This is a genomic window from Niallia nealsonii, from assembly GCF_002835805.1.
Taxonomy (GTDB): Bacteria; Bacillota; Bacilli; order Bacillales; family Cytobacillaceae; genus Niallia; species Niallia nealsonii.
This window is the reverse complement of the sequence record NZ_PISE01000034.1, coordinates 1-52,378: the sequence shown is the minus strand read 5'-3', so window position 1 is coordinate 52,378 and position 52,378 is coordinate 1. Positions and strand designations below refer to the sequence as shown.

The following is a 52,378-nucleotide window of genomic DNA, read 5'->3' as shown; positions in this document are numbered from 1 at the left end:
AATGCTATTATCTATTTTAATAAGAGCTTCCCACATTTGCAAGCTTTATTTTGCTATTATTCTTCTCTAACCATAAAGCAGCAGCGCCTATTCTAACTCTCTTGATGATTAGAGAAGTTTTTTCGTCTTATGAAGCTAAGCCATCCATGATAGCATAACACTCAACTTTGCATTTCTTTTGCCATACTCGCCAGTTTATTCAGCGTTTTCCAGTTGCGAACTGTTGCCGAAACACTTAATTTTGATAAACTATTCCCCAGTTTAGAATTACGAATACTATCGTAAAACAAAAGATAGATATCTTGTCCAGAAATATGGTATCTTTCTCTATCACTTTTATATGTATCTAATCTTTTTATGTCTTCTTCCAATAACGTATCAGTACAAAGTGCCACATACTGACTTTCTGCTGTTGAAGCCCCTTTTGCCGCTATAATCCACTTTTCTGGAAATGGGCAATGATTTATGATTTCTTCTAATTCATCAACAGTTCTTAATACTACCGTGCACGAAAATCCATAGTCTATCTCTATTTTGTGCTCTATCCTTTTCTGCAGGATTATTTTCTCTTCCATAGATTTAAATACTATATTGCCGCTTTGAATATATGTTTTCACATCTAATAATCCTATTTTCACAAGGCTTTCCCGCAATTCTGCCATTTTAATTTTATGATGCCCACCAACATTAATGCCTCTTATAAAAGCAATATAAATAGTCATGTCTTTTCCCCTTTTTTATACTATTTAGCAGAGATAACTATGCAAGCAGTATCGATTTCTAGTCAATTAATTATTATATTTTCATCATAACATGAAAAAAGGCTTCAGCTGAACCTGAAACCTTTTTTCTCTATTTATTCTCTTATTTTCTGTTAATCTCCTAGCTTATCCAATCAGGCTTTTCTTCAAATTTTGCAAATAGCGATAGCAAATGAGAAGGAAATACATCACTTGTGCAGCTAGAAGACCTACTAAAATAATAATCGCCCGTCTGTTTTTAGTGCTATATATTTAATAGAAAAAGAGGCACTCCTAGACCAATAATCCATAACATTGGAATGAGATTAACAATAATGGCAAGTTTCTTTTTTCGTTTTCTATAAATCCATGCAACTACGGAGCAAATAATAACAAATATTGGATAGACACCAATACCAAAAACAAATGCACTATTCGCCACACTAATTCCCTGGTCAAAACTCATAAAAGACATTCCAAATACAACAAGCCACGGCAGAAGACAAACTGCATATAAAATTTGAGTAATCACTAAATATGTTTTCATATTATTCCCCCTTTTGAAAAACAAGCAAGCTTTTCCATTGTACTAGATAACTTTCCTTTTTAATATATGCATCTATTCGTTTAATGATTGATTTATATATATACCGCAAACCTTTGATGTTTTTATTATTTTATCTTTTGTAGTACAAAATTAATATTCTATTTCTTGATACTTTGGCATTGACATTTTCCCAAAAAAAGGAGAAAATGAACGCGTGTACATATTCTGATAAGGAGGTGAATATTATAGCTAACAGAAAAGAGGTGGCAAAATTAGCCGGAGTTTCTGAAGCCACTGTTTCCCGCGTATTTAATAATTCTGGTCCTTTGCGTGAGGAAACAAAACGCAAAGTTTTACAGGCTGCAAAAGAGCTTAACTACCACCCAAATGCTATCGCTCAAAGCTTTGCCCGAGGAAAAAGCAATAATATTGGCGTGATTGTTCCTTATTTGCCAAAAGTTAATTTAATGTCCACTTATTATTTTTCAGAATTATTAAACGGAATCGGAACAAAACTTGGAGAATTTGGCTATGGCTTGCTCCTATTATTTCAGCAAGCTAATGAACCAAAAGATTATGTAAAGCTATTTCTGTCCCAGCGAGTAGATGGCTGCATCATCCTTGGCTCTAAAAATATTCCCGGTGAAGTGGCAGCATTAGAAAATCTTCATCAATTAAATTTGCCATATTGTCTGGTAAACCAATCTTTTTCTGGATATTCTTTTCATTCCATTGATGCAGATCATATAAATGGCAGTTTTCAAGCCGTATCCTCCCTTTTAAATAAAGGGCATAAACAGATTATTTTTTTAAACGGGCCGATGGAATATTCCAATAGTGTCGAACGATTAAAAGGATATGAAAAAGCGATAACTAAAGCAGGAATTCCATTAAATGAAAAACTGCTTTTCCAAGGAAATTATAGTCGAAAAAGCGGCTTTCAAGCAGCCATTCATATAGGACCCTTACTAGAAAATTGCCAAGCAATTTTCACTGCAAATGACCGAATGGCAATTGGTCTTATGCAAGGGCTAAGCTCACTCGGTTATCTGGCTGGTGATGATTACTCCTTAATTGGCTATGATGATTCAGATCTTTCAACTATGACATCTCCTCCACTTAGCACCGTTAACGTTCCACTTTTTGAAATGGGACAATTGGCAGCGGAAAAAGTTCTTCAATTAGCCTCAACAGATGACAAAACAGAGATACATGAATGCTTGCCAGTTTCTTTAATTGAACGAGCATCCTCATTAAATAAAATCAAGCGCTTCAAAGTATAAGCCGCCTATTATGCTAGTAAGAAAGCGGCCTATACCCTAGAATTGCAACTCTTAATATTTTACACAAGGAATATCCATTTCTATAAAACTTACAAAGAAATGAGGATAATCAATGAAAACTATTAAAGTTGGTATGATTGGCTACAAATTTATGGGAAAAGCACACAGTCATGCATATCGTGACATTCCTTTATTTTTCCCAAAAACTATTCATCCTGAAATGAAAATGATATGTGGCCGCAATAAAGATGGTGTTGCTTTGGCTTCAAAACAATTCGGCTGGGGAGAGTATACAACAGATTGGAAAAGCCTCCTCGAAAGAGACGATATTGATTTAATTGATATTAATGCTCCAAGTGATGCGCATAAAGAAATTGCCATTGCTGCAGCCCAAGCAGGAAAACATATTTTTTGCGAAAAACCATTAGCGCTTACATTAAAAGATTCGAGAGAAATGCTGGAAATCGTAGAAAAGGCTGGCGTTAAGCATATGGTTGGATTTAATTATCGTTTTGCTCCCGCCGTAATGCTGGCAAAAAAGCTCCTCGATGAAGGAAAATTGGGAGATATCTATCATTTCCGTGCATGGTTTTTACAGGATTGGCTAGTTGATCCAAACTTTCCCCTAGCTTGGAGACTTCAGAAAGAAATTGCCGGTTCAGGTTCTCATGGCGATTTAGGTGCACATCTTATTGACTTAGCTCACTATCTAATTGGGGATATGACAGAAGTAATTGGATTAAACGAGACATTTATAAAAGAACGACCAGTTTCTACTAATATGACAGGCTTATCTGCAATGGGCAGTGTGTCAGGAGAAAAAAGTAAAGTTACCGTTGATGATGCGACACTATTTTTAGCGAAATTTGACAATGGTGCATTAGGAAGTTTTGAAGCTACTCGTTTCGCTTCTGGCCATCGTTGCACAAATTCCTTTGAAATCAATGGCAGTAAAGGTAGCGTAATTTTTGACTTTGAACGAATGAATGAACTGCAAGTGTATTTTACAGATGACAGAGACGACGTCCAAGGATTCCGGCGTGTATTAGCGACAGACCCAACTCATGCCTATGCGGAAAACTGGTGGCCACCAGGACACACAATCGGTTATGAACATACATTCATCCATGAAATGGTTGAACTTATGGAAGCTTTTCGCGAAGATCGAGAGCCTGTTCCTAATTTCCGGGATGGAGTAAAATGCCAACAAGTTTTGGAAGCGGTTGATTTATCGATTGAGAAACGGCAATGGATTACTATTTCTGATATCTGAAATAAAAAAGGATTCTTCGACTATTGACTAAATTCTAATAAGGAGTGCTGTACAAATGAAAAAAAATGCACTAATCGTTTGGGGAGGATGGGATGGCCATCAGCCAGAGCAAGTGGCAGAAATTTTCAAAGGAATTTTGAAAGAGGAAAACTTCCAAGTGGAGGTATCCAATTCACTAGATTCCTATAGCGATCTAGAGAAATTAAAGACATTAGATTTAATTGTTCCACATTGGACAATGGGAGAAATCGAAAAAAAATACGTACTAAATATTTCGGAAGCTGTAATGAATGGTGTCGGTTTAGCTGGATGTCATGGGGGCATGTGTGATTCTTTCCGAAACAATGTGGACTGGCAATTTATCACAGGAGGAAACTGGGTAGCACACCCTGGAAATGATGGAGTGGAATATATGGTGAACATCAAATATTCCTCTAGTCCATTATTAGAAGGCTTCACTGATTTTAAAGTAACAAGCGAACAATATTATCTTCATTTTGATCCAGCGATTGAAGTGCTGGCAACAACAAGATTTCCAGTAGTAGATGGTCCTCATGCAGCAAATAAAGCAGTTGATATGCCAGTCGTATGGACCAAACGCTGGGGTCAAGGAAATGTCTTCTATAATTCATTAGGGCATCAAGCTGATATTGTGGCAATGCCCGAGGTTTCTCTCATTATGCGCCGGGGATTTTTATGGGCGGCGGAAGGAAAAAAACGAGCAAAAAGTATAACAGCATCAAACGATAAAAGTGCACGTTTATATACTGGCATGGGCGATAGCCAATAATTGACTAAACGGAGGGTTTTATAATGGAAAAGCTTAAAGTTGGAATCATTGGATGTGGATTTATTAGCTCTATTTACATGCAAAATTGTCGAAAGTTCGATAATCTTGAACTGGTTGCCTGTGCAGATCTTGATGTAGAGCGGGCACAATCTCAAGCGAAAAAATATAATATTCCTAAAGCTTGTACCGTTGATGAACTGCTTTGTGATCCTGACATACAATTAATCATCAATTTGACCATTCCAAAAGCCCATGCCGCTGTTTGCATCCAAGCACTAGAAGCGGGCAAACATGTTTATACAGAAAAGCCCCTCGCTGTAACACGTGAGGAAGGAAAAAAAATTATCGACACAGCTAAAAAACACAATCTCCTTGTTGGCAGTGCGCCTGACACATTTTTAGGCGCTGGCATCCAAACTGCTATTCAGCTGATTGAACAAGGTGAAATTGGTATTCCAATTGGGGCTTCTGCCTTTATGATTAACCGGGGCCATGAACATTGGCATCCAGATCCAGCCTTCTATTATACAGAAGGCGGAGGACCAATGTTTGATATGGGGCCATACTATTTAACCGCATTGGTGTCATTATTAGGACCAATAAAACGGTTAGCTGGATCTACATGCATCAGCTACCCAGAAAGAATTGTGCTAAGCGAACCAAAAGCAGGCACAAAAATTGATGTTTCTACACCCACCCATATTTCAGGCACCATTGATTTCGCAAGTGGCGCAATCGCAACCATCACAACAAGTTTTGATGCATTTGGCGGCACCACCCTTCCTCCCATTGAAATTTATGGAAGCAAAGGGACACTTCTAGTTCCCGATCCAAATACTTTTGGCGGTCCTGTACACATCAGAAAAGTGGATGAAAAAGAATTTACAGACGTTCCGCTAGCCTTTAGCCATTCAGAAAACAGCCGTGGGCTAGGCGTTTCCGATATGGTGCAGTCTATCCTAACTGGAGAAAAACATCGCGCCAATGGAGAACTTGCCTATCATGTTTTAGAAGCCATGCACGGTTTCCATGAGTCCTCGGAAAATGGTGTCTACTATAAGATGAAAAGCACTTGTGAACGTCCTGAACCAATAACCATTAAACAACAAGCAAATCGCTAATTATTTGTTCATTATAAATGGAGTTACTGCTGTCTTAGTTAAGAAGCGTTTGGAAATTGGATTTAATATTCAAACGCTTTTTACCTTTTTATCAACTTTTTGTAAGCAATCTATATCTATCGTTAACTTAATTAAAACAACAACTTAATTTTCGGGAAATTCCCAATAAACTGGTATATTTTTCATTGTAATCTTTCCTTTATTTTTTCTTATGATACAAACACAAAAGTCCATTTTTTGTTGAATCCGTATAGTCTATCCATCTGATTCGATTGCTTTTTTCTATTATCATCCTATCAATTTCGGCCTGTGCTTCATCCATTGCCGCTTTAATAAAAATTGAACTAAAATTGGATTTATTTTCTTCATTTATTAGTCCATCCGCCTTATCTTAAAGTTTCAGCCGCCAAATTTTTCATCTGACGGCTTTCTCATATAGATTTATTATCTGCTTGCCTTTTTAACTCCAGGAATTTGTCCTTTATGTGCGTATTCTCTAAAAGCAATACGGGACATTGTGAACTACTCCCACCACTTACCACCCTTAAGGGTCGCTTGAAGTGGGGGTTTCTCGACTTATCGTTACTTATAAGCTAACGAAAACGGACCGAGCTAACCCTCCTGTTCCATGAGTTTTTGTTTCTATACTAATGCTAATAAGCATAATCCTTCATTTTTGATATTGATGGCCGAATTATAGTCTCGATCTGCCACATAACCGCAAGAACATTCATATGTACGTTCAGATAGTGCCATAGGCTTTTCTGCACCACAGCAAGAACATTTTTTAGTGGAAGGGAACCACTTATCAATTTTTACTAGTTGCTTCCCTTGTTCTCTTAATTTGTAATCTAAAAAAGTAGTGAACATGCCCCAACCATTGTCATGAATGCTTTTGCCGAAGTGAAGGGTTTGAGACATACCTTTCATGTTCAAGTCTTCTATTACTACAGCGTCAAAGTTGTAAGCTAATTCTTTTGACTTGTGGTGAAGAAAATTCATGCGTTGATTAGCTACTTTTTCATGCAACTTAGCAATGACTATCCGTTGCTTATTCCAACGAGCAGAACCCTTCTTTCGTTTAGATAGAATACGTTGTGCTTTAGCTAGTTTTTCTGACATTACACGATAGTAACGAGGATAATTGGCTTTCTTATTCTCGCTACTCACATATAATTCAGACATAGCAAAATCTAACCCAACAACTTGTTCTATTGCTGTGGACTGTATGAATTTTTTATATTCTGTTAGTACAGACACATAGTATTTACCTGACTTTGTTTTGGAGATTGTACAAGATTTTAACTTGTAATTCTTAGGGATTTTCCTATGCTGTTTGATTTTTATTAATTTTAGTTTAAGTAACTTGATATGACCGTCTTGCAATTCGATATTTCCGCTCACTCGATTAGTTGTATAAGACTGATTCGACTTACGGTTTTTGAACGTTGGAAATTCAGCATTGCCTTCAAAGAAGTTTTTATAAGCATGTTGCAGATTGATCTGTGCTTTGGCTAAAGCTAATGAATCCACTTCTTTTAGGAATGGAAATTCATCTTTATATTTTGCTGGGGTCGGAAATTTTTGTTCTTTAGGTTTTTCTTTATCATCTTTGAACTTTTCATAAGTGTCCTTACGTTCTGCTAGCATTTTGTTGTAGACAAAACGCACACAACCGAAAGTTTTAGCAAATAATACTTCCTGTTTTTTGTTTGGTAGCAAACGAAATTTGAAGGCTTTATTTTGCTTAGTCCTATCAATCCACCTCACTTTTGACCTTGATTTTCAATATATTTTTTTATGGTATCTATTGGAGCACCGCCTGTTGTTAATAGGCAAAAACTTCTTTACCAAAACATTTCTTTCCAAAGTTTTTTTCTAATGGGTGGAAAGTCCCTTTTTATCAATTGTGAACTAGCACTCTTATAAGCGTTGATAAATTTTGATAATTCAGAGTTAGGATGTGCTTTGAATAGGATATGGACATGATCCTTGTCGTGATTCCATTCCACTAAAGAGATGTTATATTTGCTTCCAATCTCAACAAACATCTCTTTTGCGAAATGAGATATTTTAGTGTCAAAAACTTCTCTCCGGTACTTTACAACCAGTACAGGATGATAGTACATTAAGAAAACTGAATGGTTATTACTATCTAATTTCATTGATATATCAACCCTCTTTTCTATCTGAGACTGAACAGGGATCTTTTTTGATTTAAAATATGGATATTTATTCTGTTTTTTATAATATCTGTCGAAAGAATCCGCTAATTTTTCAACAAATTTCTGCAATAGCAATAGGTAAGACTTTGATGTTATCTCTATCTTTTCCCCTGCTCCACACCCAACGTGCGACTTTCACCGCATTGGGCGTTCCATCTTAATCTTTTAGACTAAAGCAACCAAATTACAAACTTTACGAAATTGGTTAAGTTTCTTCAATTGTTTACCGTCCAATTGAAGGGTTTCCTTATATCGTTCAATCGTCTTTTCATCTGTAGCATGAATTAATCTGTGAACATTTGCGTGAACTATAACAAGGTTTCTGAATTCGTCTGTACCACCCATATATTTAGGTAGTTTATGATGACAATGTAATTCGTTAGCTGTTAAAAATTCGCCTGTTACCGCACATTTGCCTAATTGCATTGAATATCTAGAGATTCTGTTGTCTCCATATTCTAAGTTATCATTGTCATAGGATGTTTGTAACATCTTATTGATTTCTAAAGCAATGTCACCTTTTAGATTCTTATGAAGTTTCTGCCTGCCTTCTCTAGTATAGTCGCAAATGTCTTGATTATAATTCATAGCATTTTTAGTCTTAATATCAGCCAAAGGAAATAGGTGTGTTCCCATGATTTCAAATGTTTTGTAATTATTTTTGTAAAATTTCTTATATGTTTCAGTTGGCTTAATTGGTATTCCATATTTTCCGATTGATTTTAGACGATTATACAGGGTTCGAGAGAGACGGTAAGCTATTTGAGCAAAATCAACACTTACATGTGTGGCTATCTTGTAGTAGTTTTGTATACCAAGAACGAAAGCGTTATAATGGTTAATGGTCTTAGCTGTGCGATTCTTTTGGATTCTCCGAATTAGTTCTCTTGCCTTTTCAAGAGTTTTGTTCAGCTTTTTATCCGCAATATGTGTGTTGGTTACATATTTATTATGCTTTTTTACGGCTTTGAGCGTAAATCCTAGGAATTCAGACTTTCTTCTTCTTAAATTTGTTATAGTGGATTTCTCAGTTGATATATCAAGGTTTAATTGGTTTTTAAGATATCCTTTTACTGCATGAAATATCTTAATAGCTGACTTGTGGGAGTTGGTGAAAAGCTTAAAGTCATCTGCATATCTCACTATGAACATTTCTTTAAGATTTTTTTTCTTTAATGCTCTGTATTTATTGACTTGGGTATATGGATGTCTTGATTTTATGTTTTCCCATTGGTTAGCTATCCACCAGTCTAAATCGTTTAAAACTATGTTTGACAGTAGAGGGGATAGGATTCCTCCTTGCGGAGTGCCTTTAGTTGGGATTCCTATTCCTTGTATTGGTGCTTTGAGCATTTTGGATACAATAGACAGAACTCTTTTGTCCGTAATGCCTATGTTATACATTTGTTTTAGAAGTTTAGAATGGTTTACATTGTCAAAGAAACCTTGTATATCTATGTCTACTACATAATGATATGTTGATTGATTCATTAAAAATTGGCATCTAGCCATTGCATGATGGGTTGACCTATTTGGTCTAAATCCATATGAATGGTTGTAGAATTTTGCTTCACAAATAGGTTCCAATACTTGTTTAAACATCTGTTGAATTAATCTATCTCGCATAGTGGGTATACCTAACGGACGTTTCTTTCCATTTGGCTTTGGTATTTCAACCCTTCTAACTGTCTGAGGTTTGTAATTATCTAGTGCTCTTCTTATTTTTTCGATAAATTCATCAACATTTTCTATTTTGTATTGGTCAATTGTGATACCGTCTGTTCCTTCTGTTTTTGAGCCTGTGTTAGTTTTAATATTTCTGTAAGCTAACAGAATGTTATTTTTGGATATAATATGTTCGTATAAATTTTGACCTTTAATAGAATTATTTTTACTTCTTTCATAAAGATCGTCAAATGTATCTTGCATATTATAATATTCCGCATGTCGTAATGCCGTACTCACCGATGGATTATTTCTCCTTTCATAAGAAAAGTCCCATCATCTTACTCGACCCTGTGAGTTTCATTTAGTTGATTTAGTTTTCAAAGAACAAGACTTGGGACTATCCCTCCACGTTCATTACACGCTTCATTGGTACTGTGTCCCTACTTTCACAAGAATAAAGTCATTTCGGTTTCACCTTATAGACACCATCCCGATAGTAGTCGTTTGATTAGATGTTTCTTGCTTACAACGTTCCGATTAACCTAGCTTTGCATATATCTTTAGGTGCTTACTTTGAGCCTGTTAACTTTATATCCTCATTGTCGGATATTCCGAATTTCATATCGCCTAATCTTACTTTTCGGTAGTTAACCCTGCATTTGCAGTTTATACCTTTCGAGTATAATTAGTATCTAGACCCGTACATTCGCAAGTTCGTCAGTCCTAAAGGACATTCTCACCATGGATACTTTATAGCACCCCGACCTATCATAGACCATATTCCAGAAAGAACTTAGGTCTATTTCAGCCGACTTTACCTAGCTTCATACATGTTCAGGCTACTACCATCCTATGCATGTAGGAGTATCAGATAACTCGTTTCAGCTCAACGTGACGACTTTCATTCCGAGTTTCGGTCAATCAGTTGTAATTGCGTTTTCAGCAATCCTCCTATTTCGTGTTTATGCACTTATAAGGAAACGTTTCACACAAGCAATACTATCGACTTCCTTCAAAAAGGAATAATACTTTTTGAGTTCTGGAATTGCCTTTACTGTTTCGTACTTATTTAAACAGTTACCCTTCCAGTTATTCGCTGGAAGCTGACCGTTTTGTACCATTTCTTTCACCATGTACCAATAAGTATCTGTGATTTGCTGTTTTCCCAAGAAGAAGTTAAACACAAACCTAGAACAACCTATTGTTTTATTGATCCGTTCCATTTGCTTTTTAGTTGGAAAGATACGAAACTTGAATGCCTTGTTTATCCGCAATGTATTTCAATCCCCTTCCACAAAACGAACATTTGTTCTGAATATATCATAGAAGGGAAGTTTTGGCTATTGCCAACCAAAATTCATCTCCAACTACTCATTTGGCTACGCCCTTCCCATTCCTTGAGGCGGAAGTCTTCTGTCGGGGAAAACAAAACGTAATTTTTACGATTTAAATAATAAGAAAAAACTCTTTCCCTATTTAGTTTCTCTGTGCAATGTACGTTTTTTTAAACGTGGGCAATATTTCATCAGCTCGATGCGATCAGGATTATTTCGTTTATTTTTTGTCGTAATATAATTTCTATCTCCTGTTTCTGTACATGCCAACGTAATGGTTACTCTCATGGTTATTCCTCCTAATAATATGATATGTTATTGACTATATGGTAAATACAGGAAATAGGTCTATGGATTTGGACCAATCCTTTGTCATTTCTCTATCCGTAAGCAAACAGGCATCTAATTCTTTTTCTATTTGCTTTTGATCCATTTCGATGCCAATCATCACTAGTTCTGTCATACGCTCTCCGTATACAGGATGCCAGCGAGTTAATAGTTCTCGATCTTCTTCTAGGATTTGTTTTTGTTCCGCTTCAGGATAAGTCGCTATCCATTTTCCAATTGCCTGAATAGTTAATGAGGGGCCAGCTTGTGACAGTAATCCAGTAATATCCTTTCTAGTAGCCAGCCAAACAAATCCTTTTGCCCGCACCACTTCCACTGGCCATGCTTCTATCCATTTCATCCATCTTACAGGATGAAATGGCTTATGGATGCGGTAGATAAAAGATGCCATCCCATACTCCCCTGTTTCTGGAACATGTTCTTTATTTAATTCTTTTAGCCATCCTGCACTTTGGCTGGAAGTTTCAAAATCAAATAGTCCTGTATTTAAAATTTGATTGAGAGGCACTTGAGCATATTCACTTTCTATTAACTTAGCGTCTGGATTCAGCTTTTGCAAAACAGCTTTTAATTCGCAAAGCTTGCTCTTAGAAACTAAATCTGACTTGTTTAAAAGAATAACATTCGCAAATTCAATCTGATCAATTAATAGATCAGCTATTTCCCTTTTATCCAAATCATCAATAGCCTGTTTTCGGTCAAGCAGGCTTTCACCAGAAGCATAATCATGCCAAAATCGATTAGCGTCTAACACTGCCACCATCGTATCTAGCCGGCAGAATTGAGATAAATCAATTCCCACAATTTCATCCACATATGTAAATGTTTGAGCAACTGAAATAGGTTCACTGATGCCGCTTGATTCTATCACGATATAATCAATATCACCGAGACTTGCCAATTTTTCTACTTCAATAAGCAAATCCTCCCTAAGTGTGCAGCAGATGCAGCCATTTTGCATTTCCACTAATTTTTCATCTGTTTTAGCAAATCCTCCTTGCTTAACTAAGGATGCATCAATATTAACCTCGCTCATATCATTGACTATAACCGCCATTTTTAGATTATTGCGATTAGCTAAAAGACGATTCAAAAGGGTTGTTTTTCCAGAACCGAGATAGCCGCTCAGCACAGCAACTGGTATCTTTTCTCTTCTCAATAATTTCACTCCTTATTATCAAAACCACCATAAACGATAAATTCGCAAATATAAATCGTAATTATTACGATTTGATAATTCCATATTATAATAAAAGCAAAAAAAATTGCAATCTTTTTTTGCAACAATGACTAGGTTAATGAATTTCTCAACCAAATTCATTAACCTAGTCATCTATTTCATTCTGCTTTCTTAAATACTAATTTTTCCCTTAATTTTGGCATATACCGCCATAACAGAAGAGACCGGCACAAACTAAACACAATAAATGAGAACCACAAACCATGGTTGCCCCAATAATGGGTCGATGGAAAAAGTACAAGAAAAAATATCAATATAGATCCAATCATCGAGTTCCTGACCAAACCTGCTTCTGTAGCACCTGTAAATATCCCGTAAAATACAAGGCCAAAGCAGGAGCAAATCGGGAATAAGACAAGCCAATATTCATATTCCTTACTAATCGTTATCACATCTTTTACGATTGTAAAAAGAGGAATGATATTTTCTTTAAACAAGAAAAAAAGAAGGGAAATGGCGATAGAAAAAAGAATCGACCATTGATAAGATTTCTTTACAGTATTTTCATATAACTGTCTATTTCCTTGTCCTACTGCTTTACCCGTTAATATGCTGGAGGCATTTGCTAAACCATCATAAAAATAAGCCATTATATAATGAATTTGGATAAGAATGGCATTAGCTGCTAATATTTCTGTTCCATAAGCAGCACCTTTTGCCGTAAAAATATTAAATACTAATAATAAACAAATAGTGCGAATAAATAAATCCCGATTAACAATCATCATTTTCTTTAAAGGAGCTTTATCTAGCAGTTCTTTCCCTAAAATAGTTAAATGGAAATCTATTCGAAGCTTATCGTTTTTAGATAAAAAATAAATACCTGCCAAAAAAGCGGTCATTTCAGCAATTAAGGTGGCAACTGCTACTCCTTTCACCCCAAATCCCCAAAAAATAACAAACAAATATGCTAGAATGATATTAATTATATTCATCATAATTTGGATAAAAACTGTTTTTTTAATATGAGACATGCCAAGAAGCCAGCCAAGAACAACATAGTTCATCAGTGTAAAAGGAGCACCCCAAATGCGTATAGAAAAATATTCGGCACTTACTGCTTTGACTTCCCCCTTTACCCCCAAAAAAACTTGCGCAAAATATAAAACGGCATCTTGAAACAAGATAAAAAGCAAACCCACTAACAGAGCAATAATCATGGGACGAAATAATGCCATAGCACTTTTCAAATCATCTTCTGCCCCATTTGCCTGTGCTGCAAATCCAGATGTACTGACGCGCAAGAATCCAAATAGCCAGTACATCGTATTAAAAATTACCGTTCCTACAGCAACGCCGCCAATATAGGCAGGATTTGGAATTTGGCCAACTACAGCTGTATCTACAGCACCAAGAAGAGGAACCGTAATGGTTGAAATAATAAGTGGGATAGCGAGAGATAAATAATACTTATTTGTCATATTTTTCTCCTAATCTTCAAAAACAGAAATTAATTCTTTTGTATAAGTGTTTCTACTATTTAATAATAAATCTTCTTTATCAAATGAATCAACTATGCTGCCCTCTTTCATCACCATTATCTGCTGACTAATCATATGTACGGCAGCTAAATCATGTGAAATAAATAAATAAGATAATTCTAACTCTTTTCGAAGCTGTTCAAATAATGTTAAAAGCATGTTTTGGGAAAAAACATCTAAACTTGCAGTAGGTTCATCTAATACTAATAAAACAGGTTCAATGCTGATGGCACGAGCAATAGCCACTCTCTGTTTTTGTCCGCCGCTTAACTCATGTGGATAGGATTCAGCCGTTTTTGTCGGGAGATTCACCAACTCTAATAAATCTCGAATAAACTGATTTTGATTTTGATAGTTTAAGTGCCTGAGATTAAGCTGTGACTCAAATTGTCTAAATGGATCAATTAAACTTTCCTTTATCTTAAGCTTAGGATTTAGAGAACTAGCTGGATTTTGAAAAACCGCTTGTATATGCCTTCTTAATGGCCTTTTGTCGCTCTGATGATTAAATGGTTGATGAAGCAGCAATATTTCTCCACTATCTATGCTTTCCATTCCCAATATGCATTTTGACAGCGTACTTTTTCCGCAGCCACTTTCTCCTACTAATCCCATACATGTTCCTTTTTTTATTTCAAAACTAATGTCCTTTAACACAGATTTTTTATTTTTATAGCTTTTATTTATATTTTTTACTTTTAATACATCCATACTAATGAACGACCTCCACATTTTCTAATGCTAATGCTTGATCCGATATGGTTGGTATAGCCGATAAAAGTTGTACTGTATAAGGGTGTTTAGGTGCATCCATTATTTCTTTTTTAGTATTGCTCTCAACAATTACGCCTTCTTTCATTACAGAGATATAATCTGCATACTTCCTGACAAGTCTTAAATCATGTGTAATAAAAAGAACGGCACACTTTGTCTCCTCTCTCATTTTTTGTATTAGCTCTAAAATATGCTTTGAAGTCACACTATCTAGGGCCGTTGTCGGTTCATCGGCAATCAATAGTTTAGGCTTTAAAAGCATAGCTAAAGCAATAGCTGCACGTTGAAGCTGCCCTCCGCTCATCTGAAAAGAATAGCTTTTATATACTCTTTCTCCTTCAAGATTTACAGCCTCCATTGCTGAAATGGCCATTGCTATCCTTTTTGGTTTACTTAAGGAAAGATGTGTTTTGATATATTCATCAAAATGCTTGCCGATTGTATAAAAGGGCGTAAAAGAACTAGTATAATCTTGGAATATATAAGAAATGTCCCTTCCTCTAATTTTTCTCCTCTCTTTTTTTGAAAAATCAAATAACGATTGGCTATTTAAAGAAATACTCCCTGAAAAGGAGAACTGCTTCGATAACAATTGACCAATCGCAAAAGCAGTTAAGCTTTTTCCACTTCCACTTTGTCCAATAAGGGCATACCATTCTCCTTCTTCTATTTCGAATGAAACTGATTGTACTAATGTTTCAGATTTATGATGAATGGATAAATCTTTAATCAATAAAACAGACATTTCTACCCCTCTCTTTTCACATCATATTTATCACGCAAATAATCTCCCACTAAATTAGAAAATAGGACAACAGTGATTATTGCTATACCTGGAAATATCATTAATAAACTATTAGATTGAAAGTTTGCCTTTGCCTCATTTAACATAGCACCCCATTCCGGTGTTGGCGGCTGTGCACCTAATCCAATATAAGAAAGAGCTGATAACAATAAAATAATTTTTCCTAAATCCAAACTTGCTAAAACAAATACATTTCCCATCACATGTGGGAACAAATGCTTTTTCATTATTTGGAAAGAATTTAATCCATTTAGTTTCGCTTGCATCACATATTCCTTTTGCTTTTCCAAAATGACTGTACTGCGGACTAGCCGTGCATAGCTTACCCACTTGACCAGTACAACAGCTATTAATAAATTGATGAAGTTCGGTCCTAATAATCCGCTTAAAATAATGGCAATAATTGTATCAGGAAATGATAAAAAAGCATCTGCTATCCGCATAAAAAAACGATCTATTTTCCCTCCAATAAAACCAGCAATAATTCCAACTGGAATACCTATGATTAAAGCACCTATTAGTGCTAGCCCACTATAGCCAACCGTATAAATAGATCCAAGTAAAATTCTTGTCAGCATATCTCTGCCAAGATGGTCTGTACCAAATGGGTGAACAAAACTTGGTTTTAACATTTTTTCCTTAAAGTTAACAAGATTCGGATCATGATTTAGACATATACAATATATAATAAGGAAAATAATTCCCAAACCTATCAATACCAACGAAATTATTTTTATTTTTTGAGAATTGTCTATACTATTCACGCTTGTTTATCCTCTCCTTTCAAGCGAACTTCTGGATTTAAGTAACGGTAGGATAAATCCACAAGGGTATTAATAACAAAAATAGTAATTGCCATAAATAAAATATATCCTTGAATAATCGGATAATCTCTTGAGGTAATACTTGAAACAACCAATTTTCCAATTCCAGGATAGGTAAATAACACTTCAATTACTACGATACCGCCAATCAAACTTCCTAAACTTACCCCAAACACGGTAATGACTGGGGTTAAACTATGCCTAAACGCATGTGCAAAAAATATTCTCGTTTCTGATAATCCCCTTGAACGGGCTGCCTTTATAAAATCCTGTCCCATCGTTTCAAGTAAACTCGATCGTATTAAGCGAACATATACAGAAGCCATAGCAATTCCTAAAGTTAAAGAGGGCAATATAATGGAAGTGAAACCTTCTCTCCCCATCGTTGGAAAAATATGCAGCTTTACGGCAAATACATCAATAAACATCAAGCCTAGCCAAAAACTTGGAACAGCAGAACCAATTAAAGAAATGGGCCTGCTTAATTGATCAATCCAACTATCTTTATAAAGTGCAGACAATGATCCTAATGGAACAGCAATACATGACATCACTAGCAATGATGCCACTGTCAGCTCAAGGGTCGCAGGCAGCCGAGAAAAAAGAATATCTACTACAGGTTCGTTTGTTATATAGGAATTTCCTAAATCAAACTGAAAAAAGTTAGTCAGCCACTTCCAATACTGCATTAGAATTGGCTGATTAAACCCTAGTTCTGTTCGCAATTCTTCCATTTGCTGTGTATTAACCGCAATATCATCTACACGAAGAATCGATTTTACCGGATCACCAGGAGTAAGCTTAATTAAGAGGAAGCTAATAAATGAGAGAATAATAAAAAATATCATTATTTCTAACAGTCGCGTTCCAACTAATCTTAGCATTATTTCACATCCAATTTATTTGTTACCATATAATATTCACTTTTCGTTGTTGTCCAATTTTGTACTTTCTTTCCGTTATAAGCAACAATGGTATGGGGATGTACCATAAAGAAATGCAAATATTCCTTATCAATTATAGTGGTGATGTCTTTTGCAAGTTCATCCCGTTTTCCTGCATCTACTGTCTGATTAAGAACGGCTAATTTTGCATTTAATTCTTTATTATCTACACTTCCATAATTCAAAGCACCAGTTTTAGAATAAGTAGCATTTAGAAAATAGCCAGCATCTCCTCTTGGAGCGGTTAAACTGCTATATGTTGCTAAATCCCAATCTTTATTAGTGCTCATATACTCGTCAATATTTTCTACCTGTTGAATCTCAATAGTTACACCAATTTGTTTTGCATTAGACTGCAGCAATTGTGCAATCATCGGCAGCTCAGGTCGTGCTTGATAAGTCAATAATTTAAAGGTTAATGGCTTGCTATCTTTTTTCATCACACCATTTTCCATTCTATATCCCGCTTTTTCTAGCTGCTTTTTCGCCTCTTCTAAGCTATATGTTCTTTCTCCTTGATCATCTGAAAAAGAAAATGTAGCTAAGAATGGTCCCTTTGCCGCTTCAGCTTGTCCTTCAAGAATAGAATGAACGATTTCTTCTCTGTCTATTAAACTATCTAGCGCCTTTCTAACAGAAAGATTTTGTAATGATTTTTGTTTAAAATTCATCGTAAGTTGATGTGTACGCAAGCTTGGAACAGATTCTACAACCATTCCGTCAATCGCTTTTAATTCTTCTAAACTTTCAACTGGCGGCCTATACGTTATATCTGCCTGCCCTGATTGTAAAGCTAAAAACCGAGCATTTGCATCTTCATTAAAAGAAAAAGTCGCTTTATCCAGTTTAGCAGCGCCATCCCAGTAATCTGCATATTTTATTAGCTGAATAGAACTTCCTGAAGTAAATGAATCTACTTTAAATGGTCCAGTTCCAATAGGTTTATTCACATAATTTTTTTCATCCACATCTATTATGGATGTGTTTGGATGAGCTAATTCTGAAGGAAACTCTGGAAATGGTTTTTCTGTTATAATTGTTAAAATATTTCCTTCCGCTTTTAAAGAAGCTATTTTTAACGCACCTTTCACTGCTTCATTGTTCTTAATTGCCCGTTCTAGCGATTTTTTTACTGCTTCTGCATCTACTTTTTTGCCATTTTGAAATGTTACATTATCATTTATTGTAAAAGTCCAATGCTTTCCGTCTTCACTCTTCCACTCTTTTGCTATCCATGGCTCTATTTTCAACTCTTTATCATTCATTTTTACGAGTGTTTCGGTGATGCCTGCTCTAACTGCTGCATATGTAGTATCTATATTGGGATCTAATGTATTTGTCGCAAAATTAAATAATAGCGTAAGTTCCTTTTCTGCTGTCTTTGTTTGCTTTTCCTCATTATTGCTAGAACAACCTGCTATCACTGCAATAATTAATAAAAGCAGGGATAAATATATAATTTTTTTCATTGTTTCCTCCTATTTCAAATAATAATGATTTCGTTTTAACTTTCTATATTGTAGTAGAATTCATTCTATTTGTAAATAGTAATCATTACGTTTTATTCTTTTTATTTATTCATACTCTTGGTTTTTCGGATAGGTTCCATGAGTAAATTTATTGTTAAAACAGGTGGATTAGCGGGACAGGCGAGACCCCCCGAGGAGGTTCACCGACCGCCCCACGGAAAGCGAGCATTCCTTCACTGCAATCAACTTACTCCTTTAAAAGCAATAAAGTTTACGAAAACATCCTATTTAAAAAATAATACAAAAAGCACCCAACTAAGAGTGCTTTATAATATACAAGGAAACGATTACTTATTCTATTATAATCGTATTAAAAGATTCAGGCTCTAATATCGTCTTATATAAAAGATCATTTGCTTTTATACAAAGTTCCCGATGCTCTTTAAAAGGATTGGCAATAACAATGACCTCAGATCCATTTTGATTTTGAAAAGCTAAAGCATTTCCTGTCCAATGTCCGTGCGTATCTATTCTTACAGCACCTGGAACAATATAATGAGAAAAATGCTTCATTACATAATATTCTGGATTATAGATTACTTCTTTCGTTTCTGGATCTGCTGTAATCATGGAATTTTGCTCCCATCCCCATGTACTGCGGCCAAATGGCTCTAGTGCCATATTCCAATATATATAAGAATTTGCACCATTTATAAAATAATGGCGATATAAATTAAATACATATTGTGCATATTCCCATGAGTTTTTTCCATCTCCGCATTCATTTTCTGTCTGCATATACTTAAGTTCTGGATAGCTTTGCACTGTTTGCTGAATAGCATATTTGCCCGCCCATTGATAACCTACACCTTTAATATATTTGTAAGCTTCTGAATCGCTTAGCACGGTGTTTGCCATTTGATCATAATCCGAAGCTGATTTTTGAAATAAGTGATTTACTATTCCATTAATTGTGCCTAGCCAGATTTCTGTATCAAGTCCGTGCTTTTCAAAAGCAGGTCCTAAATAATCGCGAATAAATTCTTGAAGCTCTTCACCTGACCATACACAAGAAGGAAATTTCTGATCTGCAACCACTTCATTTTGCACATGGATTTGATGGATTGTAATGCCCTCTTGTTTATATGCCTCGACAAATTTAACAAAATAAAGCGCATATGCCTCTAAAACTTTCTTTTCCCACCGCAATTTCCCATAATTATATGCTTTAGGAGTTTTCATCCAAGTCGGCGGGCTCCATGGGGAAGCAAATAGTTTTATCTCTGGATTGCGTTTTAACGCTTCTTTTATATATGGAATTAAGTATTTATGATCTCTTTCAATAGAAAAATACTCCATCTCATAATCTTCATCTACTTCATTAAGACTATACCATTCTAGCGCATAATCACTTGCCCCAATCGGCAGTCTGCAAATATTAAATTTGCAGTCACCATTAGGCAAAAACAAATCATCCAGTACTTTTTCTTTTTCTTTTTCTGGCAAGTTTTCAAGCGCTGTATAGCCAAGTTCATTAAAACAGCCGCCAAATCCTTCGATAATGCGATGTTTTTGGTCTGTTAAGGATAGGTTAGGAACTCCCTTTTCTATTTGATCCAACTTAGTTTTTACCCAATTTTTTTGCCTTGTTGTTGAAATACATTGAATTTTCTTTTTATTCATATCCCCTAGATTCCTCCAATAAGCCAAATATTTTTTTACATAAAGATGTAACTAATCTATTTGTTTTTCCGCTTCTTTTATAATAAGTACTTCCCATGGATCGATATCCAATTTCTCCTCCGCTTTAATCGGCTTTTCTGTTAATAATTCAAGTCCTTCTTTATATGGATAGTTAAAGGCAATTTGCTCCTCAGAATAATTAAAATAATATCGAATTTTTTCCCCCATTTGATTTATGCCTGATTTTGTAATCAAAGGAAAGGCCAATTCTTGATCTTTTCCCCATAAACCCGCCTTTTGTACAGCATGTTCCAATATTTTTTTCATGATGGCAGAACTAGGAATACATCCAATATATATCGCTTTTCCTTCTCCATATTGATTTTCCGTAATCGCTGCATATTTCCCCCAATGTGGGTGGTCATAATAAGCGAGAACTTCTGCGGTTAGGGGTGTTATTAGCTCCATCCATGTTTCAATATAGTTATTCTCTTTCCCTACTTGAAATGGATCATCTGCCAATGAAACATTTTTCGGTTCTACAAACATATTGTAATAGATCCCACAAGCCTCATGAATAATACCAGGCTGATGGGTAGTCCTTACTTTTACAAATTCATCCGTAAACCCGCTTTTAAATGTGTAAACAATATGTCCTCCATTTTTAACAAACTTATTTAACTGATTTAAAAGATTATCAGAAGCAGCATATAAAGCTGGTACAATCAATAAGTTATATTGATCAAAATTTTCACTTGATGGATGCACCATATCACATTCTATATTCATTTTATACAGCTCGTCATACATCATCCGAACAATATCATTATAGTTTTTTGTACTAGTTGCATTAAACTTAAACCAATCAATGGCGGTTAATGCTTCGTTGCTGATGAGAAAAGCAACTTTATTTTTTTTCTTGAGATTAACAAGTTGTGAAGAGAGCCTTCTGAAATCACTGCCTATTGTTTTTGCCTCATTATAAACAGGATTCGGCTCAAAATCATGGCTTAATAATCCCTTCCAATACGTCTCAAATGAATTATGAATAGAATGCCAATGCCAGTATGCCACCATATTTGCTCCTGAAGCAAGATGAGAAAAGGCCTGCAATCGAAGCTGTCCAGGATAAGGAACCCAATTGGTAAAGGCTTGAGCTTCTGTTTCCATTACTAAATAATTCCCACTTTTTGTAGAACGAGCCACATCTCCGCCAAAAGAAATTTCAATACCTGTTAAATCATCTTGAGAAGGATGATAGATATCAACACCTGTAATATCTAATGACTTTGCTGCTTTAAAATGGTCAACTCTCGGCTGAACACCGTAAGAGTACCCCCTCCATTCAAAATCAAAGTTTTGCGTAACAAATTGGCCCGAATGTTTGTACTCATTTACAATGGATACTTGCCAAGCAAGAAAATTTGTAACTAGCTGTCTTTGAAACTTAGAAAATTCTGAACCTAAACTGCCATTGATTGTACCTACTACAGATGGAAAATCTTCCCAACTATTAATACGATTGCTCCAATAATCCAATCCAAACAATTTATTTACATTATCTAGTGTTTTGAATTTTTCTCTCATATATTTAACAAATAATAGCTGCACATTAGAACCTGATGTATCATAATGTTTTGTTTCATTATCCACTTGATACCCGATTACAGCAGGGTGATCCTTCACATGTCCAATTAATTTCCGGATAATCCGTTCAGCAAAAAAGAGGTAGGTAGGATTCGTTATATCCATAATCTGTCTTGCTCCATATTTGCCAGAACCTTTTGGGGTCGTTGCCAAAACATCTGGATGCTCTTTCACCATCCATGTAGGAACAGCATATGTAGGTGTTCCTACAATAACTTTAATATCTGCTTTATGCATAGCATCTAATACTCTATCCACTGAAGTAAAATCAAACACTCCGTTTTGAGGCTCATGAGTACTCCACGTCGATTCGGCAATTCGAACTACATTAATGCCAGCATCTTTCATCATCTGGATATCTTTTTCTAAACGATCATATGGCATATATTCATCATAATACGCTACCCCGTACAATAATTGTTTCATACATCTATCCCTTCCTTTTTACTTATCAGCTATTTTTGTACCATTGCCTATTATTTCTGTCTTTAAATAGCATTTTGCTCCTTTGATTTCAAATTGCCTTGAAGAGAAATAGAGAATCAAAGCAAGAAAGATTTGGAACAGGGCATTTATTCCCCTATATAAATTAACTTTCATTCACTATTTAATAGCTCCTTCCGCAATCCCTTTTAATATATATTTTTGGAAAACGGCATAAAAGATTACTACTGGAAGAGCAGTTATAATAAGTCCTGAAAGGATTTTTGGCCAATCGCTGTTATATTCGCCAAACAGCATATTTACAGATAGCATAAGGGTATAATTATTAACATCTGTCAGCATAATTAATGGAAGCAAGAAATCATTCCATAGCCATAAAACATCTAAAATTAAGATAGTAGCAGTTATCGGTTTTAAAAGTGGAAATATAATCTTTGTATATATTTGAAAATCATTACAGCCATCAATCTTAGCTGCTTCCTCCAGTTCTTTGGGAATCGATTTTACAAACCCATGATAAAGGAATATCGCCATATTCACCCCTAAGCCGATATAAATTAACCCTAACCCGTAGATAGACCCTTGAACATGGATACCTTTTGCTATTTTTGTCAGTGTTATCATAATAGAATGAAAAGGAACCAACATGGATGCTAAAAACATGGTAAAAATAAAATTGCTTAATTTCCCTGATGTTCTAGCCAGTTTATATCCTGCCAATGATCCAAAAATAACAATTCCTGCTAAACCAATGACGGTAACAATTATCGTGTTCCATCCGCTTTGAAATAAATTCAGCTGTTCAAACACACCAGTATAATTTTCAAAATGCAATTTACTAGGCCACTTTAGTACAGAGCTAAAAATTTCCCCTTGTGTTTTAAAAGAGTTTATGAGCGCCATATAAATAGGAAAAAAGGAGATGGCTGCGAAAAATAATAAAAGCAATGTGCTTAAAACAGAATATAGTCTTTTCATTATGCTTCCACCTCTTTCTTTTTCAATAATCTTGTTTGAATCAATGTAATTACTAATACAATCAGAAAAAGAATCATTGCTTTTGCGTTAGCATATCCATATCTAAAGTTATTAGAAAAGGCTTCCTCATAAATATTTAATGCCATTACTTGTGTCGATCTTCCTGGTCCTCCTGATGTTAGGGCATATACTACATCAAAAACCTTAAAGGCACCGTTTAATGTCAAAAATGCACAAATAGTTACTGCATGCATAATCATTGGCAGCGTTACATGGATAAGTCTTTGAAATGGATTTGCTCCATCAATTAAAGCTGCTTCTTTCAGATGCTTGGGCACACCTTGAAGTGCTGCCATGTAGATAACCATCATATAGCCGATGCCATGCCACAAGGAAACAATTAGTATGGAGTAGAAAGATACATCTGCATCACCAATCCACGGCTGATCCAAGAATGCTAGCATTGCTTTTTTAGATAACTCTGGCAGTACATTCGTAAAGATGAAAGAAAACATTAATGCACTAATAATTAGACTTAGCATATTGGGGAGAAAAAAGATTGTCCGAAAAAACCCTTTTGTTCTAATTCTCGTTTCAATAAATAAGGCTAAGAGAAGGGCAATTACGTTTTGAAATACAAACATAAAAGCAGTATATTTAAGTGTAAAGAAAAAAGAATGGCGAAAATCTACATCTTCTTTAAATGCTTCCATATAATTGCTGAATCCGACAAAATGAAAAGTTTGCGATAAAGCATTCCAGTCAGTAAAACTGTAGAATCCTGCTCCAATGGTTGGAATCAATAAAAAAACAAAATAGAAGATAAATGCAGGTAGAACGAATAATAATAAACTTAGGGTATTTTTTTGTTTGACCGTACGGTGTTTATTTTTTGTACCTATTTTAATAGAAATAGGTTTTATGCTAATCTCACGATTTTGTTTTCCTAAATCTGACATCACCTAACACCTCTCCGTACTGTTATATTTGTATGCAGAAAAACAGCTAAAAACTGTCTTTCTGCATACCTTGCCTTTTAACATTTTTACTTATTATTTTTGTTAAATTGTTCCCATGCACGATCCAAACCTTTAATCACATCACTTCTAGATATATCACCAGCAAGATAGCTTTGGAATAATTTTTGCGATTCATCTTTTACAGCGGATGGTATAGCAGGATCTTGATATGCTTTCCCCTTGGAAACATATTCTGTCGATTCTTTTAACCAAGGAAATGCCTCGAAAGTATGAACAGTTGAAACTGCATTGAATCCAAGGCTGTTATAAAAATCGCTGGAATCTTGATCATCCAAAATGTAATTGATTAAATCTTTTGCTACTTCTTTATTTTTACTCATTTTGGAAACAGCAAGAGATGTGGATGTACTAATATCTAATAATGTGTTTTCCGGATTATCATTGATTGGTAATGGAGCCACACCAAATTCAAAGTCTTTATTTGCATTTAATATAGAATCTGACATCCAAGGTCCTTGAACCCACATAGCTGCCTTTCCACTTGCAAAATCAGCTGCCCCTTGATCTTGGCCATTCTCAAATGCACGTTTAGTACCGTTTTCATTCACTAAGTCCATCATGTTGAACATATCTTTTATTTCTTTAAACGATCCTTTTCCGTCATTCATATTTTTAATAAAATCAGGATTATCTGTACTAACAGATGCTCCTACAGTTAATGGCAAAAATAGTTGAGGAATATAAGCATCTTTATAGGTTAATAAAAATGGCGTAATTTTATTTTGTTTTAATATTTTTATCGTTTCTTCCATTTCAGAGTAAGTTTCTGGAATTTTCAAATTTAAATCTTTAAATATTTTTTTATTGTACATAAATCCCCATTGGATCGTCTCTAATGGCACTGCTACTACTTTTCCATCCGTACTCGTCACAGCAGGTTTAACCGTGCCATACATTTTATCCACAAATGGTTGATCCGATAAATCCTCTAAATAGCCAGCTTTATTAAATAGAGGAATATCATTGACTGCATGGAGACTGAATATATCTGGGCTATCACCAGAAGCAAGTCTTGTTTTTAATAATTGAGAAGCTTGGTTTACATTTGGCAACTCCAATTTGATTTTTACATCAATATTCTTTTCTTCTTTCTCTTTTGCAACAAACTGATCAAAATAGGTTTGATATTGTTCTTTAAATCTTGGTTGTCCTATAAAGATTTTGAGTTCCACTTGCTTGCCTGATTTTGAATTGCTGTCTCCTGATGCACTTTCATTTGAATTACATCCTGCCAGCAAACCAATTGCTAAAATCATTACCAGTAAAATTGAAACCGCTTTCTTCATTTATCGTTCCTCCCCTACTAACTATTTAAATCATACTTATATAATAAACGCCTACCGTTTAATAGATAATTGAAAATATTAGCGCTTTCATTTGGATTATTTTAACCTTTTCTCATTTCTCCCGGAGAAATCTTAAAATATTTTTTAAAGACTCTGTAGAAATAAGAGATATCTTCATAGCCAACCATTCGTGCAATACTTTTTATTTGCAGCTTATTTTCTTCCAACAATCTTTTTGCCTCTTCCATCCGCATCCTTACAATGTATTCAGTAATATTGCAGCAATATTTATTTTTAAATGCCTTGCTTAAGTATTCTTTGCTTACATAAAACTTATTTGCCAGCACTTCCAATGAAATATGGGGTTCTGCATAATTGCGGTCGATATACTCTTTTATTTCTTCTAAATTAAGCCTGTTTTTTCGGCTTTTTAAATCAATCATCGTTGCAATGTATTCATTGCCTAATTCTTGATGTTTGTTCATAAGCGCCTTTAAACTGCTGGCACTTTCAGTTAATAGAGATGCCTTTTTTTCCAGCACCTCTAAAACCGTACAATCATTTTTTAAGATTTCTTTCTCTAATAATCGAATAAATTCATGATCCATCTTAATAAAGGCATCGCTGTTGATCCCTTCCATTTTGCCAAATTCATCAAAAAAACTCTCAATAGCCTGTTTAAAACCATTTGCATTTAATTCACTTAAATATGAAGCGAGCGTTTTTTTATATTTTATGATAAAAGCAGAAATATCTCTGTTCAGAAACGGAAAAGGATTTAATGAAGACTTTTTGCTATCTTCAATTTCTTTTGTACATTTTGCAAGCGCAAGATTCAATTCTTCTCTGTTTATCGGCTTTAATAAATATTCATTTGCTTTTGAAAGGATTGCTTGCCGCATATAATGAAAATCATTATATCCGCTAGCAATGATCAGTTTAATTTGCGGAAACTTTTCTGCAACAATTCGCAATAACGCCATTCCATCTACGCCAGGCATTTTCATATCAGTAATGACAATTTCCGGATTAATTTTTTCAATTAATTTTAGACCCTCTTCCCCGTTTGCGGCTTCCTCAATGACATTAATGCCAAGGCGATTCCATTCCCCAAAGTGTTTAATCGTTTCTCTTGTCCATTTTTCATCATCCACAATTATTATTTTCATTATGCTAATCCCTCCATTTTCTTTTTGGCAGGAATGCGAATAACCACTATTGTTCCTTTGCCGCGTTCACTTGTTATATTTAGTCCGTAATCATTGCCAAAATATAAATGAATTCTTGCCGCAATATTTTTTATCCCAATACTTCCTTTTCCAAATAACTGATTGGACGTATTGTTTATTTGCTCCCGCAGTTCAACTAATTTTTCCTCGAGAATCCCAATTCCATTATCTTTAATGGTAATTTCTATATCATCAAACACATTCTCCACTTCAATTGTTAATTTCCATTTCCCCACTTTTTGCTCAAACCCATGATTGAATGCGTTTTCAATTATTGGCTGTATTGTAAGCAACGGGATAATATAACTCTCTGCTCCTTCTTCTATAAAAATATTTGTTTCTATATTTCCTTCAAACCGTTCATTTTGTATATGCAAATAATTTTTGATATGCTCTATTTCATCCTCAATTAATACAAAATCTCCTTGCTTGCCTGTAATATAGCGAAACATATCACTTAATGCACTTATAACTGTATATACCGATGCCGTATTATGCGCTACTGCCATCCCTCCTACAAGCTGCAGTGTATTATAAAGAAAGTGGGGATTTATCTGTGCTTGCAGTGCTTTAAATTGGGCTTCTTTTGTTGCTATCTCACTTTTATATTCTTTATCTATTAATTCTTTTATTTTATAAACCATTGTTGTAAATCTTTTTTCAAGCAAACCAATTTCATCTAAACGCTCTGTTTTAATTTTCACGTTAAAATTACTGCCTTCTACTTCTTGCATAGCGCCCACCAATTGGATAATCGGTTTTGTTGTTTTTAATGACATATATATAGATAGAATAATAGTAAGAATAATGGATAACATACTAATTACTATTCCGTATACAATAGCTTTTGCTGCTCCCTTCATCATTACCTTCTTTGGAATTACCTTTACAACAGCGACTTTATTATTTAATGATTTTTGAAAAAAAACATAACTATTTTGAGTTTTAAAATAATACTCCTCCTTTTTACTGTTATTTATCTGTTGTACAAATCTTTGAAAGCCTTTATTTTTAGCAGCTAAGTTTGGATTATATAATATTTCTCCGCGATTATTTATTATGTATACGGAACTCTCTTCTTGTTCTGTTTTCAACATATCAATGACGCTGTCGACAATATCCCAATTGATATCTATTGATATGCCGCCTACTATTTTTCGATCTTCAAATCGAATAATGCTTCGGGTAAGAGTGAAATTTTGCTTCGTCTTTCCATTATTAAAAATATAGTTTGGGTTAACGCCTAATTTGTCCCAATTTGTTTCTTTAATAGTTTGTAGCCTGAACACACGAAATTCACTGTCCAGTAAAGAGTAGACTTGTTTGCTTTCTTTTGCATAGATGGAAATGCTGTCAATATGATCATTTTGGTAGTAAATAGCAGATACTTTATCCTGAATATAATCCAATGTACTAAAATTCAACGGAATATTTTCATCATTCGATTGACTAATACTTGGGATTAATTTTTCATCAATTAAGCTAGCAAATAAAATTTTATCACTTTCCTTTAGCTTTTCTTCCACATACTTCCCTGCTAATATAATTCTAGATTCATTGGAAGTTACTACTTCTTTTTCATAGTTTTTTTGCGAAATATTTATTAAAAAAACAATTAAGATAAGAACTGGCAAAATCATGACAGATAACATTAGAACCATTAACTTATAGCGGATGCTGCTCGCTAATTTATATTCCATACGCTTTATCAAAGAAACCATTTTTCCCTCCTCCTTATTCATATTTTTTGTTTCATTCACTTATAAAAACACTGCTATTCTTAAACAAAAACCATCTATAATTTTAGAATACTGTAGATTATAGAGAAAATCATTAAAATTAACAACAAGAGGGAGTTCTAAAAATTTTCTTTTAGAACTCCCTCTTGTTCGAGAATTTTTCTTTTGCATGTTACTGCCCTTGCCCTTTGACTTTTAATCGAAAAAAGTATATTTTTAAATTTTTATCATCAATCGCCTTGGCCAATACGCTGAGTAATTATTTCCGTATTTTGAAATTTATTGAAATGAAAATATCATTAACTAACTTTGCGATTTACAGCACTTGCTCCCCTTTCACCTTATTTATCGAATAGCTTACTGTTAGATTGGCATTTAATGAATGAGATACCGAACAGTACTTGTCCTTTGATAATTGAATAGCACGAACGACTTTATCTTCTGGGAGATCGCCTTCTAACGCGTAATGAATGTTAATATCTGTAAAACGTTTTGGGTGCTCCTCTGCCCGCTTGCCGATTACTTCCATTGAAAAAGATGCAGGTTCTAGCCTCATTTTTTGCAAGATAGATAAAATATCTATTCCTGTACATCCTGCAACAGCATTCAAAAGAAGTTCTGTCGGTCTAGCACCTGTATTTTCTCCGCCAAATTTCTCATCTGCATCTATTTTCAGTTCATGTCCAGATGGAGTTTGTCCACTGAATGCCATTTTTCCATTCCATTTAATAGTTGTCTGCAATTCTATCCCACTCCTTTATTTTATTATTAAGAATAACCCTATCTTAAGTTGCCGCTACTAGTATGTGATGGAAGGTTGGATTTAATTCCAATCACATATAGATAAATCGCTAACTAGCAATTATTTTCTTTCTATTCCAATATGAATCTATAAAAGATATCCATAAAATTTTAGAATCTCCTCTATATTCCTTATTTTAACTAATCATTTTCGTACAGCAATCCCTTCTTTTTTAAATTTCATAAATATTGCAATTTTTGTTTTTTTCTCAAGATCTTTCCCTTATAATTTAAAAAGCACAACTATAGAATTGGACAGGTGAAAAAACATGGTTTTATTAGGAGCTTTAGCAAATGGAATAAGTGTAATTTTTGGGACACTATTAGGCAGCCTTTTCCGGCGAATACCTGATAGCATGAAAGACACCGTAATGAATGTGATGGGACTAGCCGTCATTGTTCTTGGAATACAAATGGGATTTAAAAGCGCAAACTTCCTTATCGTCATTCTTAGTCTTGTAATAGGAGCAATTATTGGAGAATTATTATTTTTAGAAAATAAAATAAATCAATTAGGAAATTGGCTGGAGAAAAAATTAGGGAGTTCCAAACAAGGGAATATTTCCCAAGGATTTGTCACAGCTACTTTAGTTTTCGTTGTTGGCGCAATGGGAATTCTTGGCGCATTAGATAGCGGGATTAGAGGGAATCATGATATTTTATACACAAAAAGTATTATGGATGGATTTATTGCGATTATCTTAACTACAACATTAGGAGTCGGCGTTATCTTTTCAGCAATTCCGATTATTTTATATGAAGGATTAATTGCCCTTTTTGCCACACAAATAAATTTATTTATTCCAGATTCTTTAATGAATCAAATCATTATAGAAATGACCGCAACAGGCGGGATTATGATCCTTGCAATCGGTACGAATTTAATCGGACTTACAAAGGTGAAAGTAGCGAATCTTCTGCCTGGAATTATAGTCTCTGCCATTATCGTTTCTATTCTTTATAAGTTTTAGATGGATAAGCATATATTGAGATGCCTCCTTTTCAGGATAAATGAAAGCACCACGTTTTTATCGGATCGTGTAATCTCATTCTCGTCACATATGCTTTGACTATTTTATACCGAAAACGGAAGTAACCCCAAATTTATTCGCCGTTCTCTCCAGCTTATATCCATCATGGAAATAAAAAGAGCAAATTATTCTAATAATAGACTTTCTAAAAATAAAATCTAAAAAAAGAAAGCCCGTGTTTTGGCTTCCCTTTTTAGATTTTATTTTTGCTTCTATATAGAATCTATGCTCTGTTAGATTTTTTATATTGCTACAATAATTTTCTGCTGTGATATTGTCCTATTATTCCTTATTAGCTTTATCTTCACTGGCAGCATTCTTATTATTGCCATGTTTTACACCTTTACTTGTATACGGTTTGGTACTTTTTGCTTTATTGGCACTTTTTTGCCAACGGTTCCAACCCTTTTTTCCTGTTCCTGTTCCTGTTCCTTTTCCTGTTCCACTTTTTGCTTTTGCTTTCGGCATCGACTCAACTCCATTACATCATATAAAATAGGTTTATTATTTCCTTTTGATCGCTTAACAGTTAAAGCTTAATTTAACCATATACAGTTCGAAAAGTCGACACTCTTTATTTTTTCCAAACAAAAAAATCCAAGGTTTACTACCAAGGATTTTGTTCTATCTATATTATTTATGGTTTTGTGCTGAATTCTTCTTTTAAAATCGAATATAGTTGCATATCCTGATGTTTTCCCTTTAACAAGATACCTTTTCTGATTGTTCCTTCATATTTCATTCCTGCTTTTTGCATTACTTTTTCAGAAGCCTTATTTTCCTTTACACATCTTGCTTGAATGCGAATAAGATCCATTTGTGTAAAACCAAAAAACACTAATTTTCTGCAAGCTTCCGTCATAATGCCCTTCCCCCAATAATCTTGATGAAGAACATAACCTATTTCTGCTGCTCTATTTTTGGTCTGCCACCAAACAAAATCAATTGTGCCAATAAGCTGACCATTTTCCTTCCATTCCATTCCCCACGGAGCAATTTTTTTTAATTCATATTGATCCATAATATACTTAATAAATTCTCTTGTAGCTGTTACTGTTTGGTGTGCTTGCCAAGTAACATACTTAGCTACTTCAGGATTAGAGCAATATGCATACATATCTTTTGCATCTTTTAAGTTAATTTTCCGAAGAATAAGCCGATCTGTTTCTAAAACAGGCAAACTGCCATATATATCATGAATATCCATACAACACCTCATTTTACAAAAAGAATGGATAATACCCCTAATATCCTCAATCACTTTTATGTACTATAATAAAGTTTTCTCTACGCTATTTCCTAATAGGTCATAGAGGATTTAGCATGTTCATTCTTTTTAATCACCAGCATCGTATTGGCATTTTCCTGAAATTCATAATTCACATTTACTTCTTTTAATGTAAATCCCTTATTTTTTAAATCTTTGATGACTTTATCAAGATAAATGGAACGTTTTCCCTTTAAATCTACTAAAGGGAATATCCTAACCTCTTGCCTGGCAACTCGAAGAAATTCCTCTATTGTTTGAAAATGAAATGTTTCATCCAACCGATCATCGTACATAAACAAAAAATGAGCAGACAAAATCACATCAAATTCATTGTCGCAAAAAGGCAAGGAAGGCAAGGTTGCTGGAATATATCTGTCTGGGAACTTTTTTCGATCGGCGGTACTATCCGTTAATGCCTTTAGACGATGCTTATGCAGTGCTCCTATATCATCAAAATAATTCCAAACATAATTGTTTTTTGCTGCTTTCATTTGCTCAACAGCATGCTGTATATCTTTTAAGCCTTTATGATATAAATCATCTTCTGAATGATCGTACGCAATATCGGCTGCTGTATTATTGAACCCCTTGCTGTTTGCAATTGCCGTAAAGGAACAGGCCCCTGCAGGACAATCTAAGATTTTTTTCCCAGCTAGTTCCTTATCCGACAATTTAAACATATCTACATACTCATCATAAGACCTTCCTATGACAACAATTCGATCCAAATCTAATTTTGTATGGCTCAACTTTATCACCTCGTTTTTATATTCTATATGGAAAGATTTTCTTCCTTTCCTTTTTTAATAATTTCTCAGATTAATGGTTTTATTTTCAATATAAAGACATAGCAATCAAAAAAATGGAGCAATACATCGCCCCATTTTATTATTCATTATGCATTCAACTTCCTTTTTTATTAATCCAATGAAGAGACCCCATATCACTATGTGGATGAGCTTTATCGACCCTTTTGTTAAATTCCTGTTCTAATTCTTGTAAAGATAGGTCATAAAGATGCTTATCATCTTTTTTATATACTTTTAGTGCAAGTAATTTATTGATTAGACATTCTTTTCTCTTTTCTTTTTCTTTGCGTACTTTTTCATCCATATAAATCGCTCCCTACTCAATAATTTACCAAAAGCAGCATAGTGTTTGGACTAAGAATGACATTTGGTGATACTATATGTATATATATTCCGATTGTTGTACTTGGATTAATAAACTATCCCAATTATTGATTGATTCACAAAAAGTACAATAATTACATCTTTTTTAAAACAAAAAGGCCTTCGCTTAAAACATAATTGTTGTAAGCAAAGGCCTCTAGTTATCTAGTCGGCTTATTTTTATTAAAAAATGTAAAAATCCTATCCAATCCTCTAATATCTTTATTAACTAAACAATACCAATTGGAATAGTGTGTTTTTATATTCTATAAGATAACAAATCTATTTTTTTTCGTCAAGATAAAAAAGCAATTCATACCATACAAGAATGAAATTGCTCTTTTTTATTTAGGATTCATTTTTATTATTGTTATGATCCACTTTTGCCTACAGTCTAAATTCAATTGGTTCTCCTTGTTTAAAATGCAGCAATAATTGAGGTTGAATGATCACTGGATTGGTTATCGACTGTTTAAGTTTTTTAGCTACTACTTCTTCTATAGAATGAAGACAATTATTCAAGCAAATATAAAAACTATTTTCGCACTTATATAACACTCCGTTTGGAAGAAAAGTGGTTGTATCATTTAATTCTTCTATAGTAGTGCCATCTGGAATTTGATGGAGAAAACTGTTAGCTAATTTAACAGGTACTTGATGGTGAAAATGAAAGTCTTGAAGTGCTTTTGAATTACGAAATAGATGCTTTTTATTTTTCTGCATATAATATAGCGAGGAATTTTCATTCGATTTAATGAGTTTATGATTCGGAAATAGCTTGCTGTTTTTAAAAATCTGACTGTCAATCACCTCTCCCTCTTTATATTTAAACAAAAAAGGATCAGGAATTCTTACCACCTTATGAGGGTCGTAATGCAATTGTTGAAAAACTTTTGGGGAAATTTTTCTTCTTTGTTGCTTATCGATTACATACACGTCGTTACTTAACCCTCTAACTAATGTTCCATCTGGAATAATTTTGGGCATATAGGTATACAGCTTTTGAAAGGAGTCATCCCCTTTCCATGCAATATCCAATAATTTCCTTATTGGATAAAAAGAATTAAATTCAGTTAAACGATTCCAAAAAACAGCATCACCAAAATTCCAATTATCAGGATGATCATCCCAGTAACTACCGTATTTCTTAAATACTTTTTCTGCGATTGTCCGTGTATGCATCACAGAGCAATGATCCACTCTTCCAGCTGCATTCTTTAACTGCCCGGAAACTCTTCGCACACCTTCTCGCTGCCTGCCAGTCCTTTCATCCACCCATTTAACTAGTTGATTTGAATAGACAATATCTATATTTGGATGCTGCAAATAATAAACCATTGTTTCCAAGCGATTAGGCAAAAATATATTATCATCTGTCAAATAAGTAAGATAATCTCCCCTGCTTTTTGAAATTGCTTCATTTATTAACGTGGCATATCTAGTTGTTTTGTACCTCTCACTATCTAAAACATGACTATTAAAATAGCTAATTCTTGAATCTGTTAAATATTTTTTAATAATGGCTACAATTTCTTTACTTGAGTTATCATCCATAATAAACAGTTCCCAATTGCTATACGTTTGATTAAGAACACTTTCTATCGCACTTGCAATCGTAAGGGGTTTATTATAGCTGGTTAGGATTACAGAAACCAAGGGCGTCATTTCTTTTATGTCACTTCCATTCTATTAATGGATTTTATATAGGGGATATATGAGTATAATATCTTCTTTCACTTCAAAAATAAGATATGGTCGTTTATTAAAAACAAAATCTTTTAGTTCTTGAATTGATTCATATATTCTGTCTACATAAATAAAATAATTAATTAGACTACTATTTTAGTAATTTTTATAAATATGGTGCCTGAAAATTTATTTATTTCAATTAATTAAAAAAGATCTTTAAATGTAAGAGGACTTCCCGCTTGAAAATCCTTTTTTGCAGTAGTATTTATTAAATGATCATAATACTTAGGTTCAAGTCCATAACCAGGTCTAATAATTTTTAAATTTTCTTTTGTAAATTCCTCCCCTGCTTTGATATCCTTAGCAATATAGAGGGATCTTCTAAATTTCAGCGACGCTTTCTCGTTTTCTGTAGGACCATATGTGACTTTCCCCATTGCCCTCCAAGCTCGTTCCGTTTCCTCTACAAGCCTTTTCATTTCCTCAGGCTCCATAGAAAATGTAGAATCCACACCTCCATCTGCTCTTGAAAGAGTAAAGTGCTTTTCTATAACGGTTGCACCTAAAACAATACTAGCTACTGATACACCAGTACCTAATGTATGATCAGAAAGACCTACTTGTACACCAAACAGCTCCCTCATATGTGGGATTGTAGCAAGATTTGTATTTTCTGGACTTGCTGGATAGGTGCTAGTACATTTTAATAATATCAAGTCTTGGCAGCCTGCTTCTTTTGCTGTACGAACAAGCTCGTCCAATTCAGCAACTGTTGCCATTCCTGTAGATATAATCATTGGTTTACCCGTGGCTGCTACTTTCTTAATCAATGGCAAATCAGTATTTTCAAAAGAGGCGATTTTGTATAGAGGAACATCTAATTGCTCTAAGAAATCAACTGCTGATTCATCAAACGGAGTACTAAATGGTATCATCCCAAGTTCACGTGCTCTATCGAAAATGGGTTTATGAAACTCCCACGGTGTATGTGCCTGGTCATACAATTGGTATAAATTTTGGCCATTCCATAAGCTTTTTTCATCATTAATTGTAAAATCAGCTTTATTTGTATTTAAAGTCATTGTATCAGCCTTATAGGTTTGTATTTTTAATGCATGCGCACCAGCTTTTGCCGCAGCTTCAACAATTGCTAAAGCGCGTTCCAATGATTGATTATGATTTCCGGACATTTCTGCAATAATAAACGGCTTATGATTAGATCCAATCTTTATATTTCCTATTTTAATGGTTTTCATAATTACCTCCCTTTCATCATCTTCTTAATAACTTCAGAATGGTCATTCCACTCTTCCTTTAAGATTCCATATAAATAAACATCCATATACTCTCCATTTTTTATTACGTGTTTGCGAAGTATTCCTTCTTGAGTAAAGCCTAATTTTTTATGAAAATTCAAACTTTTTTCATTTATGCTTAATACTTCTGCGGATAATTTCCTCATAGACAGTTCCCCAAAAATATAGTTTAATGAGGTATACCCTAGAACTGTTCCCATTCCTTTTGGAGCATCACTCGGACCAATATAAAAGCCCCATGTACACTTATTATTCATTCGATCAATGTTATTTATATTCAACACTCCATAAGGAATATTGTCATAATAAAAAATTTTTGATATCGCTTTTTCACTTTTTTGTAATCCTTCAAACCAACATACATGGTCATCGAATAATATAATGTCGCTATTATACATCATATTTCGAATGGATTCCTGATTTCTCCAATTGAATAGCTGCATTAAATCTTCCTTATGAATATCTTTTAATTCTCCCATTTTCATAAAATTCATTTTATTAGCTCCATAATATTTTTATTAACTAATTTATCTTTCACAAGCTCAGATTGCATCATATCCGAACAAATTCGAATCATTTCACTTACTTTTAAAGGATTCTTATAAAATTGATATAATTTTTCAGCAATGTCTTTGGCAGTCACATTTTCATTTCGACCTAAGCAACAGATCGCTCCTTTTTTTGCTACAGATTCTGCTAATTCTTGTTGGTTGTCTGCAACTACTATGACAATAGAAGGCAAACCAAGAAAACATCTTTCCCATGTTGTTGTACCACCTGCTCCAATTGCAAAATCTGCTTTTTGCATTAATTCCGCCATATTATTAACTTGACAATAAAAGGTTACATTAGTCATTTGCTCACAAAATTTTCTGATTTTTTCCTTTTTTGGATTTGCTGCACCTACCACAACATTAAACTGAACATCTGAAAGATTTAGCTCTTCAACTGCCTGGAGCGTTTTTATTGTTTCTCCTGTCTGATCTGATCCACCAAAAAACACAAGAACATTCTGGATAACGCCATCACTTTTTACTCTCTTTTCTTTAATGAATAAAAACTCATCGCGCAATAATGCATAGTTTGGTCCAAGCAATTGGATGCAAGAATGTGAAATTTTGTTATTATAACGGCTATTCATAGTAGGATAATAATTTTGATCAAGAAGCACATCACAATCATGTGCACGATTAGCAAGATCATCTATAACAAGGATTTTTTTAACAGCTGAACGGAGATCACTTTCCCATTTTTCATCAAGTCCATAATGATCAACAATAAGCAAATCAACTCTTTTATTTAAAGCAGCGAGTATTAATTTGGTTTCTGCTGCATCCAGTTTCCAATTTTTTTGCAGCCAGTTCCATTGATTACAAGCATCATTCTTTTTAAGAATTCGAACAGTAAATCCCTCATTTTCTATAAGTTTAATACAATTTCCTATTAGATTGCGGCAAATAAAAATAATGTTTATCTCTTCACTTTTGAGTTGTTTTGCCAAAGTGATGCAACGCATTACATGACCTGTCCCGATTTCAAGGGAAGCATCTGTTCTAATTACAATATTCATTTTAATCCCAGCCTATCGTTTCTTTTGTTCTATGTGAGCATTTATATTACCCCATTCAGGATGTATTTCTAAAAGACGAATACCATCTTTTATTAAAAATATTTCTTTTGAATTATATAATTGTATTAGAATATGTCTGATCAATTCAAAATCTTCCACTGCATCTACTGTCCAGCGATAATTTCTATAATCATGCTCATTTCTTACATTTTTAATTTTTTGTTTTAAAAAAATGTGGATTATTTCTTATTATTAATAAAGGTATTCATTAGCTTAGCCAATATCATATATCAACATATAGCCCAACCAATTTCAATTGTAGAATCTTCCTAAAAACAACTACATAAAAACCTCTTAATCGTTTAAATGATACCTAATGTTCTATCTAAATAATTTAAAATATCTACATTTTCTTCCTTTAATAACTTATAAATTAAAGCCATTTTAACATAATCATCAATTGTATCAATACTAACATTCACTAACGCTTGGTCTTCTGTATATATATCTTCAATAAATTTAACTTTAAATTTATCTTGGTTTTGATAATAATATGAAGTAACATGTTCCTTATGATCAGAAGTTAAATCTCCCGATTGGAGTATTTTAATAAAACTCTCCCGTGTAAAAGCTTCAACTCCTGAACCTTTTGGCACATTCTTATATCCTATATAATCAAGGTTACTATTAATAAGATTAAAGATAGCTTTATCAATTAACCTTGGTTCTGTCAGCGGATTATCCGCAGTAATTCTTACAACTATATCAGCATCTGCCATACTTAATACTCCATAGAAACGATTAAAAACATTATTTAGACTGCCACGAAAACATGCAATTCCATTTTTTTTTGAAAGACTTTCTATTAAATCATCTTCTATCTGATTAGAAGTTGCAATCCATATCTCATCGATTTTATTAGACAATTTAACCCGTTCTACTACTCTTTCTAAAATTGTCTTACCTTCTAAATCTAGCATCGCTTTAGCTGGTAGCCTATTTGATGTAATACGTGCCTGTATAACACCAATGACTTTCACCAAATTGTCCACCCTCCATCCACACATATATTTTGTCCTGTAATGTAGCTTGAGGCATCAGAAGCTAATAGTACTGCTATACCTTGTAATTCTTCAGGCTTTCCTATTCTGCCCATTGGATTTTTTTCACAGAGCTGAGCCATAAATTCTTTTTGATGCTGCTGCGTCTGTTCGTTCGGAAATGGACCCGGTGATATACAATTTACACGAATTCCTTCCTTGCCAAAGTGACCAGCGAGGTATTTTGTAAAATGTATAATCGCAGCTTTAGCAGAGCCATAATGGGGAGGACTGTTTTGTCCTGATTCTCCATATATATATGGATTTGGTGATACAACACCATACATGGAAGCAATATTGATTATACTTCCTGATTTTTGGCTAACCATTATTGGCAAAACTTCTTTTATTACTCTATAGGTAGAATGTATAGATCCGTCATAAGAAGACATCCAATCTGACTCAGTGCCTGTTAGCATTTCACCAGTTTTTCCATTATAAGCATTGTTCACTACTACATCTATTTTTTTCTCTTTAAGCATTATATGATTTATCGCTTCTTTTACAGAGGAAGAGTTATTAGTATCCATTTTTATATAGAACACGTCTGTTTTATATTTATTGGCTAAATAACGAGAAAAATCAGCATTTTTATCGTTATTGCGACTTGCTAAATACACTCTAGCACCATACTTAACAAACGACTCTGCCATAGAAGAACCCAAATGCCCTGACCCTCCAGTAATAATTATTGTTTTATTCTCAAGTGAAAATATATTGTTTTCCAATTTTTCACCACTTCCTTGGATCAATGATGTTTTCATTATTGCAAGAATATTTATCATAATCTAAATAGTGTTTTTCCTTATCCTGAATACTTAAATAAGTACTATAAATTTGTTTTAACTGTTTTAAGTCATTAACACCTACAATAGCTTGATCAATCTCTTTTATTGTCTTAATGTAAGACAATGCACCTTCAATTCTAGTTAAATTACTGTTTTCTAAATCAGAAAAGTATTCATTAAGCAATGGGATTATTCCTTGAAGCTTGCTGTTTACTATTGATGTTTCATTAACTAATACTCCTTGAAGAAATATAGACCGTGCATGGATTTCAATATTTTTATTTTTTAATTTTTTTAATGTACCGCTCTTGACCAATCGTTGATCAAAAACATTAATGGGAAGTTGTATAATATCAAAATGATATAAACTATCTAACCAATCAATTTCAGTTTGATCATAAACAGAAATACCAATTTTTTCTATATAACCTTGACTTTTCAACTCGCATATTTTTCCGAATAATTTATCTGCCCCTTTTTTAAACATATCTTGTGAATTATGAATTAATAATCCATAAACGGATTGTAAGTTTAACGATTGTAATGACTGATAAAAACATTTCTCTACTATTTCAATATCTTGTTGAGAAATATAATTACTATTAATATGAGGGGTCTTAGTAACAACATTAAATCCTTGAAGATTATTTATCCCTAAGATTCGTTCACTTGTTCCGTATGAAGGAGCGGTATCTAAAATATTTATTTTTCCTTTTGCATACTCTAATATTTTTTCTATCTCATCAGTTGACGTTTTTCCTGATTGATTTGTAATGCCATATTCTGTTCCAAATTGTACTGTACCTAATGCTAACTTCATAGCTATTCCCCCTTCATTATAGATTTAGTAACTGCTTAATCATTTTCATCCGTTTATTGCTTACCAAATGATACATATATTCACTTAAAACCATTTTTCAGCAAAACTATTTTATTTCATTTCTATTAAGGCCTTTAACTCATCAACCGTTAACCATTCTGTATTTAAATCACTTGTATACTTAAATCCATCTGGCATTAATTTCGCATTTTCGATATTTTCATATTTCCACCAATCGAACTCTGGTTGAATGATATAATAAGAATCAAATTCCAATGTTCGTCTTGAATCATCCTCTGTAATCATCGCTTCGTGCAATTTTTCGCCTGGGCGAATGCCCACAATTTCTATTGTACAATTTGGAGCAATTGCTTTTGCTAAATCCATTACGTTCATGCTTGGAATTTTAGGAACAAATATCTCTCCACCACGCATCCTTTCAAGGTTGTCCAAAACAAATTCAACCCCTTGATCAAGGGTAATCCAAAAACGCGTCATTCGAGCATCGGTAATCGGAAGTTTTCCATTTTCTTTCAGTTTATGAAATAGTGGCACAACACTTCCCCTACTGCCAACAACATTTCCATACCTTACTACCGAAAATTTTGTATTTTTGTTTTCAACATAAGAATTAGCTGCAACAAATAATTTATCAGATGCTAATTTTGTTGCTCCATAGAGATTAACTGGACTTACTGCTTTATCTGTACTTAAAGCAATTACTCTTTCTACTCCACAATCGATTGCCGCTTCTATTATATTTTGGGCACCATGGATATTTGTTTTAATTGCTTCAAATGGATTATTTTCACATGCTCCCACATGCTTTAACGCAGCAGCATGTACAACAATATCAACAGAATCAAACGCTCGATACAATCTATCTTTATCACGCACATCCCCGATAAAATATTGGATTCTCTTATCCGAAGACTCTCTTGCCATCTCATATTGTTTTAATTCATCCCTGCTATATACTATTACTTTTTTTATCTTCTCTTTAAGAATTCTTGCTATAAACTTCTGACCAAAAGAACCAGTTCCACCTGTTATCAATATTGTTTTTCCATCTAAATTCATTATCACCAAATCCTTATCTGTATAAGATATAATCTCTATATAATTATGTTAGTGCATCATAATACGTTTGTATGTTTGTCACATGCAAGTAATTTTGATGATTGTAACTTTATAAAGAAAAAATGTATTAGAACTTATAAGATATCAATATCAATGCCTAGTATATTAAATGAAAAACACAAATAATTTAGGAGCAATGTTAGATACTATTAATATAAGGCTTGATTGAATTGGTTTAATTGTACGTTTTAACTATATCGACTATAGGGACTAAGTTCCTTCTTTGGCAGCTTGGACAACAAGCTGGGGTTCGTATGCTTTTTTACAGTAAGAACCAATGAATTATTACAACATGTATGACCTTCAAATGAAAATCCAGAGCTGACCATGAAATGATGTGATACTCACTCCTATTAGATATTGCAGGAATCTAATAGATAGAGTACATAATTGCCAAACTTCCGTATGAACCACTTTTATTTTGCTATCCAATTATTTTAATTCTTAACTAAATAGAAAACTTAATATTTGTTAGGGATAAATTTCTATGCAAACTTAAAGAATTATTTTTGATTAATGAGGTGATGAATATGCGCAGCAATTCTCTCTAAGGAGCCATTAGTAGTTAGGAATAAAGAATTTCATCCTGTTTCTTCATATATTGAAAATAAAAATCTTTATTTCAATATAATATATTAATTACTTCATATAATTCTGTATGAGTTTTCACATATCAAATATGGTGTATCTGAAGTCACCATTTATAAATGGATCAAAGCACTAACTCTGGTAGATGGCGAGGAAAATAGTCTAATGCCACAGGACAGAGCGGAAATCCCAACGGAGAGTAAAGGACGATACGGAGCACCTAAAATTCATTTCCTTCTATTGAAAGCAGTTTTTTCAGTTAGCCTTAAACGAGTTCAACGGATTATGAGCAAGGTAGAAATTTATTCGATTACGATGAGTCCACATTCAAACAAAAAACCAATCGAGGCCCGTGAAAACATATTACAACAGGAGTTTTCCACGTCCAAATGGAATGAAAAATGGGTAGCTGATATCACCTATATCCACACTTTGCGATATGGCTGGGGTTATTTAGCCACAGTTTTAGACCTACATTCTAAAAAAATCGTCGGTTATTCTTTCTCTCGTTCTATGACGACAGAGTTTGTTTTACATGCTTTAGACGATGCCGTTTCTGTTCAACAGCCTGAGCCAGGTCTTATTTTGAGTACAGATTTTGGCTCACAATATACAAGAGAAGAATTTGGACGTGCCCCTCAAAAAACATGAAATTATTCCGTCTTTTAGCCGTAAAGGCTGCCCATATGATAACGCATGTATGAAATCGTTTCATACCATTTTAAAGAAGGAAGAATTCCATTATGTGACTACTTACATTTTGAATCAGCGAACGCAGCCCTATTTCAGTTTATTGAAGGCTGGTATAACCGTCGACGTATTCACGGTCAATTAAACTATCAAACGCCTCAAGAAGTGGAAGACCAGTACCATCAATCCTCATGAAAGTTAACTTATTTGTGTCCAAGATACTGAATCAAATCCATCTGCTCAAAGTGAATTAAACTATTAGTTGTAAATAGAATATAATCTAATGAAATAAATTTAGTACATACTATGTTGTTAGCATTTATTTTAAAAACTTATTGTAATCATTGTCCTTTTTACTTTTCTGTTCTAATGTTTTTTTTTAGCAATAAAATGTACAATGAGATTTGGAAAAATCAATGTATCTAATCTTTTTTAAGTAGGAAGATATAACTTAACTTTATTTTAATTATTATTAAATTCTAAGGAGGGCGGATTATGAATGAATACGTTTGTATAATCATCCCCAGCAGATATATATTCTTTGGAAAAAATGCCCTATTGTATTACTTTAATAACAATCCCAATGGAAATGCTTTTGTATTAACATTAGACGACAATACTAAACTAGATATTGAACAATACCAATCTAAAATAAAAATAATAAATGTAAAACAATTGAATTTAGATAAGCATAAAAATGTTAACAGCGAGATATCTATTCTTAAAATAGCATCACTACTCAAAGTTCCCTTTGTTTCTTACGCAAAAGAGCTGCTCCAACTAAATAGAATCCAATACTTCGATCTATTTAAATGGATGTACTATCCGACTGACAAACAAGCTCTTCTTCCTAATTATTTATATGAAATTTACAAACAGAGACCCAACTTACAAAAACATTTTCCTGATCCCTTTGGAGTCGATGAGAATAGATTAATTGCTTGGGCAAAAAATGATACTCTACAAGAGTACGGAATTGAAAAGGACCTCTTACAATTGCCTTTATTTGGTTCATTAGAATGGGCCATAGCCCCCGTTCATTCAAATACCATTATCCCAAATTTATTGCATAAAGTGTATAAAACAAGAGAAGATCTTCAAAAGATGTTTCCAGATATTTATTCAAAAGATGAAATAAGCTTACTTAAATGGGCACAAGTATATTTTTTTAGAGAATACAGATTAAGAATTAATATAAGAAAGTATGAAAAATTAAATTTTATTCCAAGAACTATACATCACAATTTTTTTAAGTGGGCTGTATCTCCAATAAACAAAACATCGGATTTGCCGAAGTTTATTTCGTTACTTTACTACTCTAGACCTGATCTTCAAACATTATATACAGATCCATTAATTGAAGATCGAGATAAACTATTAAAATGGGTACAGGAGCGCTTTAGCATTGAATACGATATTAATGAGAATATTCTCACCCTTTTTATGGCCCAAAATAAGGGATTTGACTTTTATCAAGTTATCGAGACCATTCAAGACCACAGTTTAGTTAAAGGGGTTAATTTGATTGGATACGCTAGGGCAGAAATAGGTGTCGGTGAAGCTTGTCGAATGACAGCAAAATCTCTTTCAACTACGAAGATACCTTTTGGAATAATTAATTATACGCAAGAAGGATTAAAAGAAGAAGATCTATCTTGGGCCAGAAAAGAAATAAATGAGCTCGCTTATTATACAAATGTTATTCAGATTAACGCAGATTCAATACCTGATGTTTATAACCACTACGGAGAACATAGTTTTGAAAATCATTACAATATTGGTTATTGGGCTTGGGAACTCATGGATTTCCCTAATAAATGGAGTAATCGCTTTAATTTTGTTGATGAAGTTTGGGCACCTTCGCATTTCGTAAAAGATTCTATACAAAAGAAAACTAATAAACCTGTAGTACGAATTCCACATGCAATTTCATTAGAAAGAAGTACTACATTTGGCCGAGAACACTTTAATTTACCAAAAAATTGTTTTTTATTTCTTACAATGTATGATTCTAGGAGCTATCAGCAAAGAAAAAATCCATGGGGAGCAATAGAAGCATTCTTGAAAGCATTTCCGAAAAACAATCTGTCGGTAGGGCTAGTTTTAAAAGTAAACAATGTAGAAACTTTCCCATCCGAACTCCATAAATTACAAGAGGCTATCAAAGGTCTCAACAACATTTATTTAATAACCAAACCTTTAAGAAGATCTGAAGTCAACTCTTTAATAAATGTCTGCGATAGTTTTATATCTTTACATAGATCAGAAGGATTTGGAATGGTTCTTGCTGAATCGATGTATTTAGGAAAACCCGTTATTGGAACAGATTGGTCTGGCAATACAGATTTTATGTCTTCTGAAAATTCATGCACAGTACACTATAAATTAGTTAAAATTGGAAATGACTATGGTCCATATAGTCATAATCAATTATGGGCAGATCCTGACATCGAACACGCTTCCTATTATATGAAGAAAATAATAAATGACTCAAGTTGGAGTGATCTGATTGCACAAAAGGGCCAAGAAACTATTTTGACTAATTTCTCTCCAAAAACAGTAGGACGAATGATTAATCATCGTCTCTTGGAATTAAACTTAATTTAAAAAGTTTATTTAAATAAAGATCTATGTTCAATAATTGCTCTAGTATTAAACCAATTATAGTAGCAATGAGAATGAGTAGCCTCAAATGGATTTGGAAAAACAGCCTGCAAGTCACTTCTTGACCTATAAATTAATCTTTGATTATTTACAATAGGTTTACCATTTGAAAAGGTTCCGTATCCCCAAGTATTTTTTTCTGCTATGGAATCTTTTTTTATTTTTTGTTCATACCAGTTTAATAAAATCGATACTGTTTCAGTATGGCCACCATATTTTTGGGCTTGCAATAAATGACTGCCATTATCCCAACCTGTAAAATGATAAAATCCTAATGGTTTTCCATCGACAGTAATGGAATTTATATCAAAACCTTGTATATTTCTAGTACTTAGATTCCATGTTGCAACATTAAAACGTGCGTTTTTTAAAATTATTACACCATTAAAATAAACCGGAACAAAATCTATCCATTTTTGGTCTGTAAAAAGACCCGTTTCAGGACTATCCTGACAAAAATGATACAATCGCTCAGACCACCACTTGCCAAATGCTTCCCCATTTTCATCATTTTTAACGCCAAAAAAACCAAGATTATAAATTCCATTTCGAAGGCTACTATAAATTTCATGATCCCTTATTGAATCCAAATTTTCTTTTGGAGCTGGTTTAGTTAAATGTGGGGTAATCAAAATACTTCCAGTATTTAATTCCCCAATTAGATCATCTAATCTTGAAAATAAGACAATATCTGGATCAAAATATAGAACGGCAGAACAGTCTTCTCTTTTAAGCAAATAATTAAGAACAAATGGTTTAATTGCAGTACTTAGCTCCACAATGCTATGTTTGAAAATCCAGCTTGTTTTATTTGGAATATCTAAGTCTTCGATTGTAATAATGCTATCAATGCCCTCGTTCGGAGCGTTAAACCAATCTGGCTTTTTGTCAGGTAAAGCTAAATGTATTATAAATTCTGGATGATATTTTTTGATAGATTCGAACAGTATCCGTACTTTTGGTAAATAATTAATTGCTGCACTTGTAAACACATGAATCATATTTATTTTCCTTTCTTCCACATATTTTTCTTTCTAAGAGGTGAACAACTTTGAAACACAAAAAAACAAATAATAATTACTTAAAAACAAAAGATTGGATAAACACAACAATCAATAGTAGCGAATTAGCCTCTAGTTACTATAAAGAAATGTTTGATGAAGAAATAATAGAAGTCCCTATTCCAAAAGGTGTAAATCCTCCAAATTGGGGAGCATATAGAAAATTCACTAAAGCCTTTGTTGCAACTATTGATAACGGGAGCATTTGGAAAGATAATTTTAATTTTTTTGTCGTGACTCCTGACAAAAAATTATTATGTGATTTAGTTTTTGAAGGATGGTGGGATAATTTTATACCAAATAATATGCCTGAATCCACTCTTAATATCTCTTCAGCAACTATTCTTACAGGTTCTGCTACTAATAATTATTATCATTGGTTATTTGATATCCTGCCAAGAATTCATTTAATAAAACTAAATGGAATGGAAGTTGAAAAATATGTCTTTGAAAAGTTGAAGTGGCCCATTCAATTTGAAACCCTTGAAAAACTGGGTATTCCACAAAAGAAAATTTTACAAATTGAAAGTCCAAATTCCCATATAAAAGCAGACAAATTAATAGTTGCATCCATTCCAGAATTATCAGGATCATGTCCTAAATGGGCTAACGACTTTGTTAGAGAGACCTTTTTAAACAGTAAGCAAATCGCCAAAATTAACGAGTTCGAACGTATTTATATAAGCAGAGAAGATGCTAATTGGCGTAAAGTTTCTAATGAAGAAGAAGTCACTAATTATTTAGTGAAAAAAGGATTCAAAAAAGTGGCATTAACTAATATGTCTTTAGATGAGCAAATTAATATATTTAATTCCGCTCAAATAATAGTATCGCCTAATGGTGCGCAATTAGGAAACCTTGTTTTTTGTAATCCCGGGGCTATTATTATTGAATTGTTCAACCAAACAACAGGAGAATTTTTTAATATCAGCCACTATTTAAAACTCGATTATTTTCATTTAAAATGTAAAGCCGCAAACAATCAATTTAAAAATAAGGCTTTGCATGATAGCGGTCCTCCCGAATTTTTAAGAAATAACTTTTTTGTAAATATTAAAGAATTAGAGTATATATTAAAATTGGTGGGCATTTAATCATAAAAGAAAATATTATATTCATTCAAATTCTTTAATAATAGATTTTAGAAATTTTTCTTTTGATTTATGACAAATTAAGACACCACTTTTAGTTGAAGCAATAATTAAATCTTTCGCACCAATTACAACTAGTTTTGTATCCTTTGATAATAACGTACAATCTTCCGTTGAATGCGCTTCTACATCTCCTAATAAAATGTTGGCATTTTCATCAATTTCAAAAATTCGTTCAAGACTATTCCATGTGCCAAAGTCATCCCAATTAATATTGATTGGAAGCATAAATACCTCTTCTGCCTTTTCAGTAATTGCATAATCAACTGAAATTTTTTTTATGTTTGGATATATTTTATCTAATTGATCCCAATTGCTTAGAAGACTTGTCCATAATTCTGGCTGATATTTTTGCATATTATATTCAATAGTAGAAGGTTTCCACACATAAATGCCGCTATTCCAAAATGTATTATGATTTTTTATTAATTGTTCTGCTTGCTCCAAAGATGGTTTTTCTATAAATTTGCTCACTTTCCTTTCGTTTGCAACAGCATTGACATGTAATGCTTCTATTTGCATATAACCGTAGCCAGTCTCTGGTCTAGTTGGAACTACACCTAGAGTAATAATCTTATTTTCAATCAAAGCTAACTTTTCGGCTTCAAATAGTTTATCAATTAAGTTATCATTATCTTTAATACATTGATCAGAAGGAGTTACAACTAAGACCTCATTATCATTTTTTTTTAAAAAATGCATAGCCGCAAGAGCTATACACGGCCCAGTATCTCTTTGTTCAGGCTCTAGTAAAATATTATTATCCGATAACTCTGGTAGCTGCTCTAGGACTAAATCTTTATATTCTTTTGTGGTGATAACAAATATTTTATCCAATGGTATTTTACTTTTGTACCTATTAAAAGTTTCCTGTAACATCGAATTTTCAGAGTATATTTTAATAAATTGCTTTGGGACTTTCCTATTGCTTAATGGCCAAAATCTTCTTCCTTTCCCCCCTGCCATAATAATAATTTTCATTTTTCCCACCCCAAATTCTCATTTATTTACATAATAAAAGATATCTTAGTTTTTTATTCCCATGCACCCATCGTTTAAGGCTTTAATGCCATTCAGCAATAATCTGTTTCTTCTTAACCTTTATTTTATTAAGAAAAATAATAATTAAGTTACCTATATGAAAGATTATCCTAAACTATCTCTGCATAGATTTAAACAAGCACTAATATTCTATTACCAATAAAATATGTTTAGTTTTTTTTTTTGGAACTTAAATTACCCCAAATGTCATTTTTTCATCTAAAAAACCATGAAAAATTATTCTCACAAATAATAATTCAAACCCCCTTAAAATTTCTAATGTACTTCTCCAACTCCAGTTCTTTATAAAAATCTTGTATATAATTGCTAGTGATCGCTACTATATTTTGTAATAATAACTAAATTAAGGTTAGTACTTTTAATGTTCATTCATTATGGATTTTTCTAATTAATGTCTAAGAATAATTGATATCATCTCATCTACACGATGAAAAAAAGTATGCTCCTTCTCTACACGTTCCCTCCCCTTCTTAGCAATTTCCCTTCTTTTCTCATCAGCTTGTATATAATAATTTGCCTTTTCAATAAGTTCTTTCTCACTTTTAAATGAAACAATTTCTTTTTCTTCGAGAAAATTAGTTGACAGCCCCTCTTTATATTCAATCAATTGAAATGCAGCACAGGAGGCAACATCAAATGTGCGATTATTGATACTTTTGCCAACAACCCCTAGTTTATTTTCATTATGCCGTTCATTTGCTGGTCGATGTGTATTTAATACAATTTTGGCACCATTATAATAATTAGCGACAATAGAAGGATCCATCCAATTATAATTAATGGATATATTCTGATAACGTCTAAATTTCCGCAGCAAATGTTTCCACGGCCCCACCACTTGAATGTGAAAAGGTGTATAGTGCAATAAAAGCTGAATACATCTAATTCGATCTGGATAAGGATATCCAACCAAACAGATGTCACTCTGATATTTTTTGTCTACTTGCTTCGGTGCAAATAAATGCGAATCTGTGGCTAGCGGGAGATGATAGGCTTGTTGATGCCCTTTTTTTTGATAATATTCTAAAGCTGCAGCATCAATGGTAAAAACATAATCAAAATCTTCTGCAAGAGATGAAGTAAGATCCATATAGTAAGGATCTTCAGTCAACCATACTGCTGTTTTAATCCCTCGCTGCTTTAAATATTGCAGCATATCAGCAGGCAGATAAAATCCTACTAATGTGAATGCCATATCTGGATTAAATTTTGCTATTAAGGATTGAAAATCTGGCATTCCCTTTTCTATTGAAAAAAACTCTACATCTTGCCCTATGATTTTTAACTCTTTTTGAATGCATGATTCAAACCATTCATAAATCTCTTTATATCCAGAAGAAATAAATAAAATCTTCATGTTAACGACTCCTAAAAAATGATAATGGGATACTTCCAATAAAAAAAATCGTCAGTTTCCTTATTTTAAGCTTACTACTTATCTATTTTATGAATATTCACAAACAATGTGAGAACGAATCCTCTTTTCAAAAAGAAATATCAAATAAAAATGAGAAACTAGTCCAAGCAGAAAGAACAATAAAACATATATTTAAGTATGACTAAAGACAAAAGTCACTAACTAAAAAACAGTTATATGCTTTTGATTCTTTGGAACATAAAAATTTATAGGAGTGAAATGTATGAAGAAAAATACAGGTTGCGGTTGCAACGATCATCATGATTGTCCAGAAGGATTGGCTTGTGACAAAGTAAAATCAACAGTCGGCAGTACAAATGTAACACCATTTGAAGTATCTGGTACTGAAGAAATTACAGCAGTATTGGCTGATGTTTTATTACAAACACAAGTAGAGGCTGATATTAAACTTCCTTCCTATGCAAGAGAAGTAAAGAATATTCGCAAAAATATTCGTTTAACTCAATGTAAAGCATTGCCAAATTCTCTAGATCCAACAGGACTGTCTGTAAAGATAATGATAGAAGGTTTTGTTCATAAAAACATTCAATATGTGGAAGACTGCTACGGAGTCCTAAAAGATTACGCAGTAAATGTTCCTTTTAGATTTTTCCAATTGGTACAGCTAGAAAGACCTGTAGAATTTCCGCTTGGTGAATTCAGCAGCAAAAACAGCAGCACATTTGAAAGAAGAGAAATTGCTAAAGACGGTATGGGTGCTGACCCTTGCCTAGCAGGCTCCTTAACATTTGAAGTATTTACAGAGCCAGTTCAATGCAAATTACTAGCAACTGCTATTAATGAGTGGGACTTCTTTACAAACCATGATAATTGGGGAAGATTTGACAAAATCACAGAAAAAATGGATGTAGTAATAGCAATTAAATTATTCCAAAAACAACAAACTCCTGAACCTATCCCATCTCCATCAGGTTTTCCACGTCCTACTTTTTCTACAACTTCTAATGGAACAATCGCAGACTTCTTCCGTGGCATGATCGGCTAATACTAAACAAATAAAGGGTACCTCTTTTTGGAGGTACCCTTTATTTGTTTAATAATTATCTTAAAGCACTCTCAACAAATAAAAAATTAAAACGCCATTTAATCGAACTCCATATACTGCTCTTGCAGTAAATCAATGGATATAAGTGCTCTTCCTTGAATTTGAAGCTTTTTTGCATCCTTTTCCGAGTCTAAATCATGATGGCAAATAATATTCATGCTAGTTAGACTGCTTTGGATAGGATCCGTAAACTTTTGATCTACTTCCAAGTGAAAGGTAGGTTCATCATTATGAAAAGATTGGAACATAAATTTTCTCTGACTGTTGTTTGGTACCAAAGGAGGATAAAGCCAATTTGCCTTCGCTACTTTTTCCAAATGTAGTGGCAGATTTATAATATGAAATGTTTGATTAGGGTGCTGATTCACATATTCAATACTAGCCAGAAGTGTTCCTTTAAAAAAGATAGTGTTTGAGGGCAGCGCTACAAAACATTCAAAATTTTGTATGGACCATTTGATATTTTCCACGTTGTTCATTGGCCATATCCAATCAAACGTATCCAAAATATTAATTTCCATATTTACTCTTGCAAGCAATATAGGATATTTTACAACTGGAACTGGCTTAGACTCCCCCATAAATCCATCATCTTGAGATTTCTCTAGCTGGTCAGTATCTTCCGTACCTTCTTTTTTCACTTCATCGACCAGATCATCCTCTAATTCATCATATGCGGAAGAGGATTCTTCTGGAAATAATGAAAGTGGATGTTGTTTTTCGCTATTTGATGTATCAATCTGGTCATCTAATTCTCCTTCTAGCAAGGAATATAACTCTTCCTCCAATGAAAGCATACTTTCTAAATCCTGATCATGTATGAATTCAACCTCTTCTAATTGATTGGAAGACTCTTCTGACATAGATGCATCTTGACTAGAATCATTGCTATCAGAAGGGAATAGAACCTCTTTATCTGACACTGGTTCTTCCATCTGTACACTATTATCATCAACTTGTTCTAAAATCGATTCCCTCATCAAAGAGGACAAATCATTTTCACCATCATCGTATATATGTTTGAACTCTTCTGGCACTTCACTTTTTTTATCAAAAGCTTTTTTCTTTAT

At 33.6% G+C, this 52,378-nt stretch carries 47 protein-coding genes and 2 pseudogenes; 10 read left to right on the top strand and 39 right to left on the bottom strand.

Annotated features, from left to right (window positions below):
* Nucleotides 1–161 precede the first annotated feature (161 nt).
* Entirely contained in the window at nucleotides 162–722 is a 561-nt protein-coding gene (locus tag CWS01_RS15495) for a DUF1697 domain-containing protein (RefSeq protein ID WP_101178094.1), read from the bottom strand.
* 283 nt (nucleotides 723–1,005) lie between these two features.
* The gene (locus CWS01_RS15490; protein WP_101178093.1) at nucleotides 1,006–1,287 is read right to left on the bottom strand and encodes a hypothetical protein; all 282 of its coding nucleotides are present in this window, start codon (nucleotides 1,285–1,287) and stop codon (nucleotides 1,006–1,008) included.
* A gap of 206 nt (nucleotides 1,288–1,493) precedes the next feature.
* On the opposite strand from CWS01_RS15490, the gene CWS01_RS15485 reads away from it, so the two are divergent.
* The 4 genes from CWS01_RS15485 (at nucleotide 1,494) to CWS01_RS15470 (ending at nucleotide 5,754) form a co-directional block, all read left to right on the top strand.
* Entirely contained in the window at nucleotides 1,494–2,570 is a 1,077-nt protein-coding gene (locus CWS01_RS15485; protein WP_101178092.1) for a LacI family DNA-binding transcriptional regulator, read from the top strand.
* Between the two features lie 112 nt (nucleotides 2,571–2,682).
* Nucleotides 2,683–3,843 (top strand): Gfo/Idh/MocA family protein, encoded by a 1,161-nt coding sequence (locus CWS01_RS15480; RefSeq protein ID WP_101178091.1) that lies wholly within the window; start codon nucleotides 2,683–2,685, stop codon nucleotides 3,841–3,843.
* 55 nt (nucleotides 3,844–3,898) lie between these two features.
* Nucleotides 3,899–4,633, top strand: a complete 735-nt coding sequence (locus CWS01_RS15475) for a ThuA domain-containing protein (RefSeq protein WP_101178090.1) — start codon at nucleotides 3,899–3,901, stop codon at nucleotides 4,631–4,633.
* A 23-nt stretch (nucleotides 4,634–4,656) separates the two neighbouring features.
* Nucleotides 4,657–5,754, top strand: coding sequence for a Gfo/Idh/MocA family protein (locus tag CWS01_RS15470; protein ID WP_193603786.1), 1,098 nt, complete (start codon nucleotides 4,657–4,659; stop codon nucleotides 5,752–5,754).
* A gap of 444 nt (nucleotides 5,755–6,198) precedes the next feature.
* Here CWS01_RS15470 and CWS01_RS15465 read toward each other — a convergent pair.
* The 21 genes and pseudogenes from CWS01_RS15465 to CWS01_RS15365 form a co-directional block, all read right to left on the bottom strand.
* Nucleotides 6,199–6,276: pseudogene (locus tag CWS01_RS15465) on the bottom strand (30S ribosomal protein S14); the annotation flags it as partial.
* A 120-nt stretch (nucleotides 6,277–6,396) separates the two neighbouring features.
* Nucleotides 6,397–7,524 carry an RNA-guided endonuclease InsQ/TnpB family protein gene (locus tag CWS01_RS15460; protein WP_235852086.1) on the bottom strand — a complete coding sequence of 376 codons (1,128 nt, stop codon included), beginning with the start codon at nucleotides 7,522–7,524 and terminating at the stop codon, nucleotides 6,397–6,399.
* Nucleotides 7,521–7,919: pseudogene (gene tnpA / locus CWS01_RS15455) on the bottom strand (IS200/IS605 family transposase). Before tnpA ends, CWS01_RS15460 begins: the two are co-directional and overlap by 4 nt.
* 225 nt (nucleotides 7,920–8,144) lie before the next feature.
* The gene (gene ltrA, locus CWS01_RS15450; RefSeq protein ID WP_101178088.1) at nucleotides 8,145–9,944 is read right to left on the bottom strand and encodes a group II intron reverse transcriptase/maturase; all 1,800 of its coding nucleotides are present in this window, start codon (nucleotides 9,942–9,944) and stop codon (nucleotides 8,145–8,147) included.
* Between the two features lie 665 nt (nucleotides 9,945–10,609).
* On the bottom strand, nucleotides 10,610–10,921 hold the full coding sequence (locus CWS01_RS15445) for a helix-turn-helix domain-containing protein (RefSeq protein ID WP_157827675.1): 312 nt from the start codon (nucleotides 10,919–10,921) through the stop codon (nucleotides 10,610–10,612).
* Between the two features lie 198 nt (nucleotides 10,922–11,119).
* A complete protein-coding gene (gene rpmG / locus CWS01_RS15440; protein ID WP_101178087.1) occupies nucleotides 11,120–11,269 on the bottom strand; it encodes a 50S ribosomal protein L33 in 150 nt (49 codons plus the stop codon).
* A gap of 34 nt (nucleotides 11,270–11,303) precedes the next feature.
* Entirely contained in the window at nucleotides 11,304–12,488 is a 1,185-nt protein-coding gene (locus CWS01_RS15435; RefSeq protein ID WP_101178086.1) for a GTP-binding protein, read from the bottom strand.
* A 179-nt stretch (nucleotides 12,489–12,667) separates the two neighbouring features.
* A complete protein-coding gene (locus tag CWS01_RS15430; RefSeq protein ID WP_101178085.1) occupies nucleotides 12,668–13,990 on the bottom strand; it encodes an MATE family efflux transporter in 1,323 nt (440 codons plus the stop codon).
* 9 nt (nucleotides 13,991–13,999) lie between these two features.
* Entirely contained in the window at nucleotides 14,000–14,761 is a 762-nt protein-coding gene (locus tag CWS01_RS15425) for an ABC transporter ATP-binding protein (RefSeq protein ID WP_101178084.1), read from the bottom strand.
* 1 nt (nucleotide 14,762) lies between these two features.
* A complete protein-coding gene (locus CWS01_RS15420; protein WP_101178083.1) occupies nucleotides 14,763–15,569 on the bottom strand; it encodes an ABC transporter ATP-binding protein in 807 nt (268 codons plus the stop codon).
* 2 nt (nucleotides 15,570–15,571) lie between these two features.
* Complete coding sequence (nikC, locus tag CWS01_RS15415; RefSeq protein ID WP_407938573.1) at nucleotides 15,572–16,393, bottom strand: nickel transporter permease; 822 nt, start codon at nucleotides 16,391–16,393, stop codon at nucleotides 15,572–15,574.
* Nucleotides 16,390–17,337 carry a nickel ABC transporter permease gene (gene nikB, locus CWS01_RS15410; RefSeq protein ID WP_101178082.1) on the bottom strand — a complete coding sequence of 316 codons (948 nt, stop codon included), beginning with the start codon at nucleotides 17,335–17,337 and terminating at the stop codon, nucleotides 16,390–16,392. Before nikB ends, nikC begins: the two co-directional genes overlap by 4 nt.
* Nucleotides 17,337–18,866 (bottom strand): nickel ABC transporter substrate-binding protein, encoded by a 1,530-nt coding sequence (nikA, locus tag CWS01_RS15405; protein WP_101178081.1) that lies wholly within the window; start codon nucleotides 18,864–18,866, stop codon nucleotides 17,337–17,339. Before nikA ends, nikB begins: the two co-directional genes overlap by 1 nt.
* Nucleotides 18,867–19,217: 351 nt before the next feature.
* On the bottom strand, nucleotides 19,218–20,549 hold the full coding sequence (locus tag CWS01_RS15400) for a glycoside hydrolase family 30 protein (RefSeq protein ID WP_101178080.1): 1,332 nt from the start codon (nucleotides 20,547–20,549) through the stop codon (nucleotides 19,218–19,220).
* A gap of 51 nt (nucleotides 20,550–20,600) precedes the next feature.
* A complete protein-coding gene (locus CWS01_RS15395) occupies nucleotides 20,601–22,622 on the bottom strand; it encodes a beta-galactosidase (protein WP_101178079.1) in 2,022 nt (673 codons plus the stop codon).
* A 177-nt stretch (nucleotides 22,623–22,799) separates the two neighbouring features.
* Nucleotides 22,800–23,618: a carbohydrate ABC transporter permease gene (locus CWS01_RS15390; RefSeq protein ID WP_101178078.1), complete on the bottom strand. Its 819-nt coding sequence runs from the start codon at nucleotides 23,616–23,618 to the stop codon at nucleotides 22,800–22,802.
* Nucleotides 23,618–24,580 (bottom strand): carbohydrate ABC transporter permease, encoded by a 963-nt coding sequence (locus CWS01_RS15385; protein WP_235852085.1) that lies wholly within the window; start codon nucleotides 24,578–24,580, stop codon nucleotides 23,618–23,620. The genes CWS01_RS15390 and CWS01_RS15385 overlap by 1 nt, the downstream gene beginning before the upstream one ends.
* 83 nt (nucleotides 24,581–24,663) lie before the next feature.
* Complete coding sequence (locus tag CWS01_RS15380; protein WP_101178076.1) at nucleotides 24,664–25,944, bottom strand: ABC transporter substrate-binding protein; 1,281 nt, start codon at nucleotides 25,942–25,944, stop codon at nucleotides 24,664–24,666.
* Between the two features lie 101 nt (nucleotides 25,945–26,045).
* Nucleotides 26,046–27,113 carry a response regulator transcription factor gene (locus CWS01_RS15375; RefSeq protein WP_101178075.1) on the bottom strand — a complete coding sequence of 356 codons (1,068 nt, stop codon included), beginning with the start codon at nucleotides 27,111–27,113 and terminating at the stop codon, nucleotides 26,046–26,048.
* Nucleotides 27,113–28,894, bottom strand: a complete 1,782-nt coding sequence (locus CWS01_RS15370) for a cache domain-containing sensor histidine kinase (RefSeq protein WP_168714410.1) — start codon at nucleotides 28,892–28,894, stop codon at nucleotides 27,113–27,115. The genes CWS01_RS15375 and CWS01_RS15370 overlap by 1 nt, the downstream gene beginning before the upstream one ends.
* A gap of 334 nt (nucleotides 28,895–29,228) precedes the next feature.
* Complete coding sequence (locus CWS01_RS15365) at nucleotides 29,229–29,654, bottom strand: OsmC family protein (RefSeq protein ID WP_193603785.1); 426 nt, start codon at nucleotides 29,652–29,654, stop codon at nucleotides 29,229–29,231.
* Nucleotides 29,655–29,982: 328 nt separating this feature from the next.
* On the opposite strand from CWS01_RS15365, the gene CWS01_RS15360 reads away from it, so the two are divergent.
* Nucleotides 29,983–30,684, top strand: coding sequence for a DUF554 domain-containing protein (locus CWS01_RS15360; RefSeq protein ID WP_101178073.1), 702 nt, complete (start codon nucleotides 29,983–29,985; stop codon nucleotides 30,682–30,684).
* 342 nt (nucleotides 30,685–31,026) lie between these two features.
* Here CWS01_RS15360 and CWS01_RS15355 read toward each other — a convergent pair whose 3' ends face one another.
* The 12 genes from CWS01_RS15355 to pseB form a co-directional block, all read right to left on the bottom strand.
* Nucleotides 31,027–31,212: a DUF3934 family protein gene (locus tag CWS01_RS15355; RefSeq protein ID WP_101178072.1), complete on the bottom strand. Its 186-nt coding sequence runs from the start codon at nucleotides 31,210–31,212 to the stop codon at nucleotides 31,027–31,029.
* A 169-nt stretch (nucleotides 31,213–31,381) separates the two neighbouring features.
* Entirely contained in the window at nucleotides 31,382–31,951 is a 570-nt protein-coding gene (locus CWS01_RS15350) for a GNAT family N-acetyltransferase (protein WP_101178071.1), read from the bottom strand.
* A 92-nt stretch (nucleotides 31,952–32,043) separates the two neighbouring features.
* Nucleotides 32,044–32,694, bottom strand: a complete 651-nt coding sequence (locus CWS01_RS15345; RefSeq protein ID WP_407938574.1) for a class I SAM-dependent methyltransferase — start codon at nucleotides 32,692–32,694, stop codon at nucleotides 32,044–32,046.
* Between the two features lie 223 nt (nucleotides 32,695–32,917).
* Complete coding sequence (locus CWS01_RS15340) at nucleotides 32,918–33,127, bottom strand: Fur-regulated basic protein FbpA (RefSeq protein WP_101178069.1); 210 nt, start codon at nucleotides 33,125–33,127, stop codon at nucleotides 32,918–32,920.
* 446 nt (nucleotides 33,128–33,573) lie between these two features.
* Entirely contained in the window at nucleotides 33,574–34,851 is a 1,278-nt protein-coding gene (locus tag CWS01_RS15335) for a glycosyltransferase family 2 protein (protein ID WP_101178068.1), read from the bottom strand.
* A 227-nt stretch (nucleotides 34,852–35,078) separates the two neighbouring features.
* Nucleotides 35,079–36,131, bottom strand: coding sequence for a pseudaminic acid synthase (pseI, locus tag CWS01_RS15330; RefSeq protein ID WP_101178067.1), 1,053 nt, complete (start codon nucleotides 36,129–36,131; stop codon nucleotides 35,079–35,081).
* A gap of 2 nt (nucleotides 36,132–36,133) precedes the next feature.
* Nucleotides 36,134–36,685, bottom strand: a complete 552-nt coding sequence (gene pseH / locus CWS01_RS15325; protein ID WP_101178066.1) for a UDP-4-amino-4,6-dideoxy-N-acetyl-beta-L-altrosamine N-acetyltransferase — start codon at nucleotides 36,683–36,685, stop codon at nucleotides 36,134–36,136.
* A complete protein-coding gene (pseG, locus tag CWS01_RS15320) occupies nucleotides 36,682–37,761 on the bottom strand; it encodes a UDP-2,4-diacetamido-2,4,6-trideoxy-beta-L-altropyranose hydrolase (protein ID WP_101178065.1) in 1,080 nt (359 codons plus the stop codon). Before pseG ends, pseH begins: the two co-directional genes overlap by 4 nt.
* A gap of 362 nt (nucleotides 37,762–38,123) precedes the next feature.
* The gene (locus CWS01_RS15315; RefSeq protein ID WP_235852087.1) at nucleotides 38,124–38,801 is read right to left on the bottom strand and encodes a cytidylyltransferase domain-containing protein; all 678 of its coding nucleotides are present in this window, start codon (nucleotides 38,799–38,801) and stop codon (nucleotides 38,124–38,126) included.
* The gene (locus tag CWS01_RS15310; protein ID WP_168714409.1) at nucleotides 38,798–39,625 is read right to left on the bottom strand and encodes an SDR family oxidoreductase; all 828 of its coding nucleotides are present in this window, start codon (nucleotides 39,623–39,625) and stop codon (nucleotides 38,798–38,800) included. Before CWS01_RS15310 ends, CWS01_RS15315 begins: the two co-directional genes overlap by 4 nt.
* Complete coding sequence (locus tag CWS01_RS15305) at nucleotides 39,594–40,469, bottom strand: aldo/keto reductase (protein WP_101178063.1); 876 nt, start codon at nucleotides 40,467–40,469, stop codon at nucleotides 39,594–39,596. Before CWS01_RS15305 ends, CWS01_RS15310 begins: the two co-directional genes overlap by 32 nt.
* A 111-nt stretch (nucleotides 40,470–40,580) precedes the next feature.
* The gene (gene pseB / locus CWS01_RS15300) at nucleotides 40,581–41,549 is read right to left on the bottom strand and encodes a UDP-N-acetylglucosamine 4,6-dehydratase (inverting) (RefSeq protein ID WP_101178062.1); all 969 of its coding nucleotides are present in this window, start codon (nucleotides 41,547–41,549) and stop codon (nucleotides 40,581–40,583) included.
* An 813-nt stretch (nucleotides 41,550–42,362) separates the two neighbouring features.
* Between pseB and CWS01_RS15295 the strand changes: the two genes are divergently transcribed.
* The 3 genes from CWS01_RS15295 to CWS01_RS23040 all read left to right on the top strand — a co-directional run bounded on the left by CWS01_RS15295 (nucleotide 42,363) and on the right by CWS01_RS23040 (nucleotide 45,494).
* Complete coding sequence (locus CWS01_RS15295; RefSeq protein ID WP_101178061.1) at nucleotides 42,363–42,848, top strand: DDE-type integrase/transposase/recombinase; 486 nt, start codon at nucleotides 42,363–42,365, stop codon at nucleotides 42,846–42,848.
* Between the two features lie 45 nt (nucleotides 42,849–42,893).
* Nucleotides 42,894–43,082, top strand: a complete 189-nt coding sequence (locus tag CWS01_RS23515) for an IS3 family transposase (protein ID WP_407938572.1) — start codon at nucleotides 42,894–42,896, stop codon at nucleotides 43,080–43,082.
* A gap of 300 nt (nucleotides 43,083–43,382) precedes the next feature.
* Nucleotides 43,383–45,494 carry a glycosyltransferase gene (locus CWS01_RS23040; RefSeq protein ID WP_235852083.1) on the top strand — a complete coding sequence of 704 codons (2,112 nt, stop codon included), beginning with the start codon at nucleotides 43,383–43,385 and terminating at the stop codon, nucleotides 45,492–45,494.
* Between the two features lie 5 nt (nucleotides 45,495–45,499).
* Here CWS01_RS23040 and CWS01_RS15285 read toward each other — a convergent pair whose 3' ends face one another.
* Nucleotides 45,500–46,552 (bottom strand): glycosyl transferase, encoded by a 1,053-nt coding sequence (locus CWS01_RS15285; protein ID WP_101178060.1) that lies wholly within the window; start codon nucleotides 46,550–46,552, stop codon nucleotides 45,500–45,502.
* Between the two features lie 50 nt (nucleotides 46,553–46,602).
* Between CWS01_RS15285 and CWS01_RS15280 the strand changes: the two genes are divergently transcribed.
* On the top strand, nucleotides 46,603–47,706 hold the full coding sequence (locus CWS01_RS15280) for a glycosyltransferase family 61 protein (protein ID WP_101178059.1): 1,104 nt from the start codon (nucleotides 46,603–46,605) through the stop codon (nucleotides 47,704–47,706).
* Between the two features lie 21 nt (nucleotides 47,707–47,727).
* On the opposite strand, the gene CWS01_RS15275 is transcribed toward CWS01_RS15280, so the two are convergent.
* Nucleotides 47,728–48,744 (bottom strand): mannose-1-phosphate guanylyltransferase, encoded by a 1,017-nt coding sequence (locus tag CWS01_RS15275; RefSeq protein ID WP_101178058.1) that lies wholly within the window; start codon nucleotides 48,742–48,744, stop codon nucleotides 47,728–47,730.
* Nucleotides 48,745–49,213: 469 nt separating this feature from the next.
* Complete coding sequence (locus CWS01_RS15270; RefSeq protein ID WP_101178057.1) at nucleotides 49,214–50,182, bottom strand: CgeB family protein; 969 nt, start codon at nucleotides 50,180–50,182, stop codon at nucleotides 49,214–49,216.
* A 283-nt stretch (nucleotides 50,183–50,465) separates the two neighbouring features.
* On the opposite strand from CWS01_RS15270, the gene CWS01_RS15265 reads away from it, so the two are divergent.
* Complete coding sequence (locus CWS01_RS15265) at nucleotides 50,466–51,248, top strand: CsxC family protein (RefSeq protein ID WP_101178056.1); 783 nt, start codon at nucleotides 50,466–50,468, stop codon at nucleotides 51,246–51,248.
* A 98-nt stretch (nucleotides 51,249–51,346) separates the two neighbouring features.
* On the opposite strand, the gene CWS01_RS15260 is transcribed toward CWS01_RS15265, so the two are convergent.
* Nucleotides 51,347–52,378, bottom strand: a 1,032-nt coding sequence (locus tag CWS01_RS15260) for a hypothetical protein (RefSeq protein WP_157827672.1), incomplete at its 5' end; no start/stop codon positions are given.

What these genes read in the sequence shown, in the direction of transcription:
- CWS01_RS15485 (WP_101178092.1), top strand. Translation starts at nt 1,494, where the DNA reads ATGAACGCGTGTACATATTCTGATAAGGAGGTGAATATTATAGCTAAC.
- CWS01_RS15400 (WP_101178080.1), bottom strand. Translation starts at nt 20,549, where the DNA reads ATGAATAAAAAGAAAATTCAATGTATTTCAACAACAAGGCAAAAAAAT.
- CWS01_RS15265 (WP_101178056.1), top strand. Translation starts at nt 50,466, where the DNA reads ATGAAGAAAAATACAGGTTGCGGTTGCAACGATCATCATGATTGTCCA.
- CWS01_RS23040 (WP_235852083.1), top strand. Translation starts at nt 43,383, where the DNA reads ATGAATGAATACGTTTGTATAATCATCCCCAGCAGATATATATTCTTT.
- pseI (WP_101178067.1), bottom strand. Translation starts at nt 36,131, where the DNA reads ATGAAAACCATTAAAATAGGAAATATAAAGATTGGATCTAATCATAAG.
- CWS01_RS15285 (WP_101178060.1), bottom strand. Translation starts at nt 46,552, where the DNA reads ATGATTCATGTGTTTACAAGTGCAGCAATTAATTATTTACCAAAAGTA.
- CWS01_RS15370 (WP_168714410.1), bottom strand. Translation starts at nt 28,894, where the DNA reads ATGGTTTCTTTGATAAAGCGTATGGAATATAAATTAGCGAGCAGCATC.
- CWS01_RS15310 (WP_168714409.1), bottom strand. Translation starts at nt 39,625, where the DNA reads ATGAAAACATCATTGATCCAAGGAAGTGGTGAAAAATTGGAAAACAAT.
- CWS01_RS15470 (WP_193603786.1), top strand. Translation starts at nt 4,657, where the DNA reads ATGGAAAAGCTTAAAGTTGGAATCATTGGATGTGGATTTATTAGCTCT.
- CWS01_RS15275 (WP_101178058.1), bottom strand. Translation starts at nt 48,744, where the DNA reads ATGAAAATTATTATTATGGCAGGGGGGAAAGGAAGAAGATTTTGGCCA.
- CWS01_RS23515 (WP_407938572.1), top strand. Translation starts at nt 42,894, where the DNA reads ATGTATGAAATCGTTTCATACCATTTTAAAGAAGGAAGAATTCCATTA.
- CWS01_RS15375 (WP_101178075.1), bottom strand. Translation starts at nt 27,113, where the DNA reads ATGAAAATAATAATTGTGGATGATGAAAAATGGACAAGAGAAACGATT.
- CWS01_RS15350 (WP_101178071.1), bottom strand. Translation starts at nt 31,951, where the DNA reads ATGGATATTCATGATATATATGGCAGTTTGCCTGTTTTAGAAACAGAT.
- CWS01_RS15340 (WP_101178069.1), bottom strand. Translation starts at nt 33,127, where the DNA reads ATGGATGAAAAAGTACGCAAAGAAAAAGAAAAGAGAAAAGAATGTCTA.
- rpmG (WP_101178087.1), bottom strand. Translation starts at nt 11,269, where the DNA reads ATGAGAGTAACCATTACGTTGGCATGTACAGAAACAGGAGATAGAAAT.
- CWS01_RS15475 (WP_101178090.1), top strand. Translation starts at nt 3,899, where the DNA reads ATGAAAAAAAATGCACTAATCGTTTGGGGAGGATGGGATGGCCATCAG.
- CWS01_RS15305 (WP_101178063.1), bottom strand. Translation starts at nt 40,469, where the DNA reads ATGAAGTTAGCATTAGGTACAGTACAATTTGGAACAGAATATGGCATT.
- pseG (WP_101178065.1), bottom strand. Translation starts at nt 37,761, where the DNA reads ATGAATATTGTAATTAGAACAGATGCTTCCCTTGAAATCGGGACAGGT.
- CWS01_RS15360 (WP_101178073.1), top strand. Translation starts at nt 29,983, where the DNA reads ATGGTTTTATTAGGAGCTTTAGCAAATGGAATAAGTGTAATTTTTGGG.
- CWS01_RS15490 (WP_101178093.1), bottom strand. Translation starts at nt 1,287, where the DNA reads ATGAAAACATATTTAGTGATTACTCAAATTTTATATGCAGTTTGTCTT.
- CWS01_RS15335 (WP_101178068.1), bottom strand. Translation starts at nt 34,851, where the DNA reads ATGACGCCCTTGGTTTCTGTAATCCTAACCAGCTATAATAAACCCCTT.
- CWS01_RS15270 (WP_101178057.1), bottom strand. Translation starts at nt 50,182, where the DNA reads ATGAAGATTTTATTTATTTCTTCTGGATATAAAGAGATTTATGAATGG.
- CWS01_RS15380 (WP_101178076.1), bottom strand. Translation starts at nt 25,944, where the DNA reads ATGAAGAAAGCGGTTTCAATTTTACTGGTAATGATTTTAGCAATTGGT.
- CWS01_RS15345 (WP_407938574.1), bottom strand. Translation starts at nt 32,694, where the DNA reads ATGTTTAAATTGTCGGATAAGGAACTAGCTGGGAAAAAAATCTTAGAT.
- CWS01_RS15390 (WP_101178078.1), bottom strand. Translation starts at nt 23,618, where the DNA reads ATGAAAAGACTATATTCTGTTTTAAGCACATTGCTTTTATTATTTTTC.
- CWS01_RS15395 (WP_101178079.1), bottom strand. Translation starts at nt 22,622, where the DNA reads ATGAAACAATTATTGTACGGGGTAGCGTATTATGATGAATATATGCCA.
- nikA (WP_101178081.1), bottom strand. Translation starts at nt 18,866, where the DNA reads ATGAAAAAAATTATATATTTATCCCTGCTTTTATTAATTATTGCAGTG.
- CWS01_RS15430 (WP_101178085.1), bottom strand. Translation starts at nt 13,990, where the DNA reads ATGACAAATAAGTATTATTTATCTCTCGCTATCCCACTTATTATTTCA.
- CWS01_RS15425 (WP_101178084.1), bottom strand. Translation starts at nt 14,761, where the DNA reads ATGGATGTATTAAAAGTAAAAAATATAAATAAAAGCTATAAAAATAAA.
- pseB (WP_101178062.1), bottom strand. Translation starts at nt 41,549, where the DNA reads ATGAATTTAGATGGAAAAACAATATTGATAACAGGTGGAACTGGTTCT.
- CWS01_RS15420 (WP_101178083.1), bottom strand. Translation starts at nt 15,569, where the DNA reads ATGTCTGTTTTATTGATTAAAGATTTATCCATTCATCATAAATCTGAA.
- CWS01_RS15495 (WP_101178094.1), bottom strand. Translation starts at nt 722, where the DNA reads ATGACTATTTATATTGCTTTTATAAGAGGCATTAATGTTGGTGGGCAT.
- pseH (WP_101178066.1), bottom strand. Translation starts at nt 36,685, where the DNA reads ATGAATTTTATGAAAATGGGAGAATTAAAAGATATTCATAAGGAAGAT.
- CWS01_RS15355 (WP_101178072.1), bottom strand. Translation starts at nt 31,212, where the DNA reads ATGCCGAAAGCAAAAGCAAAAAGTGGAACAGGAAAAGGAACAGGAACA.
- CWS01_RS15480 (WP_101178091.1), top strand. Translation starts at nt 2,683, where the DNA reads ATGAAAACTATTAAAGTTGGTATGATTGGCTACAAATTTATGGGAAAA.
- CWS01_RS15295 (WP_101178061.1), top strand. Translation starts at nt 42,363, where the DNA reads ATGCCACAGGACAGAGCGGAAATCCCAACGGAGAGTAAAGGACGATAC.
- nikB (WP_101178082.1), bottom strand. Translation starts at nt 17,337, where the DNA reads ATGCTAAGATTAGTTGGAACGCGACTGTTAGAAATAATGATATTTTTT.